This is a genomic window from Luteitalea sp. (assembly GCA_009377605.1).
In the GTDB taxonomy this organism is placed as follows: Bacteria; Acidobacteriota; Vicinamibacteria; order Vicinamibacterales; family Vicinamibacteraceae; genus WHTT01.
Genome location: WHTT01000058.1, coordinates 1 through 41,144 on the forward strand (window position 1 = coordinate 1; position 41,144 = coordinate 41,144).

Annotated in this window: 34 protein-coding genes; 17 read left to right on the forward strand and 17 right to left on the reverse strand. The window is 64.7% G+C overall.

Annotated features, from left to right (window positions below; all coding sequences use genetic code 11):
• Positions 1-70: 70 nt before the first annotated feature.
• The 4 genes from GEV06_18400 to GEV06_18415 form a co-directional block, all read right to left on the reverse strand.
• Positions 71-1,174, reverse strand: coding sequence for a CinA family nicotinamide mononucleotide deamidase-related protein (locus GEV06_18400; protein ID MPZ19862.1), 1,104 nt, complete (start codon positions 1,172-1,174; stop codon positions 71-73).
• Between the two features lie 236 nt (positions 1,175-1,410).
• Positions 1,411-1,959: a phosphatidylglycerophosphatase A gene (locus tag GEV06_18405; protein ID MPZ19863.1), complete on the reverse strand. Its 549-nt coding sequence runs from the start codon at positions 1,957-1,959 to the stop codon at positions 1,411-1,413.
• Entirely contained in the window at positions 1,956-2,912 is a 957-nt protein-coding gene (locus tag GEV06_18410; GenBank protein ID MPZ19864.1) for a hypothetical protein, read from the reverse strand. The genes GEV06_18405 and GEV06_18410 overlap by 4 nt, the downstream gene beginning before the upstream one ends.
• An 11-nt stretch (positions 2,913-2,923) precedes the next feature.
• Positions 2,924-3,736, reverse strand: coding sequence for a hypothetical protein (locus GEV06_18415; protein ID MPZ19865.1), 813 nt, complete (start codon positions 3,734-3,736; stop codon positions 2,924-2,926).
• 140 nt (positions 3,737-3,876) lie between these two features.
• Here GEV06_18415 and GEV06_18420 point away from each other — a divergent pair, with 140 nt between their 5' ends.
• The 3 genes from GEV06_18420 to GEV06_18430 all read left to right on the forward strand — a co-directional run bounded on the left by GEV06_18420 (position 3,877) and on the right by GEV06_18430 (position 7,887).
• Positions 3,877-4,971: a transposase gene (locus GEV06_18420; GenBank protein ID MPZ19866.1), complete on the forward strand. Its 1,095-nt coding sequence runs from the start codon at positions 3,877-3,879 to the stop codon at positions 4,969-4,971.
• Positions 4,972-5,261: 290 nt separating this feature from the next.
• Positions 5,262-5,933 (forward strand): hypothetical protein, encoded by a 672-nt coding sequence (locus GEV06_18425; GenBank protein ID MPZ19867.1) that lies wholly within the window; start codon positions 5,262-5,264, stop codon positions 5,931-5,933.
• The gene (locus tag GEV06_18430; GenBank protein ID MPZ19868.1) at positions 5,908-7,887 is read left to right on the forward strand and encodes a hypothetical protein; all 1,980 of its coding nucleotides are present in this window, start codon (positions 5,908-5,910) and stop codon (positions 7,885-7,887) included. The genes GEV06_18425 and GEV06_18430 overlap by 26 nt, the downstream gene beginning before the upstream one ends.
• An 89-nt stretch (positions 7,888-7,976) precedes the next feature.
• Here GEV06_18430 and murA read toward each other — a convergent pair whose 3' ends face one another.
• Together murA and murB are read right to left on the reverse strand one after the other, a co-directional pair.
• Complete coding sequence (gene murA / locus GEV06_18435; GenBank protein ID MPZ19869.1) at positions 7,977-9,254, reverse strand: UDP-N-acetylglucosamine 1-carboxyvinyltransferase; 1,278 nt, start codon at positions 9,252-9,254, stop codon at positions 7,977-7,979.
• Positions 9,255-9,256: 2 nt separating this feature from the next.
• Complete coding sequence (gene murB / locus GEV06_18440; protein MPZ19870.1) at positions 9,257-10,321, reverse strand: UDP-N-acetylmuramate dehydrogenase; 1,065 nt, start codon at positions 10,319-10,321, stop codon at positions 9,257-9,259.
• Positions 10,322-10,355: 34 nt separating this feature from the next.
• Between murB and polX the strand changes: the two genes are divergently transcribed.
• From polX to GEV06_18475, 7 genes are all read left to right on the forward strand, one after another.
• Entirely contained in the window at positions 10,356-12,086 is a 1,731-nt protein-coding gene (polX, locus tag GEV06_18445) for a DNA polymerase/3'-5' exonuclease PolX (GenBank protein MPZ19871.1), read from the forward strand.
• Positions 12,087-12,259: 173 nt separating this feature from the next.
• A complete protein-coding gene (locus GEV06_18450) occupies positions 12,260-13,060 on the forward strand; it encodes a hypothetical protein (protein ID MPZ19872.1) in 801 nt (266 codons plus the stop codon).
• A gap of 48 nt (positions 13,061-13,108) precedes the next feature.
• Positions 13,109-13,573: a hypothetical protein gene (locus tag GEV06_18455; protein ID MPZ19873.1), complete on the forward strand. Its 465-nt coding sequence runs from the start codon at positions 13,109-13,111 to the stop codon at positions 13,571-13,573.
• Between the two features lie 63 nt (positions 13,574-13,636).
• The gene (locus GEV06_18460) at positions 13,637-14,242 is read left to right on the forward strand and encodes a hypothetical protein (GenBank protein MPZ19874.1); all 606 of its coding nucleotides are present in this window, start codon (positions 13,637-13,639) and stop codon (positions 14,240-14,242) included.
• A 208-nt stretch (positions 14,243-14,450) separates the two neighbouring features.
• Entirely contained in the window at positions 14,451-15,458 is a 1,008-nt protein-coding gene (locus GEV06_18465; protein ID MPZ19875.1) for a TIM barrel protein, read from the forward strand.
• Positions 15,459-15,498: 40 nt separating this feature from the next.
• Positions 15,499-16,743, forward strand: a complete 1,245-nt coding sequence (locus GEV06_18470) for an MFS transporter (GenBank protein MPZ19876.1) — start codon at positions 15,499-15,501, stop codon at positions 16,741-16,743.
• A gap of 135 nt (positions 16,744-16,878) precedes the next feature.
• A complete protein-coding gene (locus GEV06_18475; GenBank protein ID MPZ19877.1) occupies positions 16,879-18,114 on the forward strand; it encodes an ROK family protein in 1,236 nt (411 codons plus the stop codon).
• A gap of 97 nt (positions 18,115-18,211) precedes the next feature.
• Here the strand turns inward: GEV06_18475 and GEV06_18480 are convergent, their stop codons facing one another.
• The 5 genes from GEV06_18480 to GEV06_18500 all read right to left on the reverse strand — a co-directional run bounded on the left by GEV06_18480 (position 18,212) and on the right by GEV06_18500 (position 24,768).
• Positions 18,212-20,173, reverse strand: a complete 1,962-nt coding sequence (locus tag GEV06_18480; protein MPZ19878.1) for a PQQ-binding-like beta-propeller repeat protein — start codon at positions 20,171-20,173, stop codon at positions 18,212-18,214.
• Positions 20,174-20,206: 33 nt separating this feature from the next.
• Positions 20,207-21,922, reverse strand: coding sequence for a PEP-utilizing protein mobile subunit (locus GEV06_18485; protein ID MPZ19879.1), 1,716 nt, complete (start codon positions 21,920-21,922; stop codon positions 20,207-20,209).
• A 69-nt stretch (positions 21,923-21,991) separates the two neighbouring features.
• Positions 21,992-23,008 (reverse strand): DUF4202 family protein, encoded by a 1,017-nt coding sequence (locus GEV06_18490; GenBank protein MPZ19880.1) that lies wholly within the window; start codon positions 23,006-23,008, stop codon positions 21,992-21,994.
• Between the two features lie 12 nt (positions 23,009-23,020).
• Positions 23,021-23,989, reverse strand: coding sequence for a phosphoenolpyruvate synthase (locus tag GEV06_18495; protein ID MPZ19881.1), 969 nt, complete (start codon positions 23,987-23,989; stop codon positions 23,021-23,023).
• Positions 23,986-24,768, reverse strand: coding sequence for an SDR family oxidoreductase (locus GEV06_18500; GenBank protein MPZ19882.1), 783 nt, complete (start codon positions 24,766-24,768; stop codon positions 23,986-23,988). Before GEV06_18500 ends, GEV06_18495 begins: the two co-directional genes overlap by 4 nt.
• 670 nt (positions 24,769-25,438) lie before the next feature.
• Between GEV06_18500 and GEV06_18505 the strand changes: the two genes are divergently transcribed.
• The 4 genes from GEV06_18505 (at position 25,439) to GEV06_18520 (ending at position 29,594) form a co-directional block, all read left to right on the forward strand.
• Positions 25,439-26,515 (forward strand): alpha/beta hydrolase fold domain-containing protein, encoded by a 1,077-nt coding sequence (locus tag GEV06_18505; GenBank protein MPZ19883.1) that lies wholly within the window; start codon positions 25,439-25,441, stop codon positions 26,513-26,515.
• Between the two features lie 168 nt (positions 26,516-26,683).
• Positions 26,684-27,586, forward strand: coding sequence for a PIG-L family deacetylase (locus GEV06_18510; GenBank protein ID MPZ19884.1), 903 nt, complete (start codon positions 26,684-26,686; stop codon positions 27,584-27,586).
• A 23-nt stretch (positions 27,587-27,609) separates the two neighbouring features.
• Positions 27,610-28,470, forward strand: coding sequence for a DUF1080 domain-containing protein (locus GEV06_18515; protein ID MPZ19885.1), 861 nt, complete (start codon positions 27,610-27,612; stop codon positions 28,468-28,470).
• A gap of 116 nt (positions 28,471-28,586) precedes the next feature.
• Positions 28,587-29,594 carry an SIS domain-containing protein gene (locus tag GEV06_18520; protein ID MPZ19886.1) on the forward strand — a complete coding sequence of 336 codons (1,008 nt, stop codon included), beginning with the start codon at positions 28,587-28,589 and terminating at the stop codon, positions 29,592-29,594.
• Positions 29,595-29,614: 20 nt separating this feature from the next.
• Here GEV06_18520 and GEV06_18525 read toward each other — a convergent pair whose 3' ends face one another.
• The 6 genes from GEV06_18525 to GEV06_18550 form a co-directional block, all read right to left on the reverse strand.
• Positions 29,615-30,667: a hypothetical protein gene (locus tag GEV06_18525; GenBank protein ID MPZ19887.1), complete on the reverse strand. Its 1,053-nt coding sequence runs from the start codon at positions 30,665-30,667 to the stop codon at positions 29,615-29,617.
• A gap of 30 nt (positions 30,668-30,697) precedes the next feature.
• Positions 30,698-31,411, reverse strand: a complete 714-nt coding sequence (locus GEV06_18530) for a sugar phosphate isomerase/epimerase (GenBank protein ID MPZ19888.1) — start codon at positions 31,409-31,411, stop codon at positions 30,698-30,700.
• A 255-nt stretch (positions 31,412-31,666) separates the two neighbouring features.
• A complete protein-coding gene (locus GEV06_18535) occupies positions 31,667-33,970 on the reverse strand; it encodes a TonB-dependent receptor (GenBank protein MPZ19889.1) in 2,304 nt (767 codons plus the stop codon).
• Positions 33,971-34,184: 214 nt separating this feature from the next.
• Positions 34,185-35,108 carry a hypothetical protein gene (locus tag GEV06_18540; GenBank protein ID MPZ19890.1) on the reverse strand — a complete coding sequence of 308 codons (924 nt, stop codon included), beginning with the start codon at positions 35,106-35,108 and terminating at the stop codon, positions 34,185-34,187.
• A gap of 343 nt (positions 35,109-35,451) precedes the next feature.
• Positions 35,452-37,785, reverse strand: coding sequence for a PQQ-binding-like beta-propeller repeat protein (locus GEV06_18545; protein ID MPZ19891.1), 2,334 nt, complete (start codon positions 37,783-37,785; stop codon positions 35,452-35,454).
• A gap of 27 nt (positions 37,786-37,812) precedes the next feature.
• Positions 37,813-38,802 (reverse strand): TIM barrel protein, encoded by a 990-nt coding sequence (locus GEV06_18550; protein MPZ19892.1) that lies wholly within the window; start codon positions 38,800-38,802, stop codon positions 37,813-37,815.
• A gap of 231 nt (positions 38,803-39,033) precedes the next feature.
• On the opposite strand from GEV06_18550, the gene GEV06_18555 reads away from it, so the two are divergent.
• The 3 genes from GEV06_18555 to GEV06_18565 form a co-directional block, all read left to right on the forward strand.
• Positions 39,034-39,753: a cyclase family protein gene (locus GEV06_18555; GenBank protein MPZ19893.1), complete on the forward strand. Its 720-nt coding sequence runs from the start codon at positions 39,034-39,036 to the stop codon at positions 39,751-39,753.
• Between the two features lie 12 nt (positions 39,754-39,765).
• The gene (locus GEV06_18560) at positions 39,766-40,629 is read left to right on the forward strand and encodes a xanthine dehydrogenase family protein subunit M (GenBank protein ID MPZ19894.1); all 864 of its coding nucleotides are present in this window, start codon (positions 39,766-39,768) and stop codon (positions 40,627-40,629) included.
• Positions 40,630-40,690: 61 nt separating this feature from the next.
• A partial coding sequence (locus GEV06_18565; protein ID MPZ19895.1) for a hypothetical protein occupies positions 40,691-41,144 on the forward strand: 454 nt, incomplete at its 3' end.

Here is a 41,144-nt window from a genome sequence, read left to right on the forward strand (position 1 = left end):
GAAAGTGGTGACCCTAACCAGTTGTTACTATTCGACTTTTAACCGGACAGTAGTGGGGCTGTCCCCGTTTTCAGAGGTGCCGGCGCACCAGGTCGAGCGACGCCTGGACGGCGTGCGTACGCACGAGATAGCGAGACCCGCTGAAGCGGAATGTGCGCACATCTGCACCGCCGGGCGTCTCGACGGCGATCACGACCGTCCCGACCGGTTTGGCCGGCGTGCCGCCCGTCGGTCCGGCGATCCCGGTGATGCCGAGGCCAACCTCCACGCGCGCCCGTTCGCGGATGCCGCGGGCCATGGCCAGCGCCACGGCCTCGCTGACCGCGCCTTCGCGCTCGATGAGCCGCTCGTCAACGCCGGCCAGCTCCACTTTTGCCGCGTTGCTGTACGCCACGACGCCGCGCTCCAGGTAGGCAGAGCTCCCCGCGACATCGGTGAGGCGGCCACTGAGCATCCCACCGGTGCACGATTCCGCAACGGCGATCCGGTATCCGCGCTCGCGCAGTAACTCCCCCACGACCGCTTCGAGTGGTTCGCCCTGGCTGAACACATGGTCGCCCAGCACGCCCGAGGCTTCGGCGACCGCCCGGTCGAGCACCTCCGCCGCAGCGCCTGCGCGCTCGGACCGCGCTCGCAAATGGAGCTCGACCAGGCCGGGCGACGCGAGCGTTGTGACGCCAATGCCAACTGGCTGCGTGCGCCACCGCGCATAAAGCGGCTGCATCGTCTGCTCCACCTGCGACTCGGTGACGCCCGTCATGCACAGCGTGCGCTTCTCCTCTCGCGCCCCTGGGGCGCGCCGAGCAAGCGAGCCAACCACCAGCGTTGCCAACATCGGCAGCGCCTCACGGGGTGGCCCCGGTAACAAGAGAATCACCTGATCGCCTTGCTCGACCCATTGTCCCGGTGCTGTGCCGTGTGCATTGGGCACAGCCGTGGCCTCCTCCAAGACGAGCGCCTGACGACGATTCACCCGCGGCATGACGAGCCCTCGCGCCGCGAAGCGCTCCTCGATGGCATGAACGATGTCTCGCTGCTCTACTAGCTGGCGGCCCAACACACGCGCCACGGCTTGGCGCGTCACATCATCGTCGCTGGGGCCGAGCCCGCCAGTTGCAATCACGAGGTCTGCGCGCGCGAGGGCGTGCTTGAGCGCCGCGTCGATCTCCTCCACCTCATCGCGTACGACGGCGCTGACACCGTCTCAATGCTCAGGGTCGACAGCTCGCGCGCGACCTGCTCACCGAGGGTTTCGTGGCGCACGCCGGTCAAGAGCTCCGTCCCAATTGCGACAATCGCGGCACGCCGTAGCAGCATCAGAACCCTTGAGAAACCGAAACTTGACGTAGTGAGTCACGTTTCGGGGCTCGCAAGTGAGCGTCGGGGGGCGCGGCCAGAGGCCGCGGCCCGCTAGAACATCCAACTCGGTGCAATCGCGACCAGCACACGGAGCCCCACGTGGGCATACAACGCGGCAAAGAGGTCATCGGTCATGACCCCCCAGCCGCCGGGAAGGGTCTCTGCGCGTCGGCACGGCGGTGGCTTGAGGACATCGAAGATTCGAAAGAGCACGAAGCCCACCAAGGCACCCGTCCAGCCCACTGGCAGGAGCGTCAGCGTGAGCAGCATGCCGAAAATCTCATCGATGACAACCGGCCCGGGATCGTCGTGGCCGAAATGTCGCTCGGCCACCGTGGCTGCCCAAACACCTGTGAGGTAAATGACTGGAATCGCGACGAGCTCGAGCCATGGCTGGCCGCCGAAGCGAAGTGCAGCATACAGTACCAGCCCCACCGCCGAGCCGAATGTGCCCGGCGCGAACGGGATGTAGCCCACTCCTGCACCGGTGCCAAGGACCAACGCCACCGAGCGGACGAGGGGTCTCTGGACCGAGGGAGCAAGAGGTTCGCGCGATCCTCTGCTCCATCTCTGGCCTCGTTGATCCCGTGATCCCGTCATTCCGTCACGACAACCCTTGTGCCGGTGATGCGATCGTGCCAGGCGCGACGGTCGCTCCCGAACAGCATCGGAAGAAGACCGAGCCCCAGCGGCACAACCGAGACGAGGTACACCACGGCGCGGACGATGGCGTTGCCCAGGGGGACCCGGCTCGACGTCTCGCCCACCACGCGAAGCCGCATGATCGATTTTCCAATCGTTTGGCCCGAGGCGGCAGTGAACGTCACCAAGTATCCGGCGTCGAGAAGCGCCAAGAAGCCAATCAGTGGTGCGAGCGGTAGGAGGCGAAGCTCCGACCAGGAGACTCCCGTAACGCGACGCGTCAAATACAACACGGTCAGGTCGATGATCAAGAGCACGAACGCATCGACGAGGCCGGCGACCACCCGTCGGTCCAGTGGTGCCGGCAGCTCGTGCCGCTCGTCGACCCGCTGCTCGACATCACCGATGTCGTGACTCTCCGGTTCGAACCTGCCTGCCGAATACGATTCCCGCTGGCGTCCGATGGTGAGCCCGCCCTCCCAGGGCTCATGTTCCTCCTCTCGATCGCTGAGTAAGGTTGGCTCGGGCCTCTCTCGGTCTTGCGGCGAGCGAGGAGCGTCGGATCCGCGCACCACAACCGGACGGCGCGGTGAGCGAGGCGCTCGGGCCGATGGCGGGAGTCCGGCCGGTGCTCGGCGCGCCCCCTCCTCTCCGAAGAGTGGCAGGTCCAGCGGCTCCGCGTTGTCCGGCAGCTCTGGTACGGAGGGCGGCACTGAGGAGTCGTCCGCGCTGGGTGCTTCAGGGGCGAGGTCGAGATCGGCGGGCGACGAGGTCTCGTCGGGCTCGCTCCGTGAGATCGTCAGGTCCGGCTCCGGCTCCGCCGATGGGGCAACCAACGAGAGGTCGTAGCCGCAATTGCGGCAGCGCTCTTCGGTGTCGAAGCTAATGTATTGGCACTTCGGACATCTCATCGCTGGGCATTCTATCGATCCGTCGGCGCCGGCCGAGGAGCGGTCCGATCGGGAATCGTGCTCAGCACCGCGCGCTGAACCTCAACACGCAGAGCGGTCGCCTCTGTCGATCGCGCATCTCCAGGCGGGACTCGCGCGAGCTCGACTAACGCCTCCGCGAGGTCGCCACGCTCGTACAGGGCCCGCGCGCGCGCCAACACGACGGCCGAGGGGTCCGGAAGCGGTAAGCGTTCCGCCGTCACCGGTGCCGCGACCGCCTGCACGCTCGGCGTTCCCAGCCACCAGCCCGACACACGATTCCAGTCGAGCACCAGCCAGGCGGCCGCACTCAGGAGGATCACGGCAGCACCGGCGAGCACCGCCTGCGGCGCGACGCCCACGCGGAAGGAGCGTGCGACAGGCGCCGGTCCCATGGGCTCGCTCGCCTCCGCGTGCCCGCCGCCTGCGGTAAACGCCGTCAGGCGGTTCAAACGATCGAGCGCGGCAAGCGCTTCCACTTCCGATCCCCCACGATCGACCGCCGAGGTGAGCAGATCGCGCGCCCGCTGGGCGTCACCCGCGCTCAGCGCGCTCAAGCCGCCGGCGAGCAGCTCATCGGACTCGCGATGTCGCTCAGCGATCGCGCTGCGCGCGCGGTCGATGTAGGCGCGCGCACGCGCGTGAGTGCGATCGAGAAAGAACACGCGCGTCCACACTTGAATCGCGCGCTCGTACTGACCGGCAAAGTACTGGTCGAGGCCAGACAATAACAGCTTTTCAATAACCGCTTGATGGTCGGCGAGCGTTGACGTCGCCGGAATGGGCTGACGGGCGGGATCGGGCATAGCGACGTTCTTATTGTGGGGCAAAGCCGGCAGGGTGACAAGGTGACAGGGTGAGGGGGTAACAGGGTGAGGGGGTGAGGGGGCATAAGCGTTAACCTAATAGTTGACCTCGCACGCAGACCAGCGGTAGCCTGTGCTGCATGACACCTGCCCCGAATGACGAATGGCGAGTCATCCAATCGATGCTGCCGTCCGGTTGGCGGGAAGCCGCGCGAAGCTGCGGTGCGTTTCGACGCGCGCGCTATCTGGACGATCCCGCCGTGCTCCTGCGCCTGCTGCTGTTTCACGCGGTGAACGACGGCGGGTTGCGCGAAACCGTCGCCCAAGCCCGGGCCAGCGGTGTGGCGGCGCTGTCGCAGGTCGCGCTGCTGAAGCGCCTGCGCACGTCGGCGACATGGCTGGCCTGGATTGGCGCCGGCCTCTGCCGCGAGCTGCGGGACGTTCCCCGATTGCCGCACGGCGTGCGGCCCCGGGTCGTGGACAGCACGACGGTGCAAGGCCCCGCCAGCACGGGCACGGATTGGCGGGTCCACTATGCCCTGGACCTGACGACCCTGACCTGCGACTGGTACGAACTGACGGATGCCCACGGGGGCGAACTGCTGGAACGCACGCCCATGCGAGCGGGCGATGTGGTGCTCGGCGACCGGAATTATCTGCGGCCCGCCGCCCGCGCGGCGCAGGCGCACGTGTTGCTGCGCTTGCGGTGGACGCACGCGCCGATGCGCGCCCTGAGCGGGCGGACGTTTCGGGCGCTGGGCCATGCCCGTCGTCTCAAAGTCGGGCAGGTGGGCGAGTGGCCGGTCCGGTTGCGCGATCCGCAGGGGGCCGACATCGACGGCCGGGTCATCGCCACGAAACTGCCCGCCCCCCTCGCGGCCAAGGCCAAGCGGCGCGCCGTCAAGGCGGCGACCAAGAAAGGCAAGCGGCCCCATCCCCGGTCGCTGGAGGCCGCGCAGGTCGTGATGGTGTTTACCACCCTGCCGACGACACGGCTGGCGGCGGGCGACGTGCTGGAGCTCTATCGCTTTCGCTGGCAAATCGAACTGGCGTTCAAGCGCCTCAAGCAACTGCTGAAACTGAGTCGCCTGCCCCACAAGGATCCGCGGGCCGCCCACGGCTGGATCCTGGCCAAGCTGGTCGTGGCCTTGCTCCTGGAAACGCTCTATCGCACCGCCCACGCGATTTCCCCCTGGGGCTACCGCTTCCAACAACTCGGGGCGGTCCCGCACTAAGGGGATCGCGCCGATCCCCACACTGTGGCGCTGGACGGCGGTGTTCGTCCATGCTCTGCGGCAAGCACTGTGCCCGTCACCTGGATTGGTACAGCTCATGGATGCTACGGCTCGCGGTGAACTCAATCGCGACCTTCATGATGGTCGCCGTCGTCGTAGACTGCAATCTGCTGCTCTTCCCAGTCTCCTGAAAGGCTGGATATTAGGTTAACGTATATGCCCCCTCACCCCCCTCCCCCCTCGCTCCTTCCTGAGCCTGTGCTATCATCCGGCCAGTGGTGCGAAAAGCCATGTTTTCGACGGTTTCAGCGGGCCTCGGCCTGGCCGTGACGATGCTGCTTGCGTCCGATGCGCGCGGCGCGGGAGCTGAACAGGCCGCCGCCGAGAGCCTCGCTCGCCAGGTGCAGACGCATTACGACGGCGTGCGCGACTTCACCGCAGACTTCGAGCAGGCGTATCAGGGTGGCGTGCTCCGCCAGCGCACCATCGAGCGCGGGCGCGTATCGATCAAGAAGCCGGGCCGGATGCGCTGGGAGTACACCGCCCCTGAGCGCAAGCTCTTCGTATCGGACGGCAGTCAAATCTATTCGTATGTACCAGCCGACCATCAGGTCATGGTGCAGGGGCTCCCTACAGGGGACCGCGCGTCGACGCCGGTCTTGTTCCTCTCGGGTCACGGCAGTTTGCTGCGCGATTTCACGGTTGCGGCGCCAGGCGACAGCTCGTGGCCGTCAGGGACACGCGCGCTCAAGCTCGCACCGAAAAAGCCAGAGCCGGAGTATGAGTGGCTGGTGTTGGTGGTCGATGCCAAGAGTCTGGCGCTTCGGCAGCTCGTGACTCGCGACGGACAAGGCGGCACGTCAACGTTTACCTTCACGAACTTGCGTGAGAACGTCGGCCTCTCGGACAATCGGTTCGTCTTCGAAATCCCGCGCGATGCGGATGTCATCAGGCAAGGCTGACGTGCAGCAGGCGCCCACTGCACGCTCGACGACGAATGGCCACCGGTGGAGCCAGCCCCGGCGCCGCGCGGCACGTCTCTGGCGGCTCGTGCCCCTCCTGCTCGCGGGCCTTACCGCGGTGGCATGCGCCGCGGGCGCAGCCCTGCGCAGTGGTCGCGCGGCCGAGCGTGTCGGCGAGTACGATCGCGCCATTGTCGAGTATACGAGAGCCGTACGCGCCCAGCCCGATAGTGTCGAGGCGCGAGGGGCGCTCCAGCGCGCTCGCCTGCGCGCGGCCGATCAGCACTTCCAGCGCGGCCGCCGCCTTGCAGGTGCGGGCAAGCTCGAGGAGGCGTTGATCGAGTATCAGCTTGCGGCAGATCTGAACCCTGGCGCCAGCAACGTCGAACAAGCGCTCCGGGACACACGCGGCAAGCTGAAGGCGAAGCTGATCGTACGTGAGAGTGACCAGACAGAGCTGGAATCGCTCGTCGAACGAGCGCGCGCCCTCTCGGTCACGGCTGCAGAGCTGCCGACGGGCATCGAGCTGCCGGACTCGTTGGTGTTCCGCGACGCCGGCAGCCTCGACATCTACACCGCAATCGCCCGATTCTCCGGCATCAGTATCGTCTTCGATCCGGAGTTTCGCAACGTGCCACTGTCGATCGACCTCCGCAATACGACACTGCAAGCGGCACTCGACTCGCTGTCGAAGAGCACGAGGCACTTCTACCGCTCGACGGGCGACAACACGATTACGATCATCCCCGACACCGCCGCCAAGCATCGCGAGTACGATGAGGATGTCGTCCGCACGTTCTATTTGAGCAACGCGGACCTCAGAGAAACGCTCGACCTACTCCGCATCGTCATCGACAGCCGGCGGATCTCGACGGTGTCTGCGACGAACGCGATCACGATCAGCGACACGCCAGAGCGCATCGATGCGGCCGGCCGCATCATCGATGCCATCGACAAGGCCCGCGCGGAAGTCGTCATCGACGTGGAGCTGCTCGAGGTAGACCGCCGGCGCTTCAAGGAGTACGGCTTGCAGCTCGCGTCGCCCAATAGCGCTGGACCATCCGGTGCGGTTGGGATCGGGGACGGCGAGGAGACGGTCACCTTCGAGGATCTCCGAACGCTCAGCCGCAGTGACATCGTGTTCACGGGCCTGCCGCGATTGTTCTATCGGCTCCTGAAGGAGGATGGTCACACTCGCGTGCTCGCCAATCCGCAGCTTCGCGCCTCCGACGGCGTCCCGGCAACGGCGGTCTTCGGGGAAGAAGTGCCGGTGCCGAATGTCACCTTCGCGCCCATCGCGACCGGTGGTGTTGCCCAGCAAGACATTACCTCGTTCGAGTTCCGGCAGGTGGGCGTGGCTATCGAGATCACGCCACGCACGCACCACAACGACGATGTCTCGCTCGACTTGCAGATTGACGTGACGAGCCTGGCAGGAGCTGGGTTCGCCGACATCCCCATCTTTGGCAATCGATCGATCGGGACGACCATCCGCTTGCGCGACGGGGAAACGAACATGCTCGCAGGACTCATTCGAGACGACGAGCGGACCGTGCTGCGCGCTGTGATCGGACTGAGCGACCTCCCCATCATCGGCCGCCTCTTCGCCGCCAACGAAAAGGAATCGGAGCAGACCGATATCGTCTTGATGATCACTCCACGCATCGTGCGCGTGCTCGATCTCATCGAGCAAGACTTGCGGCCGTTCCGGCTGCGCTCCGACGCTCGGAGCCGTGGCGGCGATGCGCTTTCCTCACCGGCTGAGCCCCGTGAGCCGGAACCCGAGCCGCAGCAGATTCCACCGGTCGAGCAAGAGCCCGAGGCGCAACCGCAAGAGCCAGGTCAGGCGCCCGGCCTCTCGCCTCTCCCCGGTCCGATACCGACGCCGACCACGCCGTCGGACACCCCACCGGAGCAACCGCGGTCCAAGAAGCCGCCACGGAAGCCTTCTTGAGCTGTGAGTTGTGAGTTGTGAGTCAGCTCTCAGCGATGGTAGGGCGCGTCAGCCTCCCGCGCCGTCACGGCCGCCTTGGCGAGGCGGCGCTACCGAGAACTCACCACTGGCTCCCGCTCTACCTGCGCGCCGAGTGACGTGAGCCGCTCGACCAGGCGCGCGTAACCGCGCTCGACTGTCTCGAGCGGGGCGAGCGAGCTCTCCCCGTCGGCGGCAAGCGCCGCTGCAATGAGCGCCATGCCGGATCGCAGGTCGCGGCTATCGAGATCGCGGCCTCGCAACGGCGTGCGCCCCGTAACGACAATGCGGTGCGGATCGCAGAGAAAGAGATCGGCCCGCATTCCACTCAGCTGTTCCAGCGCGAAGAGGCGCAGCTCGTACATCCAATCGTGAATGAGCGTGCGCCCCTCGGCCTGGGTTGCGAGGACCGTGATGAGGCTGACCATGTCACTTGGAAAGCCGGGCCACAGCCCCGTGACGAGACGCCGAATAGCGATGCAAGAAGACTGCCCAACGTGCAGCACCTGATCATCCAGGCGACAGTCAACGCGCATACGCTGCATGACCGACGTGATGGGCTCCAAATCGTCCGGGTGCGCGCCGACGATCTCGACCTCCCCGCTCGTCACCGCGCCGAGCACTGCCCAGCTGCCAGCCTCGATGTAGTCGCCTCTCAGGGTGTGCGTCGCACCGCGAACACGGCGTGTCCCGTGGACTCGGATACGCGGCGTCCCTTCTCCCTCCAGGTCGATCCCCATCGCTTGCATGAAGCGGCAGAGCTCGACGACATGCGGCTCGCAGGCGGCGTGTCGAATCTCGGTGACACCCTCCGCCGCGGCCGCCGCAAGCAGCGCCGCTTCGGTCGCCGTCACCGAGGCCTCATCTAAATAGAACGAGGCACCAACAAGTCTCCCCTCCGGCGCCTCGAACACGTGCCCGGCTTCGGCCGGCAACTCGCGGGCGCCGAGTGCGCTGAGCGCTTGTACGTGGGTGTCGATCGTGCGACGCGTGGGAAAATCACCGCCGGGCGGCGCAAGCTGTACCCGGCCCTGCCGAGCCAGCAGCGGCCCAAGCAGCAGCACCGAGCCGCGAAGACGGCCGACCAGCTGCGGGTCTGGTTGATCCCCCGACAGCTTCGCGCAGCAGATCGTCACGTCGGTGGTGCCGCCGCCACTCACCTCTGCGCCTAAGCCCCGCAAGAGCTCGAGCATGGCTTGGACGTCACGAATGCGCGGCACGTTGTGCAGCGTGCACGGTTGATCGGTGAGTAGACAGGCGGCGATGAGCGGCAGCGCCGCATTCTTGTTGCCGTCGACGTCAATCCGGCCGCGCAGAGGCCGGCCGCCGACAATACGTAGGACAGACATGGTTACTCAGCTGACCGTTCATCCCGGCCTGGGCTTGGATCGGACGCAGCGGCGTCACCGAAATCCCCGAGGTACACGACCTCGTCACGGAGGGTAATCCCCGTCGTTGCCGCGACCGAATCGCGACACCGTTCCACGAGGGCACGGATATCCGATGCAGACGCCCCTCCGTCCGACACGACGAAGTTGCCGTGCACGCTGGAGACCTGAGCCCCGCCCTGGCGTACTCCCTTGAGACCAGCTCGATCCACGAGCGCACCAGCCGACCGCGGGACACCAGGCGGTAGCGGTTCCGCTGGATGCGGGTTCTGGAAGATGCAACCGGCACTGCGCATGTGCAGCGGCTGCGTGCGCTTGCGATATGTGAGAGAGCTGCGCGCAACGCGTCGGAGGCTCTCCGGATCGCCGGGCTCGACCATGAACGTGGCAGCCAATACCACCTCACCCGTCTGCTGGACGCGGCTCGTATCGTAGCCGAACATCATCTCACTCACCGGCCGCTCTGCCCGTCGACCGTCAGGCGTGACCAGCTCCACCGACGCGATGAGCTCACTGACGAGGCGGCCTTGAAAGTGCGCGTTCCCATGGATTGCTCCTCCAACCGTGCCGGGCGTCCCCGCCCAGGCTTCGAGACCGGCGAGCCCCCGACTGATGGTCCAACGCACGAGCCCATTGATGGTGACGCCAGCTTCGGCACGCACCCGACCAGCGGACGCGCGATCAATCGCACCGCCGTGAGCACGCAGCACCAGGCCGCGCACACCAAGGTCGCCCACGAGCACGTTCGAGCCACCACCGAGCAGCGTGACCGGCACGCCCGCGTCGCGGGCCAGCTCGAGCGCCCCGACGAGTTCCGTGGACGAGCGCGCCTCGACGAGCAGCTCCGCTGGGCCACCGACCTTGAAGGTCGTATACGGGCCGAGCGGCACATCCGCGAGTACGCGGTGGGGCCCGAAGCGTGCGATGAGGCGGTCGCGCAGCTCGATCAAGCGATGATGCCCTTCACGTTCGCTCATGGAGCGCAGTCCGAGTGTGGGCATTCGGTGAGAACCGCAACGCAGGGTCATCCATCGCCGCCATTATAATGAGCGCGATCACACCGTGGACAATCCTGCCATCGCGCACGTGCTCAGTGAGATCGCCGATCTCCTAGAGATCAAGGGCGAGAACCTGTTCCGGGTCCGCGCGTATCGCAACGCGGCCAGCGCGGTGGCCGACTCGGGCGAGCGTGTCGCTGACCTCCCCGACCAGGCGCTCCGCCAGATTCCCGGGATTGGGAAAGACATTGCCGGCCGTATCCGCGAGTTCGTCGAGAGTGGGCAGTGCCGGTATCATCAGGAGCTGCTCGCGGAGTTCCCTCCCGGCGTCCTCGACCTCCTGCACCTGCAAGGTATCGGTCCGAAGACGGTCGCTCTGCTCTACAGCTCGCGCGGCATTCAGTCGGTCGAGGAGCTCGAGCAGGCCGCCAAGAGCGGTGCGCTGCGTGGGCTCCGAGGGCTGGGCACGAAGCGAGAACAGCTCATCCTCAAGGCCATCGATGAATGGCGCCAGCATGCGGGCCGACACCTGACCCCAGACGCCTGGGAGATCGCCACCGCTGTCGTCGCGCACCTCCGCAGCGCCGCGCCCCAGGCAACCCTCGACATCGTCGGCAGCCTGCGCCGTGGCGCGGACACCTGCGGCGACATCGACATTCTTGCGTGTGGTGCCGGCGGTGAGCTGATGGCCGCCTTCGTCGGTCATCCACACGTCGAGCGTGTGCTGGGACGAGGCGAGACGAAGTCGAGCGTGCGGCTGCTGAAGGGGTATCAAGTGGATCTCCGGCTGGTCACGTCGGAGAGCCGCGGTGCCGCCATCCAATACTTCACCGGATCGAAGCTGCACAACATCGAGCTCAGGGACCGCGCATTGAAGAAGGGCTGGAAGCTCAACGAGTATGGCCTGTTTCGCGCAGGCGATGGGCGGCGCCTCGCGGGTGACAGCGAGGAGGCGCTCTACGCCGCGCTCGATCTTCCCATCATCCCACCGGAGCTGCGGGAAATGCGTGGCGAGCTCGAAGCCGCCGAGCGGGACGCGCTGCCACGGCTCATCGAGCACCGCGACCTCCGCGGCGATCTCCACATGCACACGACCGCCACTGATGGGCGAGACGACGTGGAGACGATGGCCCGCGCGGCGCAGGCGGCTGGGCTGTCCTACATTGCGATCACCGATCACAGTCAGGCGCTTGCCATGGCGAACGGCCTCGACGAGGCGCGGGCATTGGCCCACGCCCAGCGTATCCGTGAGGTTGACGCGCGGCTCGACGGCATCACGGTGCTCGCCGGTGTCGAGTGTGACATTCGCCCCGACGGGCAGCTGGATCTGGCGGAAGACTGTCTTGCACAGCTCGACATCGTGATTGCCTCGGTCCATTCGGCCTTCAACCAGGGCGCCGAAGAGATGACCGACCGCGTCTTGCGGGCGCTGGAATGCCCCTACGTCGACGTCCTGGGTCACCCCACGGGACGTATGCTCTTGCGGCGCGACCCGTATGCCATCCACGTCGAGCGGGTGATCGACGCAGCCGCAGCGCGCGGCGTGGCGCTGGAGATCAACAGCCAGATCTACCGTCGTGATCTGAGCGATACCCATGCGCGGCTGGCACGCGACCGGGGCGCCACGCTGGTCATCTCGAGCGACGCCCACTCGGCGCGCGCCTTCGGCGTCCTGGAGTGGGGCGTCATGACAGCCCGCCGGGGCTGGATCGAGGCAGGTGACGTCCTGAACACGCGTCCGCTCGACGAGGTACGACGGGCGCTGCGGCGCCGCTCGAGAGACGCGCGGGGATAACTCATCGAGCCGTGCCTGGCGCGGCCGTGCCTGGTGAGCCGCCCTCTCGCCCCAGCCGCTCACCGCCGACCGCCTTGCCTCACACAGCCACGGCCGCCGCATCCATTCACGAGCTGGCGGATTAGTTAATTTTCCTTCCCAAGTAGCGCCTATGTTTATTAAGATGCTTACAAATGCTGGCTGATTGGTTCAAGGCCTTCCCCGCCGTCTCGAGAAGGAGGGCCCGGCGCCTATCCCTCGGCGTCGTGCTCCTCGCGACCACTCGGCCCGCCGCGCCCCTTGACGCACAGGTCTTGTACGGCACGATTGTCGGCACGGTCACCGATAGCTCGCGTGCGGCGGTGCCGGGCGCGACTGTCACCGCGACCAACACTGAGACCAACCTGGTCCTGACGAGCGTCACCAACGAGCGCGGCAACTTCACGATTGCCAACGCGCTCGCCGGCCCGTACGATCTCCAGGTCGAGCTCCAGGGCTTCCGGGAGTTCATCCAAACCGGTGTCCCGGTCACCGCCGGCACCGTGAGCCGCGTCGACGTGACGTTGGAGATTGGCACGCTCGCCGAGACCGTCACCGTCGCCTCTAGCGCGGCGCTTCTCCAGACCGATCGTGCCGACGTACACACCGAGCTGCGATCCAAGGAGATCACCGACGTCCCGCTGCCAGCCTACCGGAACTATCAGAGCCTGATGAATCTGGTTCCCGGGGCCACGCCAGCCACCGTGCAAAACGACCTCACCGACACGCCGGCGCGGTCGCTGCGCACCTTCGTCAACGGTCAGCATCCGAACAACAACGCCACGACGACCGACGGCGCGACCAACGTCAATCCGTGGCTCCCGCACCACGTCATGTTCAACCACACTCTCTTCGGCAACCCATCGGGCTCGGTGACGAGCTCCACGTTCATGCACATCTTCAACACGGCGGTGGCACCGCGTACCATCCGCCTCGGCCCACGGTTCAGTCTCTGAGCAGGGATTCGACGACGTCGGACATCTCGTCGCACGATCGGACACGCTATGGGGCAGGTCACGCGCAGATACTTCCTTCAACGATCGTCCACCGTCGCAGCAGCCGCCGCGCTCGGCGGCGGACGACCACTCGCAGCCGCCGCGCAGCGCGCTCGCACCTCGAAGACGCCGTACGACTTCATCCTGGTCGAGGGTCATCGCGACATCTACGAGTTCAATGACCGTTTTCGAGCCGGGGAATCCTCGCCGCTCGTCGACAGCATGCTGCCGCGATACCTCGCGGGAGGCATCGATGTCGTGATCATGCCGGTCGGCGGCACGCACCCGGAGCTGCGTGGCGGCAACCACAAGATGCTGGAAGGCACGCTGCAGACCTTGGACATGATCCTCCGGGAGATCGCCAAGACCGGCGGGCAGGCGGCGGTCATCAGAACCAAGGCAGAGATTCCCACGAAGCCCGACAAGCAGCGAGTGCTCTTCTTTCTCGACATGGAGGGGGCCGAACCGATCTAGGTCGATCCCGAGTCTGGTTTCTCGCGCGCGACACGGCTGGCGCTCGTCCGAGACTTCTACCGGATGGGCGTTCGCGGAATCCAGCTGACCCACAATGAGCGGAACTATCTCGCCGACGGGATCGCCATGGAAGGCCGTGGCGCCGGAAAGCTGACCCCGTTCGGCATCGAAGTCATCGAAGAGATGAACCGGCTCGGTATGATGGTCGGTGTCTCGCATCTCGCGGAGGTCGGCATCCGCCACGCCGCCGAGGTTTCCACCGCCCCAATCGTGTCGACGCACACCAATATTCGGCCGTTCGTCGACACGCCCAGGCAGCACAGCGACGCTGCGGTGAAGGCCATCGCGGCCACGGGCGGCTTGGTGGGCGTTCGGTATATCCTGACCCGAAGCCAGACCGTGCCATACCCCTTGCTCACCGACGAGATCGAACATATCGCCAACCTGGTGGGCGTCGAGCATACCGGCGTCGGCTGGTTCGGGCACGACAAGGGCGATCCCCGGGGAGGGGCGCATCCCGGCCACACCGAGGTCGAGCTGCAATCCATGTACGAGCAGCGGGACAGCTTCTTGCAGCCCCTGAGCCAACGTGGCTTCTCGGATGACCAGATCGGCCTGGTGCTCGGAGGGAACTTCCTTCGGGTGTGGCGCGAGATCCTGAAGGACTAGTGGGCTGTCTCAGTCATTTGTGAAGGGGCTGGCGGAGCGCGGCGCCCGGCTGGCACGGCGCGAGGAGGGAGCATACAGGCGGTATATGACCGACGAGCAACGCCGCCAGGCGGACTCCCGCCCCCGCAAGGCGCTTCACAAATGACTGATACAGCCCACTAGCGCCGTACCGTGCCCACGTGCCGTCCTACACAGACCAGGAGGTGTGATGAAGTTCGCCTTGCTTACCGTCTCGTATTCGGGGTTGTTCTATGACGGCCCGGCGCTCTCGGTCGTCGAGCAGATTCGCCGAGCCAAGCGCCTGGGCTTCGACGGACTCTCTATCGAGGCCAAGCGACCGGTCGGATCACCGCTCGATTTGAGCCCGGAGGACAGAACGGAGATCAGAGATGTCGCCGCCCGCGAGGGCATCGCGCTGTGTGCGGTCGAGAGCATGTCGAACTTCGCGAGCCCGTTCATGGAGGAACGGGAGAACAACCTCGCCATGATGAAGGAAGTTCTGACGCTCGCGCAGGACCTCCAGATCGACCTCGTCAAGGTCTTCGCGGCCTGGCCCGGCATCATCGACGACGAAGACGACACGGGCATCTACGGCGCGTACGAGCGCGGGAAGCACTATAAGCGGCTCTATCCCGCCGATCTGCGTCGCTGGAATCGAGCCGTCGCTGGTATCCGGCAGGCTGCAGATTGGGCTGCCGATCGAGGCCTGACGCTGGCGCTGCAGAACCATGCCCCGCTGATCGCTCCAGGGTACGAAGACGCCTTGATGATGGTGCATGAGATCGAGAGGACGAACGTGAAGCTCTGCCTGGACGCGCCGCTGTTCCAGGAACGTCAGAGCGATGACTATATCAAGGAAGCGACCGAGAAGTGCGGCGACAGAATCGTCCTGAGTCACTATGGTGCCTGGAACGTCGGCCTGTCGCCGGATGGCACGCCCGTTCAACAGCTATCGCCATCGTTCGGCGGGCTGATCAACTATCCCGCATACCTGCGCGAGCTCGAGCGCGCGGGCTACGACGGCTTTCTCGTGTCGGAGTACTGTCTGCCCTGCATCAAGAACCACCAGCTCGCCGGGATCGAAGACATCGACAGCGCCAACGAGACCGCCCTCGCATACATGAAGGGTCTCGTCGCGACCACTGCGGCCGCGGCGGGGGCGCGGCCCACGCTCACGCACACGACATCCATGGCGGCGTCTCGAGCTACTCGCTGAGATCACACGACGACGCGCCAATGGAAGTGACCTTCACCGTATGACCGGCCTGCTCAGGTGTCGCCTCGGTATCATGATGTTCCTCCAGTTCTTCGTCTGGGGTGCATGGTACGCGACCGCCGGCAATTACATGGCAAGCGTTGGCATGACCGACGCCATCTACTGGGCATACACGGCCAGCCCAATTGGCGCCATCGTCTCCCCATTCTTTCTCGGTCTCGTAGCTGATCGCTTCTTCGCAGTGCAGAAGGTCTTGGCCGTGATGCACGTGCTGAGCGGCCTCTTCGTGTGTCTCGCGCCGCTTGCAGCCGGTGTGTGGCTGCTCTCCACACCGCTGTTCCTCACGCTCCTGTTCCTGCACATGCTCTGCTATATGCCGACGGTCGGCCTCGCAACCGCGATGGCATTTCACGGCCTGCGGGGCCGCGAGAGAGAGTTCCCGTGGATCCGCATGTTTGGCACGATCGGGTGGATCGCGGCTGGCTTCCTTGTTAGCTACGTCTTACACGCAGACACAACCGCCGTGCCGATGCAGGTTGCGGGGATAGCCGGAATCCTGCTCGGTCTCTATTGCCTCACACTTCCAGCAGTCCCACCACCCGCGTCTGGTAAGAAGGTCTCCGTGAGCGATGTCGTGGGCAAGGATGCCTTGGCTCAGTTAGCAGACCGGCCATTTCTCGTCTTTCTTGTCAGCTTGTTGCTGACCAGCATTCCACTGGCAACCTACTATGCGTACGTGCCAGTCTTTCTCAGTGCGACGACGATCCCGGACCCAGCCTTCAAGATGACGTTCGGCCAAATGGCCGAGGTGCTGTTCCTGTTGTTGCTGCCGTTCGCGCTCGCACGATTCGGCATCAAGTGGGTCCTGTTTGCCGGGATGTTGGCCTGGGTAGTACGATACGGGTTGTTTGCCCTCGCGGCGCCAGGCGCCATCACCTGGATGATCCTTGCGGGTATCGTTCTGCACGGTATCTGTTACGACTTCGTGTACGTGGCAGGTCAGGTCTACATCGATAAGAAGGCAACACTAGATATTCGCGCCAGGGCGCAAGGCTTGTTCGTCCTAGTTACCTATGGTATAGGTCAAGGGCTGGGCACGTTGGTCGCAGGATGGCTATTCAATAGCATGATGACAGGCGATGCTCGTCAAGACCTCAATGCATGGCAGACATTCTGGATCATACCTGTTGCGTTTGCGACGCTCGTCACGCTCGGCTTTGGCGTTCTCTTTCGAGATGAAGCTCTGGTAAGTGATCAGCAAGGTGCCGCAGCGCTCGCGAAGTAGCGTCACGACGCCCGGGACGCCTCACGACCGTTGCGTGTTACGCACTCGATCGTGGGCAGCACGGACACTCGAGACGTTGGATGGCGGGATGATCTCGGCCGGTCGCAAGAGATATATAGTATTCGGTTGCGAACAATGACAGTCAGGCGTGCAGCGTCGAAAGTCAATGCGGAGGATGGGGGGCGGGACGCCGCGCAGCTGCGGGCGTTCAACCTCGAACGGGTTCTCGGGGTGGCAATGGACCGGGATGGGCCCTTCACCCGCGCCGTGGTCAGCGAGGTGACCGGTCTGTCGGCGCCGACCGTCGGGAGCCTGTCGTCCCATTTGATTCGTAGCGGCTTGGTGAGGGATCTCGGCGCCGGACCGTCGCGCGGTGGTCGCCGTCCTTCGTTCATGGAGTTCAACGCCAGACACGGGTTCGTGGTCGGTATCGATCTCGCGATCACACAGAGCCGGCTCGCCGTCGCCGACCTGCGCGGCGAGCTGGTGAGCGAGCGGCTCATTCCCACCCCGAAAGAGCGCGGCCCGGTTGCCCTGCTCTCGCGCATCGGCAAGGAAATGCGGGCTCTCCTTCGCGATAGCGGCGTTCCGGTCGGGCGGCTGCTCGCGGTTGCGGCGGGCGCACCGGGTGCTGTCGATCGCAAGAGAGGCATGGTGGTCGACCTCGCTCCCAACCTCAAGGGCTGGTCGCGAGTGCCGATGGCCGCCATCTTGCGCCGCGCGCTGGGTGCACCAGTGGTGGTCGAGAACGACGTGAATCTCGCCATCCTTGGGGAGCGGTGGCGAGGTGCCGCGCGTGGACACGATACCTGTGCGTTCCTCGTCGCCGGCACTGGCATCGGCGCCGGCATCATCGTCAACGGCGAGCTGCACCACGGCCATCACTTCCTCGCCGGTGAGGTCGCTCTCATGTGCATGGGCCGCGAGTACGTCGAGAAGGACTTCGGCTCGCGCGGCTGCCTCGAGACACTCGCCGGCCGCTCTGCGCTGGCGGCGCGCTGGTCGGCGTCGAGCGCAGGTGATGAACAGGGCCGGATCGGCGACTTGTTCGACGCGGCTCGTCATGGCGACGCCAAGGCTCGACAGATCGTCAACGAGGCCGCCACACTTCTCGGAATGGCGACAGCGAACTTGAGCATCGTGCTCGACCCCTCGATCGTGGTGCTTGGCGGGCCGCTCATGACGCAGAGCGACCTCCTGGCCCGAGAGCTGCGGCGGATCGTCAGCCGCATCGTGCCCAGTCCGCCGCAAATCGTGGCGACCGAGCTGCAGGAGACCGCATCGCTGTGGGGAAGCCTGCTCGTCGCGATGACGGAAGCCAGAGAGCGCATTCGTCAACAGCTCCGCCGCAACGGCCGCTCGGCTGCATAGATCCTTGGTTCTTGGTGCGTAGTGCGTAGTGCGCCTATCACCCCGATGCCAAGGCGCACCAAGAACTAAGAACTAAGGACCAAGAACCAGGAACGGCTTACCGATCCGGCAGCGCAAACGCGACATACGCGCCGGGGATCGGCGAGTCCGAGGCGGGATGTCCAGGGCTGGCATGCGTACGCGTCGTTGCTCGCGCCGCCGCGCAGTAGACGACGTACTGTCTCCCGTTCACCTCATACACGGCGGGAATGCCCTCAATCGCCGCATCGACCTCCGCCTTCCACAACACCCTCCCGGTGTCCACGTCCAGCGCGCGGATCTGCCGATCGCGCGTCCCCGTGAAAATCAGGCCTCCCGCGGTGACCACCGGCCCCACCTTCGGGAAGTGCCCGCCGGTGTCCCTGAACCCTTTCGCCGCAAGCTCCGGGACCTCGCCGAGAGGTGTCTGCCATGTGATAGTGCCCGTGTTCAGATCGTAGGCGGTCAATGTCGTCCACGGCGGTGCGACCGCGGAGAGCCCACTCGTGGTGATCATGAAGCCGAACGTGCTCGTATAGCGAATCGAGCTTGGATCGGCCGCGCCGAGAGGCGCCGAAGCGGTCGACGGTGGCGGTACCAGCTTCAACATGGAGGGAAAGTCTTTGGAGACGACGAACATGGTGCCTTGCGTCGGATCCACGGCGGCGCCGCCGAAGTTCGCCCCACCATTGTTGCCGGGCATCTGGATGGTATCGGCAAGACCGGGCGGCGTGAACATGCCCTCGTTCCGTGCGTTGCGAATCGCCTGACGAAAACGGGCTCGCTCTACAGGATCGTCGATAAACGGGCTGAGGTCCTTCTCGGTAAATGTCTGGCGAGCGAAGGGCGGAGGGGCAAGCGGAAACGGCTGCGTCGGCCAGGTCTCTTCTCCAGGCATATGGGAGCGAGGAACGGGCCGCTCCTCGCTCGGCCACAGCGGCGCCCCGGTCACGCGGTCGAAGACATACAGAAAGCCTGTCTTGCCGGCGTGCGCGACGATGTCGACCAGCTTGCCCTCGTGCCGTACCGTCAGGAGCTTCGGCGCCGTGGCATTGTCGTAATCCCAGATGTCGTGGTGCACCATCTGGAAGTGCCAGATGCGGCGCCCAGTCCTTGCATCGAGCGCGAGGAGACAGTCGGCGAAGAGATTGGCCCCCTTGCGGTTGGCGCCGTAGAAGTTGTACTTCGCGCTGCCCGTCGGGATGTAGACGATCCCGCGCTGCACGTCGACCGACAGCTCTCCCCAGGCGTTCGCGCCGCCGACGGTCTTCCACGCGTCCTCGGCCCACGTCTCGTACCCCACCTCACCTGGGTGTGGAATCGTGTGAAACGCCCACACCAGTTTCCCGGACCGTACGTCGTAGGCCCGGATGTCCCCAGGCGCCGACTCGTACTCCTGGTTGGTCGCCGAGCCGAGAATGATTAGATCTTCGAACACCCTCCCCGGAGTCGTGGACTGCACCGAGATCGTCGCGGGATCGCGCCTCAAGCCTTCTCTGAGATCGACACGGCCCTCCACGCCAAACGACGAGATCGGCTCGCCGGTTCGCGCATCAATCGCCTGCAGGTCGTTGTCGTTCGAGAACAACAGACGGCGCTCCGATCGATCCGGGCTCTCCCAGTAGTTGATCCCGCGGGTCGTGATACGCCCCCGCGGGTTCGGACGCGCCCAGATTTCCCGTCCGGTCGCGGCGTCCAGGGCGACAATCGAGTTGTTCTTCGCCAGGACATACATGGTGCCGTCCACGACGAGCGGGTTGAACAGATAGTTCTTGCCATCCCCGGTCGGGTAGGTCCAGACGGCCTGCAGCTCGCCCACGTTCGAGCGATCGATCTGGCTGAGCGCCGAATACTGTGCGGCATCCGGTGAGCCGCCATAGTCACTCCACGTCCTGTACGGAGCCGTCTGCGGCCTGACCGGCTTCGACCCATTTGTCTGTGCCCGGCCAACACGAATCGCGAGCAGGAGTCCGCAAGCCAGCAGCAGGCATGCAGTGCCGGTGTGCCACTTCCGAAGACGCTTATCGTGAGTATTGGCCATCGTCTACAAGTGAGAATTCACGGGAGCTCTGGACTACGCCTGGACCGCGGCTGCCACGGGGGTGTCGAGAAGCTCGACGATTCCAGTCGTGCCATTCACGCGGAGGCGCTGGCCGGTCGTGATCTGCTCCGTGGCGACACCAGTACCCACGACAGCGGGGATATTGAACTCGCGGGAGACGATCGCGGGATGTGAGAGCACCCCGCCAGCATCGGTGACCAGGCCACTGATCTTCGTGAACAAGAGAACCCACGCCGGGTTGGTCATCTTGCAGACGAGGATGTCGCCCTCTCGCACCTGGTTGAACTCTTCCGGCGATTCGACGATGCGGGCAACGCCCTCGACCACGCCTGGCGAGGCGCCCAAGCCCTGCAGGGTGCCACTGGGCTGCGCCGCCTGAGTCGCAGCACGCGTGTACACGTCCGGCCAGCCCCAATGCCCTTTGTAAGGCTCGCTGTGAAGCGACCAGTTCGTAATGGTGCCAAGCCAGGCGCGGGGCCGCTTGCCGATCGCCTCCTCGCGTGCTCGCCGACGCGCCTGGACGCGAGCCTTCGCGTCGAATGCCGTGGAGCTCGCGCTAACCAGACGTAACTCGTGATACGTCAGGAAGAAGACATCGTCCGGCTGGAGCATGACGCCGGCGTCGACGAGCCTGCGTCCAATCGCCATGAACACGAGCCGAACTCTGGCGTACGTCCCTTGATCCATGTAGAAGTGATGATCCGGCGTGAGCGGTGTCATGCCCAGCGCCAGGTCCAGCGCCTTCTGCAGGCGTTGCCGATCCTCTTCGGCCCGATCGGCTGGGACGAGCGACCACATCTCGGCGATCGCATCGTCGCGATTCTTGCGCAGAGCGGCGACCTCGGCCGGATAGTCATAGTCTGAGTGGAGATAGCCGCGCAACCCCTCGATGATGGGCGTCGGATCCTCGCGCCAGGTGGGAACGATGTACTCGTGTGTGTAGATGGACTTGTTGCCGTACTCGAGCTTGTACGCGTCCAGCGCTCGCAGCAGCTCACGACCTTGCTCGGATTCTCCGAGGGCGCGAAGGACATCATCCACACTGGCCGCGCTGACCGCCCGCCGCAGGACGTCGCTTCCTTTGACCGTCTCCTTCAGCGTCCATAACTCGCGAATCGAGTCCCAGTTCCGATCCTCATCGGAGACCAGGATGCGGCCCACGAGCGCAGTGTGCGACTCTCCGACGAGCTCTTTGAACAGCGTCTGGAAGTCGAGCGCCGACTGGAACTGCGCCAGGTTGAGGATCCAGTGCAATCGGAAATGCCGCTCCTGGATATCGAGGGCGTCCTCGAGCAAGACCATCAGCTCGGCGAGAGAGGCCTCTTCCGTGGGATAAGTATCGAGATATTCGAAGTTGCGTCGAATCTCCGGAAGATAGCGGTGCTTCCACCAGCGCAGGAACTTCTCCGCATAGACTGGCGTCACCATCTGGTAGTACGCTTCTAACTCCTTGGCTTCGGGCTCCTCGCGTGGCACGACCGCCGTGAACACGTAGCCTCCGACGTTCTTTGCCACCCAGTCTCGGCCGAACGGAACACCAAAACGTCGATACATGTACGCACACGTGTACCACCAACCGCCTATGTCGAACCACATCGGAGAAATCGGCTCCGGGCAGTGCAAATCATCGAACCAAAAATGGAGCCGTTTTTCCTCCTCGCTCGCCCATTCGACTGGAGTCGACGCATCGCCAAAGAACTGATCAATCACTTCGTGTCGTTCCGCCATCGACGTCACCCCTTGCACAAGACACGTTCTTCGGCTGTGGTTGGCCGTAGGCCGGGGAGAACGACCGCATCACCGGTCTTCCGCCTTTGCCGCCGCAGCCACCGCCTCGACGATGCGGCTGTAACCGGCGCACCGGCACAGATTGCCAGCCAGCCCCTCCTTGATCTCCGCGACCGTAGGGTGGGCATTCGTCATCAGGAGATACTTCGCCGACATGATCATGCCGGGGATACAGAAACCGCACTGGACGGCGCCCTTGTCCAGGAACGCTTCCTGCAGCTTGTCGAGCCGGTCGTGAGCCGCCAAGCCCTCGACGGTGAGGATGTCGCTGCCAGCCGCTTCAACCCCCAGCATGAGACAGGAGTTCACGCTGTGCCCATTCACCAGCAGCGTGCACGCGCCGCACTCGCCCTCCGCACAGCACTCTTTGGTACCGGTCAGACCGAGCTGGTCGCGCAAGACTTCGAGCAATGTGTGGTGCGGACGGACATCGAGTGCACACTCCCGGCCGTTGACGGTGAGCGCCACCCGCATCGTCGTCATGCCGGCCAACTGGGCCTTCGCGTGCTCGAACATCGGCCGGGCGAGCTCGCGGGCATGCAAAATCTGGATCCGCTCGTAGGTATGGTCGAACTTCCACGAGACCTCATCCGTGGAGTAGCGTCCAGACTGGATGAAGCTCAGAAAGAGGTCGATGTTCGTCTCGAGGAAGCTCAGGCTGTCCGCGGCTTGAACCATGTTGGCTTCCGGCCAACCACCGCATTCATGCACGCGCACGAGCGCTTCCACGTCGTCAATGAGCGCGGCAGCCGCACCCTGCTCGCGAAGCCACGCGCCGACGATCCGAGCACTGCGCTCCGAATGGGCTGTGTCGTAGCTGGGGTCGCCCAACGTGCCCGCGATCGGTTGATCCGGTCCAGGAAACGCGCGCTCCATGTCGTGCGTGAGCGCGGCGAGGCGCACGGCCTCAGTGGTGTCAGGCGCGATTCTATCCAGCCATTCCAATGACTTCAACAGGTGGTGACTGTTGTACGGGTACTTGTCAACCACCCAGCGCTGCGCCGCTTGGATGAGTGCCGACTCCATGGCTTGCCCACTCTAGAGGGTCGTAATTGGACGGCTCTGCAAGAGCCGCAGGTCGCCCTCACGTATGCACCACTCGACGTCCTGCGGCCCGCCGAAGAACGTCTCGAGGCGAAGCCCCAGCTCACGCAGTCCGCTCAACTCCGCGCCGCTCAGCACACGGGCACTGCCCTCCGCCTTGGAAAGCCGAGCCTGACGTGTGCCGCCATTCTCGCCATCGTAGACGACCGCCGTTTCCTGGGACGCGATGAATTCCCGCAGCAGCGCGCCGTCGTCGCGGCCGACCACGTAGTGATCGGGCGTGATCAGCCCCGAGACGATGCCCTCGCCCAGACCGAACACGGCCTCGATGACCAGGCGATCCGTGAGCTTCTGCACGGGATCCATCGTGAACATCACGCCGCTCTTGTCGGCCTGCACCATCTCTTGCACGACAACGGCAATGCGGGTGTCGTCCAGCGCCCCCTTTTGGGATCGGTAGAACAGAGCCCGTGACGCAAAGAACGAGGCCCAACATAGCTTGAGGCGGTCAAGGACAGCATCGATACCGCGCGTATTCAAGAAGGTGTCTTGCTGGCCGGCAAAGCTCGCCGCCTCACCATCTTCGCTGACCGCGCTGGATCGAATCGCCACGGGGAGGTCGACGCCGAGCTGGTGGTAGGCAGTCCGCACGCGCGCACTGAGATCCGTAGGAAGCGGATTGGAGACAATTAGATCACGCATCCGCGCGGATGCCGCTTCCAGGGCGCCGTTGTCTTGGACGTCGAGGTCGCGGGTCAGGCTTCGGAGAATCTCCACGCCACCGTAGTAATTCAAGAATGTCCCAAACGCAGACGCACAGACGACGAACCCGGGCGGAACAGGCAGCCCCGCCTGGCTCATGCGGCTCAAGCTCGCGCCCTTGCCACCGGCACTCGCCGTCGCCTCGACGGGGAGGCGGCCGAGCGAGCTGACCACGGACTCATCCGAGAATCCCGCGCTCATTGCGTCGTTGTGATGCCGCCGTCCAAATAGAGCGTCTGCCCCGTGATGAAGTCGGAAGCGGGCGACACGAAGAACAGCACGCTCCCGGCGACATCCTGAGTTTCGGCGATACGACCGATCGGAATACGTGAGACCAGATTGCGATAGAAGTCCGGATCTTCCAGCCACCGTGCTACCTGCTGGGTGCGCACGAAAGTGGGCGCGACGACGTTCACGTTGATCCGGTGCTCAGCCCACTCCGCGGCCAGTTGCCGGCAGAGCACGCTCAAGCCGCCCTTTGCGGCGCAGTAGGCTGCGAATCCACGACCGCGCAGCGCGAGCAGTGTGCGGACCGACCCCATGTGGACCTGCTTGCCGCCGGTGCCTTGCTGGATCATGTGCCGCGCCGCCGCTTGTGCCTGAAACATCACACTCTTCAAGTTCAGGTCCAGCACGAAATCGAAGTTCTCTTCGGTGACTGCATCCGCCTGCTCTTCGCGTTGCCCCCCGACGGTATTCACCAGGATGTCCAGTCGGCCAAAGTGCGCGACGACCTCATCGACCATCCGCCGCGTGTCCGCCACGGAAAGGGCGTCGAAGGCCGTGGCGTAGGCGTCCCCCCCCAGGCGGCGCAGCATCTCGGCGCACGCATCCGCCTTGGCGGCGTCATGGCCGGTCACTGCGACCTTCGCCCCCTTCGACGCGAGCGCCCGACAGACGCTCTCGCCGATCCCACCATACCCTCCGGTCACCAAGGCGACTTTGGCGTCGATCCGGAACAAGTCATCTGCCGACGTCATCTGCTCCACGCGTTACAACCTTTGAGAACCCTGACTTTGACGCCTCGTATCAAGCTTCGGGGCTGGCAACCGACGTCACGAACACCTCGGCGAGGCGTCCGTACCTTCCGCTCTGGTAGGGCGCGTTCGCCGAATGCGCCGTGCTCGACGTCTCCGCGGCTGTCGAGCCGTTTCACCTGCTGGCACGACTGGAACGTGCGAGACGGGTGAAGGGCAGTTCCTTCTTTTCCTGCGCCGCGGGCGCTCACTCTATCACAGCGCGCATCGTTGGGCCGAGATACTAATTTAAGTTAATTTAGTGTCTTGCCTATCGACGGCACGGGTGTTTTAATATGCCCACACACTGTTCTGCTTTCAAGGAGTCCACGATGAGCCGCGCCTCCCTCGCCGCCGTTTCCTGTGCCGCGCTGTTGCTGATCGGTTCCGCCGCAACGGCTCAAGACCATTCGGAGAGGGTCGACCTGTTCGACGGTTCGAGCCTCGAAGGGTGGCAGCCTGAGGGTGAGACGATTCACGACATCGTGCTGGCCAATATCTGATCAGGGACCAAGGGATCAAGGGATCAAGGGCACAGGGGTCAGGGTCAGGGATCAGAGGTCGGGACGAGGGGTCAGGGGAGAAAGGGATCAAGGGGAAGAGCGTGTCCATCGACCCAGTGAGCTCAGGCGCTATGAAAGCTTCTTTGTCCTTTGCTCGACGCGCTGTACCGTGGCTCGCGCTCGTCGCTATTACCATTGTTGTGTCCGTGCGAGATGTGAAGATCCAAACGCCTGTGCCGGAACCGCTCGAAGTACCGGCGCGCACCGTGCCGGTGCCAAGCACGGTGAGCCCCGAGATGCAAAAGCTCATCGGGGCGCCGCTCAGCGACAATTGGAACGATGTTCCCCAAACCGTCGACGAATGGAAAGCGATTGCCGCGCGTTCCGCGGCCGGCGGTCGAGATCTCGCAGCGCTTCGCCAGGAGCTAGGCGTCCAGGCAGAGCCGCTGACCCTGGGCGGGGTGAAGGGCTTCATGGTGACGCCGCAAGCCATGCCACCAAAGAATCGAGACAGGCTCCTCATCCATCTTCATGGCGGCTGCTACGTGCTTGGCGGCGGAGCGGCCGGAACGAGAGAAGCCATGTACATGGCGGCCTTCGGCAGGTTCAAGGTCATGTCGATCGACTATCGCATGCCACCCGCGTTCCCGTATCCTGCCGCTCTGGATGACGCGGTCGCGGCGTGGAAAGCCGCCCTGACGATGGCGCAGCCGAAGAACATGGCGGTCTTCGGCACATCAGCCGGCGGCGCGTTGACGCTCGCCGTGGTGCTGCGCGCAAAGCAAGAGGGTCTGCCGGTGCCGGGGGCGATAGCCCCTGGCACACCGATGTCCGACCTGACGAAGACCGGCGACTCGTTTCACACCAACGCGCTGCTGGACAACGTGCTCGTCGCCAGCGATGGCCGCTGCGATGCGATGGCCAAGCTCTATGCGAACGGCCACGATCTGAAGGACCCGATGCTCTCGCCTGTCTACGGCGATATGCACGGCTTTCCGCCGGCAATCCTGACGACCGGGACACGTGATCTCTTGCTCAGCAATACGGTCCGCGTGCACCGAAAGCTGCGCCGGGCCGGTGTCGAGGCGGCGCTGCACGTCTATGAAGGTCAGTCGCACGCCCACTACCTCCGTGACCGCACAGCGCCTGAGACCAAGGAGGTATTCGAAGAAATCGCACGCTTCTTCGATGAGCACCTCGGGAGTTAGGATCCCTTCGAGCGAGCCTTCCGCCGTGCACTGTCTCAGAATGGGCTGTAAGAACCCTTGAGAACTCGACACGGGCGCCCCGGCGAGGCGTCCCTGCCAAGGAAGTAGGGCGCGCTCGCCGAGCGCGCCGCGAACGTCTGGGGCAGCCCGCTAAAACATGAGGACCCGATGAAATCGCTCTCTTCAGCCGTCTTGCTCGTCCTGACGCTCGGGCTGTTGGCCGGCACGACAACCGCAACCCAGTCGTCTCCGTCCACGCCACTCCGCGTCATCGCTTTTGGCGCGCACCCGGATGACGCCGAGCTCAAGGCGGCGGGTGTCGCCGCCCTGTGGGCCTCGCAGGGCCATCACGTCAAGCTCGTGGCAATGACCAATGGCGACGTCGGTCATTTCGCCATGGCGGGTGGACCGTTGGCGACGCGCCGGAAGGCGGAAGTCCAAGAATGTGCTCGCATCTTTGGGACCGAGGTCGAGGTGCTCGACATCCACGACGGCGAGCTGATGCCCTCGCTCGAGAACCGCAAGAACGTCGCACGTCTCATCCGTAACTGGCAAGCCGACATCGTCCTGGGACATCGTCCATACGACTACCACGCCGATCATCGATACACGGGAGTGCTGCTCGACGATGCGGCGGTGGTGGTGGCTGCGCCGTTCTTCACACCGGACACGCCGCCGGTGAAGCGGAACCCGGTCTTCATGTACTACTCGGACGCGTTCAAGCGGCCCTACCCATTCGAGCCGACGATCGTGGTGTCGATAGATGCCGTGGCGGAGAAGAAATGGAAGTGCGTCTCGGCGATGCCCTCGCAGTTCGGCGATGCGGACTCTTGGCAAGCGCGAACCCAGCCCGACGCTCCCGACGACGACCAAGGGCGGCGCGCGTTCTTGCTCGACATGGTCAAGGCGCGGAGCGCGGCGGTCGCCGATCAATATCGTGAGCAGCTGGTCGCGCTCTACGGGGAGCAACGCGGGCGCCAGGTGAAATACGCGGAGGCGTTCGAGCTCGGACAATACGGCCGTCAACCCACGATGGACGAGCTGAAGCAACTGTTTCCGATCGCCCCGTAGCACCAGAAAAGGAGTCAAGATTCATGGGCCAGCGTTCCGCAGGGACGATTCTTGCCGGTTCGATCGCCTTACTGGCGTTGATGGTGCCTCCGCGCTCGCTGTCGGGCCAGGCGCCCTCGCAGGCGATCACCCCTACGGCCACGATCAACCTGTTCGACGGTCAGTCCTTGGCGAATTTCGACACCTGGCTGGTCGATCAGCACGAAGCGGACACCTTGGGTGTATTCAGCGTCGTGGATGACATCGATGGCGCTCCGGCGATTCGCATCAGCGGCCAGCAGTGGGGTGGCCTTCTGACGAAGGAGGCATACCGAGACTACCGGCTGATCGTCGAGTACCGCTGGGGAGGTGCCACGTGGGGCGAGCGAAAGATGCGCGCTCGCGATAGCGGCGTGCTCCTGCATGCACAAGGACGACCCGGCAACACCGAAGAAGATTTCAACGGCCCGTGGCTGCGGTCGATTGAGTTTCAGATCATCGAAGGCGGGGTCGGCGACATCATCCTCGTCGCCGGTTACGGTGACGACGGCGAGCGGATTCTGCCCTCACTGAAGGTGACGAGCCGAACCGACCGTGACGGAGAGAATGTGTACGACCCTCGCGGCGTACCGAAAGTCTTCTCGTCGGGCCGCATCAATTGGTGGGGCCGCAGCGAAGACTGGGAGGATCGTCTCGGCATGCGTGGCTCGCAAGATGTCGAAAGCCCCGGCCTCGAGTGGACCCGGCTCGACGCCGTGGTCGATGGGCGAAATCTGACGTTCTCGGTCAACGGCAAGCGGGTCAACGCAGGCTCGGAATCGTCGGTGACCGATGGGAAGATCATGTTCCAAGCGGAGGGCGCGGAGATCTTCTTCAGACGCATCGACCTCGAACCGCTGCCGTAGGAAGGCGACGACGCCGTCGTCCAGCCAGTCGGACTTACCCGTATCTTCCCTGGCTCGATTTCCCTGGAGAGCTCGCGATCGTGATGATACCGATCATAAATGCCGAAGACACCCGAATGTTTGCCGAAGCCGCCGAGGCGCCCCGCGCGGTGGCCGCCCAACGCGACGCGAATCATGGACAACTGCAGCGCATCAGCCGAGTGCTGCGCGAGCGCCAGCCGCGCGCCGTCGTCACCTGCGCCCGCGGCAGCTCCGATCGCGCTGCAACGTTTGGCAGGTACCTCATCGAGACGAGGGCGGGAGTATTCACGTCCTCGCTTGCGCCGTCGGTGAGCTCTGTCTACGCCGCCCGGCGTGATCTCGAGGGCTTCGTCTTCCTCGCGATCTCGCAGTCTGGTCAAAGCCCCGATCTGTTGGCGTCGGTAGAAGCGGCGCGCGGCGCCGGCGCCTTCGTGATTGCCCTCGTCAACGTGGAAGACTCGCCGCTGGCGCGCATTGCGCACGAGACCCTGCCGCTCGGCGTAGGCCCGGAGACCAGTGTCGCCGCCACGAAGTCTTACGTCGCGTCACTGGCGGCACTGCTCCACCTCGTCGGCGAATGGACTGAGGACCCGACGCTTCTTCAGGCACTCGCCGCTGCACCCGATCTGCTCGCAGAGGCATGGACGCTGGATTGGAGCCCTGCCGTCGAAACGCTGCAGGACGCCACGAACCTCTATGTCATCGGCCGCGGCCTCGGACTCAGCGTCGCTCAGGAGGCCGCGCTCAAGTTCAAGGAAACCTGCGGGCTGCACGCTGAGGCCTTCAGCGCCGCCGAGGTGCGCCATGGACCGATGGCACTGCTGCGCGGCGGCTTTCCCGCGCTGCTCCTCTCGCAGCGCGACGAGACACGCGCCAGCATCGATTCGCTCGCCGCGGATATCGTCGCGTACGGCGGGACGTTGCTGCTGGCAGGAACGCGAGCACCAGGCGCCCTCGCGTTGCCAACGGTGCCTGCTCATCCCTCACTCGAGCCCATGCTGATGATCCAAAGCTTCTATCGCATGGTGAACGCGCTGGCTGTCGCCCGAGGCCACGATCCCGACCGGCCGCCGCACTTACGCAAGGTGACCGAGACGGTGTGAGCCCACCACGAAGACCACCCTCACTCGATTCGCTGCGGCCGCCCCGCACGCGCCGACTCATACGCCGCCAACGCGACGACCAGTGATCGCCGCGCCTCGTGGATGGTCACCTCCGGCCGCCGTCCAGACTCGAGGCAGTCGACCAGGTGATCGAGAGGGAACGGCGACGGAGGGCCGAAGGGCGCTTCAGCGTGTTGCTCGAAGACCCAATCACGCGCGCCGGCCGCCAGCACCGCGCGGCCCGGCGCTCTGAACCACTGATCGATGATCTCCCCTCGGCTACCGACAATCTCCAGGCGGACGACGCTGTTCTGTTTCGGCGACGGGCCGCTCTTCGTGGGAGCGTTGATGGTCCACGAAGCCTCCAATGTCGCCAGGGTACCGTTGGCGAACGTGAAGGTGGCCATGCCCCAGTCCTCCACGTCGATGTCCTTGTGAACCAGGTTGGCCATCTTCGCTTCGACCTGCACCACCTCACTTCCCGATAGCCACATGAAGAAGTCGATCCAGTAAATGCCTTCGTCGATGAAGGCGCCGCCCGGAACATGGCGGGGATCCACGAACCACCCGGGCTTGCCAGAGCCGTACCAGTCCTCGGCGATCGACCAGCGGCTCGTCTGGTGCATCAGCAGGAGCTCACCGATCTCTCCCTGCTCGATCCGTGCCTTCAGGTCACCGCCGCGGAGACGCATGATTCCCTGAAAGGGAACGCACGAGACACCTGCGGCATCGACCGCTTCAATCATTTGGTCCGCCTGCGCGACGCTCATCGCCATCGGCTTTCCCAGGATGATGTGCTTCCCGGCGCCAGCAGACCGAATCGTCAGATCCTTGATTTCAGAGACAGGAGAAGCAATGTGCACGATGTCGACCTGCTCTCGCTCGAACAGGGCCTCGTAGTTGTCGTAGCCGGTGATGCCAAACGTCTTCGTAAAGCTGTTCAGCTGGTCGGGCCGATGCCAAGCGGCTGCAACCAGCTCCGCTCGAGGATATTCACGGAGCGCCCGCGCTAAGTTGTACGCCGAATACCAATGGCCCAGTCCCAGGATCGCTACGCGCCATGTATGGGTCATCTTGGATAAGGGAAACGTGTCAGCCCTTCGTCAGACCTCGAGCTCCCGAAGATAAGGCATACTCGCCTTCATTAAATCGAGATTCATCTCGACGAAGTAGTTCTTGACGCCACCGGTCTTGGCCGCTGTGAAGATCTTCTTCCAGTCGAGCGTGCCCTCTCCGACAGCCATTCTCTCCTTCGTCTTCGCCGACCAGCCTTGGACGTGCATCGAGCCGAAGCGGCCCGGGTACTTGGTGAAGTACTCGATCGAATCGTAGCCGCGGCTGATCGTCGAGATCTGGAACTGAAACGTGACCAGCTTTGGGTCGAGTAGTTCCAGCAAGACGTCGTACGTCCGCCGACCTTCGACCATCGAGAGCTCGAAGCCCTCGTTGTGCACGCCTTGCAAGAGGCCAGCCTGGGCAGACTGCGCCGCCATCTCGTTGTATTCGTCGGCCACCCGCTTGACGTCGTCCATGGTCGGATTCTCCGGACCGGCGAGCGTCGGCACCATCATTTGCGTCAAGCCGACGTCCTTCGCCCAGGCAATCCTGCCCGGGAGATCCTCTCTGAGCTCCTTCATGCTGAAGTGCGCACTCACGCACGTCACACCCAGGTCACCGAAGATCTTCCGGAGCTCCGTGCCCGAGTATTTGGCGATGCCCTTGAAGTCCTCGTACCCAACCGGCGAGCAGAGCTCGATGCTCTCGAACCCGATGTCGGCGAGCTGCGTGATGGTGCCCACGAAGTCCTGGCTCAGCATGTCCCTGACCGGATACGTCTGGCAGCCGAGCGGTAGGCCAAGCGGCTTCGCGCGAAGCTCGGATACGCTCGCCGCCAGGACCCCGACCACGGCGGCCTCAGCCGCCGTCCTCCTGAAGAACTCTCGTCTCGAAATCGCAGTCATACACGTCTCCTTCTGCCACTCTTCTTCGTACGCTGCGAGCGCCTCGAGGCTCGCTACGCGTGTGGAAGACCCCAAGGTTCGGGCCCACATGTTCGGTCGCGGCAGCAGCCGCTACCGTCCGGCAAAGCGCGCCCGTACGCCGATATGCACGAGGCGCGGCGAACCGATGGTCGTGGGATTGGTGCCCACGAAATACTCCTGGCCCAGGAGGTTCTGGGCCCCCACAAAGACTTGAAGGCCACGCCCGACATCCCGTGACGCGGTCACGTCGACGACCGCGTATCCCGGAAGCCCGGGCGCGCCCTCGCCCGGCACGACCCGGATGTTTTGATCGTCGTCGAACTGACGGCCGATGACCTGCACGCCGAAGCCCAGTGTGACCAACCGGGGGTCCGAGTAGACAACGTGCATCGCGCCGCGATGCTTGGGCACCTGCGGCAGGAAGTTGCCGACCAGGACCGGGCTCGCGTCGAACTCTCGGACCGTCGCGTGGTTGAAGAGATAGCCGCCCGAGAGCCGCCACGTGGATCCGAGCCGGTACTCCACGTCGGTCTGAAGACCACGAATCCTCGTGCGCCCGAGGTTCTGGCGCTGTCGGACGTTGGTCGCCACGGTCACGTTAGAGACCGGGTTCTTCACGCGATTGTCGTACCAGGTCGCGCGCACGGTCATGTTGCGCGAGGCCGCGACGTTCACACCGGCTTCTCCGCCCAAGAGACGCTCTGGTCCGAGATCCTCGTTCGCCCGCGTCAAGGTGGCACCGACGCGAAACTGCCGGTACAGCTCGTTTAGCGTCGGCGCGCGGAATCCCCAATTGATGGCACCCCAGGCGCTGATGCGATCGGTGAAGCGATACGACAGCGCCCCACGCGGGCTGACAACCGTATCGCTGCGGGTCGGCAACAGCGGCCGGTGTTGCTCGGTCGGCTGGCCGGTCGCGACCGACGTCTCGAGATGGTGACCGTCGTAGTTCCTCCAGTGATCGACGCGGGCCCCGAGCGTCACGTTCAGGTTCGGCCTCGGCGTGAAGATATCCTGGACGAACACACCGACGCTGCGCTGTGTCCCGCCCGCGACGCGCTCGGTAACGACCGATGTGCCGGTCTCGAAATCGAGCACGCTCTCCTCGCTGTCGCCATCTACCCAACGCCAGTCGGTGCCCGCGGTGACGTAGTGCAGGCCCCCGACGGCCTTCGACCACTGCGCCATGCCACCAATGCCCTTCGAGGGCACCTCTTGATCGAGCGCCATCCGACCGATTGACCTGGTCGTCAAGTCAGGAACAGCCAGGAACGTGCTGTGAAAGGTCTCGAAGTCGGCGAACAGACGTACCTGTAGGTCGCTTTCACCAGGTAAGGCGAGGCGCACGCCGCCGTTGAGGGACGTCCATGTCGTGTCGTTGGCCTCGGGATCGCCCGTGAAGGTGCTGACCTTGCCATTGTTCCGCTCCTCGCGGAAATAGCCTGCCCGCGCGAATGCGCTCATCCGGTCCGTGGGACGGTAGTCCACTTTGACATTGACGTTCTTGAAGTCCACGCGCGCATTCGTGTCGACGGCGCCGCGCTCGGCGGCCACGACGCTGGGAAATCCATCGGTGTCGAACAGACTGCCGTCGACGACCACACCGAGGTTGCCCCGAACGTCGCTGCCGAAGAAGTCCAGCTTGGGGCTGCTTCGGTTGCCATACTGCGCCTTGAGCTCCACCGTCCGCGCGGCTGCACGGCTGCTCATGACGTTGATGACCCCTCCCATGGCATAGTTGCCATACAGGCTCGAGCTCGGTCCATCGACGACCTCGATCCGCTCCACGCTGTCGATGGGCACACGCGTCCAGTACACCCAGCCACCGAACGGGTCGTTGAACGGGACGTTGTCAATCAGGACCAGCGTGCGACTGACACCGCTCGGGCCGATACCGCGCAGCGACACGCCCTGCGCCGTCGGATGCGACGACAGGCTGCTCGTGCGGCGAAACAGACTGAACGTCGGAAGCTGACGCAGCACATCGTCGGCGACAATGGCCGCCGACGCGCGCAGCTCGTCACGGTCGAGCACGTTGACGCTCGCCGGAGTGCTGCCCAACCGCTGCTCGCTCCGTGTCGGTGTCACGGTGAGCGTCTCGAGCAGGCTGGCGGGAGACAGAACGACCTCGATCTCGCTCGCCCCCGTAATCGGTTGCTCGCGCGCCGCGAAGCCGCCAGCGCGCACGATGAGCGTCGTGCCGTCGGCGACGTTGTCGAACGCAAAGCGGCCGTCCGGTCCGGTCACCGTCTGCTGCTCGACACCGTCGCTCGTCTGCAGGATCACCGTCGCGCCCGAGACGGCACCGCCGCTCGTGTCCCTGACTATCCCGCTGAGCATGTCTGCTCCGCCTGCCTGCATCATTGACAGAGCGACGACAAAAGCCAGTAGCATTGCTGCACTCCGCTACATATACGCCCCGAGAATCTCGGAGCGTTGACAAGGTGAAGAAGATCGGTCGCCTGAGATGGCAGCTCCGTCTTCTTCAGCCCTGCCTATTTGTACAGCAAAACGCCTGGCACACCATTTTCGACGTCGACGATGGTACGGCGCGTTCGCCGAACGCGCCGTGAGCCATGGTAGGGCCGCCTCGGCGAGGCGGCCCTACCTAGAATTCCACGCGGAGCGTGAGAGCCAGGATGCGCGGCGGGATGACGTCCACGTACCTGCCGGTGTCGGTGCTGTTGATGATGGAGTTGTTCGCGCCCGTGAAGTCGAAGTCTGCGTCGAGCTCGGTGAACTCCACCTGGTTGAATAGGTTGTACGCCTGGAACTGCAGGCGGATGTTGGCGCTCGGGCTCAGCACGCGCAGCGGAAAGCGGCGCTCCAACGTGAGGTCCCACGTGCTCCAGGACGGGTGGCGCAGCATGTTGAGCGGCGCGTTGCCGAAGTTGCCTTCGGTTGCGCTGACTGGCTGCGCCATCGCGAAGGCGTCCGGGTTGAAATGGACCGCAACCGCCGGATCGGGGTCGACCGTGAAGCCGCTGTCGATCGACTCACCGGTCAGCATGCAGCGCGCCGCTTCGTCCTCGCCGGTGACCGCGGCGAGCCCCGTGAGGGTCGGATCGGAGTTCGCAATACCAGCATTGTTCGAGCTGCACGTCGGGTTGACCGGCGCCCCGCTCAGGAACTTCGTCACACCGGCCACGAGCCAGTCGCCGAGCACGGCCTTGAGGATCGGCGTGTTCGGCGTGGGATTCGGCACCATGTAGCTGTAGTGCACCACCAGGTTGTGGGGCCGGTCCAGCTCTGTCGGCCCCCAGTACCGCGCCCGCAGCGCCTCCTCTCCTCCGAGCTGCTCCGTGTACGGATCGTAGCCCTGCAACCCTCTTCCCCTCGAGTACGTGTACGCCGCGCCGAACTGCAAGCCACCGGCCAACCGGCGCTCCACTTTCAACTGCAACGAATGGTAGGTCAGCGAGTCCACGCCGCTGACTACGTCGCCAACCTCGCCGATGGCGAGACCGATCATCACCACGATGTGGGACACCACCCACATCCACGATCGTGCACGTCTCCAGATTTTCAGCATGTCCCCCTCCCACATCTCTTCATGCAGTCGTCCCCGAGCAGGCGTTCATTCCACGATGCGGGAAGAACGCCGCGCTCACTCCCTCACGATGCAAGCTCGATCTTGCGTGGTCGGCCGCCGTGCATCCCGGCGCCTCGTTTACTTCCGCATGCAAGTTTTTAAAGACCGGAACACAACGATCACACCGTCGCAACCCTGATGTGCGCCGCGGCGAGATTTTTCGCCGCGCCGCCCTCGCTGAGTGCACGCCGCTGCTTGTCGTGTGGAGAACGTCGACGTCGTGTGGGCGTCCTGGCGCTGTTCAGGCGCTCAGTCGTTCCACACTACGAGACCGCGTCTAGGGTCATCGTCGCGATAGAGCGAACGCGACGTACCCGCGTGGAGTGTCCGCCGAGACTGCGTCGCCCTGCTCGCCGCGCGGGTCTGACGCAAAGACCACGTATTGCCGGCCCTTCGCTTCGTAGCTCACCGGGATTCCGCTCGACGCGCCGGGCAGCGTGCCGGTCCACAGCACCTCGCCGTTGTCCTCGTCGTAGGCTCGAACCTTGCCGTCGCCACCCGCCACGAACACGAGGCCAGTCTTCGTCGTGACGATGCCGTGGCGCAATCGCATGCCGCCGGTGCCGGTTGGACCGCCGCGCGCGCTGGTCGCGGGATCGTCGCCCACGGGAACCTGCCACTTGATCGTTGCCGTGTTGAGGTCGTAGGCAACCAGCGTCGTGTAGGGTGGAGCCGTCGCTCGGGACATGACGCCGTAGTCACTCATGTAGCGAACGGGCGGCACGTCGACGTCGGGCGGGTACGGCACGCTTCCCGCGTTGCCGCCGTTCCCGCCGTAGCTGGGCGCCGCATCGAGGTCGCGGGGCCGTTGCGAAGGTAGCGGTGCACCACCGGAGGCCACGACCGGGCCGGGCGGAAACGCCGAGGCAACCGGACTTGCACCCGCGCGTCGCCGGCGGCCATCCGGATTTGCCAGATACCGCAGCAAGGTTGTCAGCTCCGCGTCGGTGATGCTCGACACTGGGCGCATGAAGCCCTTGCCGTCGGTCACGATAGTCCGAATCACATCCTCGCCGATGCGGTCGGTCACGCCCGTCAGCGGCGGCGCGATGTCGCCGGCCATGCCGCTGGCACCCGATCCGTCCAACGCCCCGTGGCACACCTGGCACTGCTGTTGATACACCTGCGCGCCAGCAGCCGCCTCGGCACGACGATCGAGGCCACCTCGCGTCTTGACGTTCTCGAGCTTGAGTATCGCCACGGAATCGAGGTTGAGCACGTAGACGAGCCCCTTCTCCGGATTGGCCGCGGTCGTGCCCCAGTTCGATCCACCTTGGTTCCCAGGCATCGAGATCGTGTCGATCAAGGCGGGCGGCGTGTAGAGGCCCTCGTTGCGCGCCTTCGACACCCGCTCCCGCATCTCGGCATACTCGTCCGGATCCAGAAGCCAGCGGTTGATGTCCTCCACGCCGAACGTCTGCCGCGCAAATGGCGGCGGCTTGGTCGGAAAGGGCTGCGTCGGCCATGCCTGCTCGCCCGGGACGTCACTCTTCGGCACTGGGCGCTCTTCGATGGGCCACAGCGGCTCCCCGGTCACGCGGTCGAACACGTAGAGGAACCCCGTCTTCCCCGCGTGCGCCACGGCGTCGATGCGACGCCCGTTGTGCTCAACACTCACCAGCTGCGGCGCCGACACGTTGTCCAGGTCCCACAAGTCGTGATGAATCGTTTGGAAATGCCACAGGCGCTTCCCCGTGCGCGCGTCGAGCGCAAGCAGGCTGTTGGCGAACAAGTTCATCCCGTGCCGATCCGCACCATAGAAGTCGTAGGTCGCCGAGCCGGTCGGGAGATAGACGATGCCTCGTGCCTCGTCTATCGACATGGCGGCCCAGTTGTTGACGCCGCCGGCATACTTGTAGGCATCCTTGGGCCACGTGTCGTAGCCGTACTCACCAGGTCCCGGCACCGTGTGAAACTGCCAGACACGCTTGCCCGTCAGCACGTCGTACGCGCGGATGTCGCCAGGCGGCGCCATGTAGGCCTCGCCGATCGCCGAGCCCATGATGAGCAGGTTCTTCCACACCTTGCCGGGGCTCTTCGACTGGATGCGCCCGTCGGTGCCCTCCACGCGCACCACGCCGTCCCGCAGGTCGACCACGCCGTCGGTCCCGAAGCTCGGAATAGACTCGCCGGTTCGCGCATCGATGGCTTGCAGATAGCCATCGATGGCAAAGAACAGCCGATTCTGCTTGCCGTCCTCGCTCTGCCAGTAGTTGACGCCGCGGCTGGTCATGCCCGACAAGCCTTCATGGATCCAGATCTCCTTCCCGCTCGTCGCGTCCAACGCGATCAGCGCGTCGTCGCGCCCCGCCACGTACATCACGTCGTCGACCACGATCGGATTGAACCCGGTCGTGCCGTGCGGATAGAACCACGCCACCTCGAGCTGCCGCACATTGGACTTGTCAATCTGATCGAGGCTCACGAAATGTGAGCTCCCCGGATCGCCTTCGAAGTCCCACCACCACTTGTTGCTCCGCTCGTCGCTCACGGCCGTCACGCTGACCAGGCCGATGAGCACCACGACGAAGAGCGGTAACGCGAGACCGACGCCGCGTGAACGGCCATCGGCCCGGCTCCACGATCGAGAATCCTTATCCACGAGTGGCCGGTGCATGCTCTTCTCCTGGCGACACGACGTTGGTTATCGGGCCGAGATGTTCGCCGTCAGCGCCTGAATCATGGCCTTCGCCGCGGCAATCGTGTCCTTCGGTGGACGCCCGTAGAACTCGATCGAGTAGATGCCCTGGAAGCCGGAGGCCTCCGTGGCTTTGATGAGTGGAACGACGTCGTAGTTGATGTGGCGGTTCTCGTCATCGAAGTCGAGCTGTTTGGCCGACACCAGCTCGAGATACGGGAACAGCTTGCTCAACCCCGCGACCTGCGCCTCCGGAGAGCCCGACGGAGTGTTGCCCCAGTCCGCGATGACACGACAGCTCGGATCGTCGACGGTCTTCGCGATGGCGACGACCTTGTCGATATCCGCGCTGTACCCTACGTGGTTCTCGATCAGGATCGTCACGCCGATCTGTTTGCCGTACTCCGCCAGTTGGCGGAACGAGTCGGCGGTGCGCTCCACGTCCCAGGCGTCAGGCGGTCCACCGCCGGTGTTCGCGCGCAGCATGGACGCGCCGACCGCAGCCGCCCGATCCATCCACTGCTTGATGGACGCGATGGATTCAGACCGCGCCGCCTCGTCTGGGTCGGAGAGGTTCTCCGGGCCATCCACCTGGATGTTGATGATCCGCGAGCCTACGGCCGCCGCTGCCGCTTTGATCTCCCGGCAGTAGTCGATCGAGGTGTCGGCGAATTGCATGCTCCAAATCTCCACGTTGTGGAGGCCGAGCGCGTCGGCGATGAACTTCGGCGCGGTCAGCAGCGTGAGCTCCTGGCCGGCCGGCAGCGGGCCCGCCTTCCGATCACGGGTGGCGGTGAAGCGGTCGCGGAAGCAGACCGTCGTGATCCCGATCCGCCTCAGGACCGATGCAGGAGCCGACTGCCACGCACTGACCGCCCCCACGGTCCGGCCGAGCGCGGGCACGCTCGCACCAAGCGACACCGCCGCCAGCGTGCGGCTGCTACACCAAATGAACGACCGGCGCGTCATGGATCTCTCCTCGATGCTCATCGTCATCCCGCCACCGGGACGACACGTCAACGCTACAATCGGAGACAGGAGTGTGTACCACGTTCGCCGACATGTGTAAACCGCATTCGAAACTCGAGAACGTGGCGTCCCGGCATACGGAACATGTGCGTCGGCGCCGGGGCAAGGGCATAATGTGCACCACACTCGCGGATCGCGATCAACGAGACCGCCGCGCCCCCGGACCGAGACGTCATCTACCTATGAGGAGACTGGTTCATGCCCCGGAAGCTGATTGACTTGAGTATGCGCGTTCACAACGATATGGTGGCTTTTCCTCGCGTGGTGCGCCCCTCGATGGCGATGTACGAGACGTGGCAGCAGTTTGCCGACCGCATCGGCGCCGCCAAGCATGGCGTCGACTGGCTCACCGCCAGCTATCTGGTGGTGCTCGGCGACCATATCGGCACCCACCTGGATTCGCTGCGCCATCTACGCGATGATGCACCGGGGCCGGAGGGCATTCCGCTCGAGTACTGCTATGGTGACGGCGTGTGTCTGGACTTCCGCCATCTGCCGAAAGGGGCCGGGATCAGCGTGGACGACATGAAAGCGGCGCTCACGAAGATCAGGTATACGTTGAAGCCGCTCGATATCGTGCTCATTCACACGGGGGCCGGTGCAATCCAGGAGACCGAGGCATACCTCACGGACCACGTGGGGATGACCGGCGAGGCCACCGAGTGGATGCTCGATCAGGGCGTGAAGCTGGCGGGTATCGATGCGATCACCTTCGATCCGCCGGTGTGGGCGATGTTCGAGCGCAAGAAGTTCTGGGAAGCGCACCGTGTGATGCTCGAGCGCGAGTACTATCACCTCGAGAACATGACCAATCTCGATCAGCTGCCCTCGTCTGGGTTCACGCTCAGCGTGTTTCCCGTCAAGTGGGTCGATACGACCGCCGCGCCGGTGCGAGCGGTGGCCATTCTGGACGACTGAGCCGGAGAGCACATGCGACCGTTTGGTTATCTTCGGCCCGATAGCCTCGATGAGGTCCTGGCGCTGCTGACCAGGCATGGACCGGACGCCCGGCTGCTGGCGGGTGGCACCGATCTCATCGTACGGCTCCGGTTGGGCCACGTACGGCCGACGCTCGTCGTCGACGTCAAGCGGGTTGGCGCCTTGCGGGCAGACATCGTCGAGGAGGAGGCCCACCTGAGAGTCGGCGCTCGCGTCGTCATGACGGATCTCATTCGAGACGAGCGCGTCCGACGCCACTTCCCTGCGCTGGTCGAGGCGGCTGCTGTTGTCGGGTCGGTGCAGATACGGAATCGCGCGACGCTCGTAGGCAACGTCTGCAACGCTTCACCGGCGGCCGACACGGCGCCCGCGCTGCTCGTCTATGGGGCGATCGCGAACGTCGTTGGCCCCGCCGGCCCCCACCGCGTGGCGCTCACCGACTTCTTCACGGGTCCAGGACAGACGGCGCTGAACCGCGGTGAGATCGTGGAGTCGATTGACCTCCCGCTCCCCTCGAGCGCACGCGGCGCCGCCTTCGGGCGTGTGACCCGGCGTTTCGGCGTCGACATTGCCACGATCAATATATGCTGTCTCGTCAGTGCCTCGGGGCCGACCCGCTTCGCGTACGGAGCGGTCAGCTCGCGTCCATTGCTCGTCGAGGACGAGAGCGGCGTGCTTGCCGACGACAGTGCGCCGGCCGCCGCGCGATCCGAACGGCTCCAGCGCCTCATCAGCAACGCCAGCCCGATCTCCGACGTAAGGGGCAGTCGCGAGTATCGTCTCGCAATGCTCGAGGTCATGAGCCGACGCACCCTTGACGCCGCACGCGATCGCCTGCGCGGCTCGGAGACGTAGCCGCGTGCCAGCTCGCTTGGGTCCATGTGTCGATTGCCGTTAACCCCTTCAGGAGTCTGTTGTGTCCAGCTTTCTCAAGACGCGCCTCGGCGCAATGATGTTCCTCCAGTACATCATCTGGGGCTCGTGGTACGTCGTGCTCACCACTTACCTCACTCAGACACTTCATTTCTCGGGGACCCAGGCCGGAGCCATCTTCGGCACGACCGCCCTCGCGTCGTTGGTGTCGCCCTTCTTCGTCGGGCTGGTCGCCGACCGCTTCTTCGCGACAGAGCGAGTGCTGGCGGCGCTCTACGGGCTGGGGGCCGTCTTCCTGCTGCTCGCCACGCAGGTCACCAGCTTTGGCGCCGTGTACTGGGTCTTGCTGGCCTTTTGCCTCTGCTACTTTCCGACGATCGCGTTGACCAACTCGATCACGATGCAGCAGGTGGAGAATCCTGGCCGCGCTCGAGAGAAGGGACGGCACGGTCTATCTGCTGCGCTTCGAGCAGGGCACTACCGTAGAGGAACAGAGC

Bases quoted from the DNA above. Each gene is read 5' to 3' on its own strand.
- GEV06_18405 (MPZ19863.1), bottom strand. From the start codon at position 1,959: ATGACGGGATCACGGGATCAACGAGGCCAGAGATGGAGCAGAGGATCG.
- GEV06_18410 (MPZ19864.1), bottom strand. From the start codon at position 2,912: ATGAGATGTCCGAAGTGCCAATACATTAGCTTCGACACCGAAGAGCGC.
- GEV06_18415 (MPZ19865.1), bottom strand. From the start codon at position 3,736: ATGCCCGATCCCGCCCGTCAGCCCATTCCGGCGACGTCAACGCTCGCC.
- GEV06_18420 (MPZ19866.1), top strand. From the start codon at position 3,877: ATGACACCTGCCCCGAATGACGAATGGCGAGTCATCCAATCGATGCTG.
- GEV06_18425 (MPZ19867.1), top strand. From the start codon at position 5,262: ATGTTTTCGACGGTTTCAGCGGGCCTCGGCCTGGCCGTGACGATGCTG.
- GEV06_18430 (MPZ19868.1), top strand. From the start codon at position 5,908: ATGCGGATGTCATCAGGCAAGGCTGACGTGCAGCAGGCGCCCACTGCA.
- murA (MPZ19869.1), bottom strand. From the start codon at position 9,254: ATGTCTGTCCTACGTATTGTCGGCGGCCGGCCTCTGCGCGGCCGGATT.
- murB (MPZ19870.1), bottom strand. From the start codon at position 10,321: ATGACCCTGCGTTGCGGTTCTCACCGAATGCCCACACTCGGACTGCGC.
- GEV06_18450 (MPZ19872.1), top strand. From the start codon at position 12,260: ATGCTGGCTGATTGGTTCAAGGCCTTCCCCGCCGTCTCGAGAAGGAGG.
- GEV06_18455 (MPZ19873.1), top strand. From the start codon at position 13,109: ATGGGGCAGGTCACGCGCAGATACTTCCTTCAACGATCGTCCACCGTC.
- GEV06_18460 (MPZ19874.1), top strand. From the start codon at position 13,637: ATGGGCGTTCGCGGAATCCAGCTGACCCACAATGAGCGGAACTATCTC.
- GEV06_18465 (MPZ19875.1), top strand. From the start codon at position 14,451: ATGAAGTTCGCCTTGCTTACCGTCTCGTATTCGGGGTTGTTCTATGAC.
- GEV06_18470 (MPZ19876.1), top strand. From the start codon at position 15,499: ATGACCGGCCTGCTCAGGTGTCGCCTCGGTATCATGATGTTCCTCCAG.
- GEV06_18475 (MPZ19877.1), top strand. From the start codon at position 16,879: ATGACAGTCAGGCGTGCAGCGTCGAAAGTCAATGCGGAGGATGGGGGG.
- GEV06_18480 (MPZ19878.1), bottom strand. From the start codon at position 20,173: ATGGCCAATACTCACGATAAGCGTCTTCGGAAGTGGCACACCGGCACT.
- GEV06_18485 (MPZ19879.1), bottom strand. From the start codon at position 21,922: ATGGCGGAACGACACGAAGTGATTGATCAGTTCTTTGGCGATGCGTCG.
- GEV06_18490 (MPZ19880.1), bottom strand. From the start codon at position 23,008: ATGGAGTCGGCACTCATCCAAGCGGCGCAGCGCTGGGTGGTTGACAAG.
- GEV06_18495 (MPZ19881.1), bottom strand. From the start codon at position 23,989: ATGAGCGCGGGATTCTCGGATGAGTCCGTGGTCAGCTCGCTCGGCCGC.
- GEV06_18500 (MPZ19882.1), bottom strand. From the start codon at position 24,768: ATGACGTCGGCAGATGACTTGTTCCGGATCGACGCCAAAGTCGCCTTG.
- GEV06_18505 (MPZ19883.1), top strand. From the start codon at position 25,439: ATGAAAGCTTCTTTGTCCTTTGCTCGACGCGCTGTACCGTGGCTCGCG.
- GEV06_18510 (MPZ19884.1), top strand. From the start codon at position 26,684: ATGAAATCGCTCTCTTCAGCCGTCTTGCTCGTCCTGACGCTCGGGCTG.
- GEV06_18515 (MPZ19885.1), top strand. From the start codon at position 27,610: ATGGGCCAGCGTTCCGCAGGGACGATTCTTGCCGGTTCGATCGCCTTA.
- GEV06_18520 (MPZ19886.1), top strand. From the start codon at position 28,587: ATGTTTGCCGAAGCCGCCGAGGCGCCCCGCGCGGTGGCCGCCCAACGC.
- GEV06_18525 (MPZ19887.1), bottom strand. From the start codon at position 30,667: ATGACCCATACATGGCGCGTAGCGATCCTGGGACTGGGCCATTGGTAT.
- GEV06_18530 (MPZ19888.1), bottom strand. From the start codon at position 31,411: ATGCTGAGCCAGGACTTCGTGGGCACCATCACGCAGCTCGCCGACATC.
- GEV06_18535 (MPZ19889.1), bottom strand. From the start codon at position 33,970: ATGCTACTGGCTTTTGTCGTCGCTCTGTCAATGATGCAGGCAGGCGGA.
- GEV06_18540 (MPZ19890.1), bottom strand. From the start codon at position 35,108: ATGCTGAAAATCTGGAGACGTGCACGATCGTGGATGTGGGTGGTGTCC.
- GEV06_18545 (MPZ19891.1), bottom strand. From the start codon at position 37,785: ATGCACCGGCCACTCGTGGATAAGGATTCTCGATCGTGGAGCCGGGCC.
- GEV06_18550 (MPZ19892.1), bottom strand. From the start codon at position 38,802: ATGACGATGAGCATCGAGGAGAGATCCATGACGCGCCGGTCGTTCATT.
- GEV06_18555 (MPZ19893.1), top strand. From the start codon at position 39,034: ATGCCCCGGAAGCTGATTGACTTGAGTATGCGCGTTCACAACGATATG.
- GEV06_18560 (MPZ19894.1), top strand. From the start codon at position 39,766: ATGCGACCGTTTGGTTATCTTCGGCCCGATAGCCTCGATGAGGTCCTG.